Genomic DNA, 56,273 nt, shown 5'->3' with positions numbered 1-56,273 from the left:
TGTAGAGGAGCGTCGCGGAGTAGTTCGGGTCCATGATGGCGCCGCCGACCTTGGAGCCGAACAGGTAGAAGCGTCGCTGGAAGGTCTCCGGGATGATCGGGACGACCTCGTCCATGATGCGCTTGTCGAGCGCGGCCCAGGCCGCGCCCGCCTTCTTCTGGTCGGCTATGACGACGTTCTCCTTGATGGCGGCGTCGATCCAGTCGACCTTCACCTGGGAGACGTTGTTCTGGCCGTTGCCGATGTTGGCGCTGTCGAAGAGCGGCTGGATCATCGTGTACGCCGTCGGCCAGTCGGGCGACCAGCCGAACCACATGACGTCGAAGCTGTTGTCGATCTGCTGGGCCTGGTCGTAGTACGACGTCGAGTCGACGGGCTTGATGACCGGCGTGAAGCCGGCCTTCTTGAGCGCGTTCTCGATGACGACGGCCGTCTTGTCGTAGGTCGGGCTCTGCGGGTACGCGTAGACGATCTTCTGGCCGAGCTTGCCGGCCTTCTTGAGGGCCGCCTTGGCGGCCTCGGCGTCTCCCTGCGGGGCCTTCAGCTTGCCGTAGAGGTCGAACTCCTCGCGGCCCAGGATGTCGGGGCTGAGGAGGGTGGTCGCGTAGTCGCCCGCGGAGGTACCGCCGTAGATCTTGCGGATCTGCTCCAGGGGCCAGGCCATGTTGAGCGCCTTGCGCACCTCGACGTCCGTGACGCGCTTGCAGTTGATGGCGTAGTAGTACGTGCCGGTGAGCAGGCCGTTGAAGGTGCGCTTCTTCAGATCCGGGTCGGTGAGCACCTTCTGCATGCGCTCGGCCGGTACGGACTTGTAGATGGAGACCATCTGCTGGTCCTTGCCCTGGTCCGCGATGAAGCGGTCCGCGGACGCCAGCGAGGTGGGGCCGAACTCGAACTCGAAGCTGTCCGGGTAGGCGTTGCGGATCGGGTCGGTGGCCGGGTCCCAGTGCTTGTTGCGCGTCAGCGTCATCGACTTGTCGATGGAGCGGTGCTTGACGATGTACGGGCCACAGGAGACGGGCTGCTTGTCGTACTTCTCCTTGGTGTCCAGCTTCACCGGGGTGGCCGAGTAGGAGGTCATGGCCAGGGTGAAGTTGAAGTCCGGACGGGGCTCCGCCAGCTTGAAGACGATCGTCTTCTTCGCCTTGTCGGTGACGATCGAGTCAAGGTGCTTGCCGCCGTACGGGCCCTCGTAGCCCTTGCGCCAGTCGCCCTTGCCGGTGAGCGCCTGCTGCACGTAGGCGGCGCCCTCGGTGGCGAACGGCGCCCAGGCGCGCTCGATGCCGTGCCGGACGTCCTCGACCGTCAGCTCGCTCCCGTCCTCCCACTTCAGACCGTCCTTCAGCGTGAAGGTCCAGGTCTTGTTGTCGGCGGACGCGGTGCCGACGTCGGTGGCGAGGTCACCGACGAGGGTCATGGCCCCCTTCATGTCGATCTTGTAGCCGGTGAGGCCGCGGGCGAACATGAGCGCCCCGGAGGAGTTGAACGCGTAGTAGATGCGCTGCGGGTCGAGGTGGGAGAAGTCGTCCTCGGAGATGCCGTAGATCGTCCCGCCCTTCTTGGCGCCGGGGACCTCCGGGGCCGGACCTGTCGAGTCCTCCTTGGTGCCGATCTTGACGGTGGCACCGGTGTACTCCGTCGCCCCCGCGTGCGGCGTGCCCTTGTCACCGCCCCCGCCGGCGTCACCACTGCTGCACGCGGAGAGAACGAGTGAGCCGCCCGCCGCGACGGATGTGGCGATGACGAAGTTTCTGCGGGAGAGAGACATGGCAACCTGCCCTGGTCGGTGAAGAGGGACTGATGATCCGGCGGAGCCCCGTCGCTCCTGGCCGGGACGGAACTGTCAGCGCTTGGTCTTCGGGTCGAGAGCGTCGCGGACCGAGTCGCCGAGGAGGTTGAACGCGAGGACGAAGACCACCATCGACGCCCCCGGGAAGAGCATGAAGGTGATGTCGTCCTGGTAGACGTCCGCGCCGCGTTGGAGGATCACGCCCCAGTCGGGCGTCTTCGCGGTGAGACCGACGCCGAGGAAGGCGAGCCCGGCCTCGGCGGTCACGAACATGGGAAGAGCGAGGGTCGCCTGGATGAGGATCGGCGTCCAGAGGTTGGGCAGCAGTTCCTTGAAGATGATCCGGGCCGGCGAGGCACCGGTCACCTTGGCCGCCTCGACGAACTCCCGTTCGCGCAGGGCGAGTACCTCGCCGCGCAGGAGTCGTGCGATCGAGGCCCAGCCGAAGGCGGTCATCACCAGGATCAGACTGGTGACGGTCAGCCAGGTCGGGGTGGATTCCTCCGGCGACACCAGGATCGAGATGAGCACCGGCCAGAACGCGATGAAGAAGAGCGTGGAGGGGAACGCCAGCAGGATGTCGATGACCCGGCCGATGAAGTAGTCGGTCTTCCCGCCCAGGTAGCCGGCGGTGACTCCGATGACGATGCCGAACACGGTCACCAGGAGCGTCGTCACACCGGCGATGAACAGCGAGTTGCGGATGCCGTAGAGCAGGAACGTGAAGAGGTCGCGCCCGAGTTGGGGCTCGACGCCGAACCAGAAGTCCCCGCTGATCCCGCCGTTGGCCTTGATCGGGAAACCGAAGTCGTTGAGCAGGCCCTCTTGGTCCTGACCGTACGTCGTGTACGGGTCCTTGCCGTACAGCTTGGCGATCAGCGGTGCGCAGACGGCGACCACGAAGAAGAAGATGACCACGTAGGCCGAAATGACGCCGCTGCGGTCGCGCTTGAAGCGCCGCCAGGCGAGTTTGCCCGGTGACCGGCCGTCGCCGCCCTTGAGCGCGGACGGGTCCGCTATCGGTGTCGGCTGCGCATCCTCCGCCTCGACGGGGGCGGCTGCTTGCGGGGTTGGAATCGTCATGGTGCTCCTGGCCCGGAGGGTCGAAGGACTCCGCAGGGCAACACCTACGGGCTACCCGGACTTTTTCAACGCAATTCATGCACGGTCAATGAATGTCCGGTGCCCTTGGTTTTCTCTTTAGACTATTTACCTTTGCATTACTTTTATTTGGTCATTAATTTGCACCCGCTCGACTGGTGTGGAGACCTTGAGTAGACAAAAAGGGTGAATTCGGGCATCGAGTCCGTTATTCGGGCGGGACTGTCTCGGAATACGTACATCCAGTCCTGGGTGCTCGTGGTAGATGCGCGTTCGATGCGTGGCCGTTACCGCTCGGTGTCCGGCGTGACCGGCTCATGTCTGTCATGCGCATGCTCGAACTGTCCGGCATGGGCGGGGCGCGCCGGGTGGTCCGGACGCGGTGCGCGGGGAGCCGGGCGCTTCGCGGCGGGGCCCCCTGCCCCCGGATGGGTGGGGTAAATATGCGTCATGTCTCTGATGCGGTGATATTTGACTCCAAGTGAGACGGAGCATCAGGAGGAGGCACTCCATGCGCGGAGCCACACAGGCCAGGTGGGCCGCAGGCGCGGTGGTCGTCGCCCTCGCGGCGACGGCGTGCGGCGGCGGGGGCGGCGGAGGTGGCGGCGGTGGGGCCGAGGGAATCGTGAGCTCCTCGTGGGGCGACCCGCAGAACCCGCTGGAGCCGGCCAACACCAACGAGGTGCAGGGCGGCAAGGTCCTCGACATGGTCTTCCGGGGGCTCAAGCGGTACGACCCCAGGACCGGCGAGGCCAAGGACATGCTCGCCGAGAAGATCGAGACCAAGGACAGCCAGAACTACACGATCACCGTGAAGGACGGCTGGACCTTCAGCAACGGCGAGAAGGTCACCGCCAAGTCGTTCGTGGACGCCTGGAACTACGGCGCGCTGCTGAAGAACAACCAGAAGAACGCCTACTTCTTCGGCTACATCGACGGCTACGACAAGGTCCACCCCGCGAGCGGCAGCGCCTCGGCGAACACGCTCTCCGGCCTCAAGCTCGTCAACGACAGGACCTTCACGGTCAAACTGTCGCAGAAGTTCTCCCTCTGGCCCGACACCCTCGGCTACTCGGCTTTCGTCCCACTGCCCCGGACCTTCTTCACCGACCACGCGGGCTGGCTGTCCAAGCCCGTCGGCAACGGCCCGTACACCATCGACACCTACACCAAGGGCTCGTCGATGAACCTGCGCAAGTGGGCCGACTACCCGGGGCCCGACAAGGCGCAGAACGGCGGCATCGACCTCAAGGTCTACACGGACAACAACACCGCCTACACCGACCTGGCGGCGGGCAACCTCGACCTCGTCGACGACGTGCCCGCCTCGCAGCTGAAGAACGTCAAGGCGGACCTCGGCGGCCGGTACATCAACACCCCGGCCGGCATCATCCAGACCCTCGCCTTCCCCTTCTACGACAAGAAGTGGGACACCCCCGGCGGCATCAAGGTCCGCCAGGGCCTGTCGATGGCCATCAACCGCGAGCAGATCACCGACCAGATCTTCCAGAAGACCCGCACCCCCGCCTCCGACTGGACCTCCCCCGTCCTCGGCGCGGAGGGCGGCTTCAAGAAGGGGCTGTGCGGGGCCCCCTGCGAGTTCGACGCGGCCGGGGCCAAGAAGCTGATCCAGGAGGGCGGCGGCATCCCCGGCGGCCGGCTCAGGATCTCGTACAACGCGGACACCGGCTCCCACAAGGAATGGGTCGACGCCGTCTGCAACAGCATCAACCGGGTGATGGGCGACAACAAGGCGTGCGTCGGCGGCCCCATCGGCACCTTCGCCGACTTCCGCAGCCAGGTGTCCCAGCAGAAACTCACCGGCGCCTGGCGGGCCGGCTGGCAGATGGACTACCCGCTGATCCAGAACTTCCTCCAGCCGGTGTACTACACCGACGCCCCGTCCAACGACGGCAAGTGGAGCAGCAAGAAGTTCGACGGTCTCGTCGACCGGGCCAACGCCGAGCCCGACAAGGCCAAGGCCGTCTCGACCTTCCAGGACGCGGAGAAGGTCCTGGCCGAGCAGATGCCCGTCATCCCGCTCTGGTACCAGAACGGCAGCGCCGGCTACTCGGACCGGATCAGCAACGTGTCGCTGAACCCCTTCAGCGTCCCGGTGTACGAGCAGATCAAGGTCAAGTGACCGCCGGGGCCGGGCGGCCCGGCGGCGACGACGCACCGCGCCGCCCGGCCCCCGCGTCCCCGCGGTGTCCCGTCGACGGCGTCCGCGCCGCCGTGCCCCGGACGGCGCGCGACCCGGCGCTCCCTGCCCCGGACACCGTGTTCCCGGCCCCGAGCCGCCGCCCCCGCCTCTGATCCCCGTGACCCCCGGAGCCCCTGATGGGACGTTATGTGATCCGGCGGCTGCTGCAGATGATCCCGGTCTTCTTCGGCACCACGCTGTTGATCTTCCTCATGGTGAACGTGATGGGCGACCCCATCGCGGGCCTCTGCGGCGAACGCCGCTGCGACCCCGCGACCGCCGCCCGGCTCCGGTCGGAATTCGGCCTCGACAAGCCCCTCTGGCAGCAGTACGCGACCTACATGGGCAACGTCTTCACCGGCGACTTCGGCACCGCGTTCAACGGGCAGAAGGTCACCGAGCTGATGGGCGCCGCCTTCCCGATCACGATCCGGCTCACCGTCATCGCGATCGTCTTCGAGATCGTCATCGGCATCAGCCTCGGCGTCGTCACCGGACTGCGCCGAGGCCGCCCCGTCGACACCGCCGTCCTCATCCTGACCCTGGTCGTCATCTCCGTCCCGACCTTCGTCACCGGCCTGCTGCTGCAACTCCTCCTGGGCGTCGAATGGGGCGTCATCAAACCCTCCGTCTCCTCCGAGGCGCCCATCGACGAACTCATCGTCCCCGGACTCGTCCTCGCCTCGGTCTCCCTGGCGTACGTCACCCGCCTCACCCGCACCTCGATCGCCGAGAACGCCCGCGCCGACTACGTCCGCACCGCCGTCGCCAAGGGGCTGCCCAGACGCCGCGTCGTCGTCCGGCACCTGCTGCGCAACTCACTGATCCCGGTCGTCACCTTCATCGGCACCGACGTGGGCGCGCTGATGGGAGGGGCGATCGTCACCGAGCGGATCTTCAACATCCACGGCGTCGGCTACCAGCTCTACCAGGGCATCCTGCGCCAGAACTCCCAGACGGTCGTCGGCTTCGTCACCATCCTGGTCCTCGTCTTCCTGACGGCGAACCTGATCGTGGACCTGCTCTACGCCGTACTCGACCCGAGGATCCGCTATGCCTGAGCAGACACCGGACGAGGCGATCTCCCCGGCCGGAGCGGGAGGTGCGATGGACCTCGCCCTGGAGGAGGGCGCGACCCTCGAAAGGACACCCGGAGGACCCGAGGGCACCGGCCCCGCCGAGAAACCGCGCAGCCTGTGGTCCGACGCCTGGCGCGATCTGCGCCGCAACCCGGTCTTCCTCGTCTCCGCCCTGATCATCCTCTTCCTGGTCGTCATCTCGATCTGGCCGTCGCTGATCACCGACCGGGACCCGCTCGACTGCGATCTCGCCAAGGCCCAGCAGGGCTCACAGCCGGGGCACCCCTTCGGCTTCGACGGACAGGGCTGCGACGTCTACACCCGCACCGTGTACGGGGCAAGGAACTCGGTGACCGTGGGCGTCTGCGCCACCGTCGGCGTCGCCCTGCTCGGCGGCGTCCTCGGCGGGCTCGCCGGATTCTTCGGCGGCTGGTGGGACGCCGTCCTCTCCCGCGTCACCGACATCTTCTTCGGCATCCCGGTGGTCCTCGGCGGCCTGGTCTTCCTCTCCGTCGTCACCAGCTCCACCGTCTGGCCGGTGATCGGCTTCATCGTGCTGCTCGGCTGGCCGCAGATCGCCCGCATCGCCCGCGGCTCCGTGATCACCGCCAAACAGAACGACTACGTCCAGGCCGCCCGCGCACTCGGCGCGTCGAACACCCGGATGATGCTGCGCCACATCGCCCCGAACGCCGTCGCCCCGGTGATCGTCGTCGCGACCATCGCGCTCGGCACCTACATCGCGCTGGAGGCGACCCTCTCGTTCCTCGGCGTCGGACTCAAACCACCCGCCGTCTCCTGGGGCATCGACATCTCCGCCGCCTCCCAGTACGTCCGCAACGCCCCGCACATGCTGCTCTGGCCCGCCGGGGCCCTGGCGATCACGGTGCTCGCCTTCATCATGCTCGGCGACGCGGTGCGCGACGCCCTCGACCCCAAGCTGCGCTGAGGAGCCCGCTGCCATGTTGCTCGAAGTGCGCGACCTGCACGTGGAGTTCCACACCCGCGACGGCGTGGCCAAGGCCGTCAACGGGGTCACCTACGCGGTGGCCGAGGGCGAGACGCTGGCCGTCCTCGGCGAGTCGGGCTCCGGCAAGTCCGTCACCGCACAGGCGATCATGGGCATCCTCGACATGCCCCCCGGCAGGATCGGCGGCGGCGAGATCCTCTTCAAGGGCCGCGACCTGCTGAAGATGAGGAAGGACGAACGCCGCAGGATCCGCGGCCAGGACATGGCCATGATCTTCCAGGACGCGCTCTCCTCCCTCAACCCCGTGCTCAGCGTCGGCGAGCAACTCGGCGAGATGTTCGTCGTGCACCGCGGGATGTCCCGCAAGGACTCCCGGGCGAAGGCCGTCGAGCTGATGGACCGGGTCCGCATCCCGGCCGCGAAGGAACGCGTCGGCGACTACCCGCACCAGTTCTCCGGCGGCATGCGCCAGCGCATCATGATCGCCATGGCGCTGGCGCTGGAACCCTCGCTGATCATCGCCGACGAACCCACCACCGCCCTCGACGTGACCGTCCAGGCCCAGGTGATGGACCTGCTCGCCGAGCTGCGGCGCGAACTGAACATGGGACTGATCCTGATCACCCACGACCTGGGCGTGGTGGCCGACGTCGCCGACCGGATCGCCGTGATGTACGCGGGCCGGATCGTCGAATCGGCCCCCGTGCACGACATCTACCGGGCGCCCGCCCATCCGTACACCAAGGGCCTGCTCCGGTCGATCCCGCGCCTGGACCAGAAGGGCCACGAGCTGTACGCGATCAAGGGCCTGCCGCCCAATCTGCTGCACATCCCGCCCGGCTGCGCCTTCCACCCGCGCTGCCCGATGGCCCGGGAGGTCTGCCGGGGCGAGGTGCCGCCGCTGTACGAGGTCGCCGAGCACCGCAGGAGCGCCTGCTACTTCTGGAAGGAGACGCTCGATGCACGCTGACCGGCCGGGGCACGAGAAGGCGGGCGGAGCGGGCGCGGCCGTCCGCGACCGGCCGGGACGAGAGCGGACCGGCGAACCCATCCTGGAGGTCCGGGACCTGGTCAAGCACTACCCGCTGACCCATGGCGTCCTGGTCAAGAAGCAGGTCGGCGCGGTCCGGGCGGTCGACGGGGTCTCCTTCGACCTGGCGGCGGGCGAGACGCTCGGCATCGTGGGGGAGTCGGGCTGCGGCAAGTCGACCGTCGCCAGGATGCTGGTGCACCTGGAGCGGCCGACGGCCGGGACGATCCGGTACAAGGGCGAGGACGTCACCACACTCTCCGGCCGCGCACTGAAGGCGGTCCGCCGCAACATCCAGATGGTGTTCCAGGACCCGTACACCTCGCTCAACCCCCGCATGACGGTGGGCGACATCATCGGGGAGCCGTACGAGATCCACCCGGAGGTGGCGCCGAAGGGCGACCGCCGTCGCAGGGTCCAGGAGCTCCTGGACGTGGTGGGCCTCAACCCGGAGTACATCAACCGCTACCCGCACCAGTTCTCCGGCGGCCAGCGCCAGCGCATCGGCATCGCCCGCGGTCTCGCGCTCAACCCGGAGATCATCGTCGCCGACGAGCCGGTCTCCGCACTCGACGTCTCGGTCCAGGCGCAGGTGGTCAACCTGCTGGACAGGCTCCAGACGGAGTTCGCACTGAGCTACGTGTTCATCGCGCACGACCTGTCGATCGTGCGGCACATCTCCGACCGGGTCGGCGTGATGTACCTCGGCCGGATCGTCGAGACCGGCACCGACGAACAGATCTACGACCACCCCACGCACCCGTACACCCAGGCGCTGCTGTCCGCGGTGCCGGTCCCGGACCCGACGGCCCGCGAGCACCGGGAGCGGATCATCCTGCACGGTGACGTCCCGTCCCCGGCGAACCCGCCGTCCGGCTGCCGGTTCAGGACCCGCTGCTGGAAGGCGCGGGAGCGGTGCGAGCTGGAGGTTCCGCTGCTGGCCGTGCCGGCGGAGTTCCGCCTCGCCGAGGGCCCGGCCGGGCACGACTCCGCCTGCCACTTCGCCGAGGAGAAACAGGTGGTGCCGCCCGAGGGACTGCTGGAGGCGCCGGGGGAGCTTCCGGAACGTGCGCCCGGTGCGGAGAACGGGCCGGGAGGCGGGCCGGGGAGCGGTGCGGAGAACGGGCCGGGTGGCGGCGACGGGCCCGGTGGCGGCGACGGGCCCCCGCCGTCGGGGAGCAGCCGGGCCGTCTGACGGGGCATCCGTAACGCGTCGGCAACCGGGCCGCCCCGCCACCGACACACGCGCCCGCCAGCATGGACGACGTACGGCCGTGCGGGTGCCGTGAACCGGCCGGGGGCCCCAACTCCCCCCGGCCGGTTGCCCGTTCGTACGGCATCTCGCGCGTCCCCCTTGTCCGGTGGGCGGCGACCGTGGAGTATCGCGAGGGTGATACTCACACGGGGGGCAAGGGTCACCGGCGCCGTTCTCTGCGCCCTGCTCGCGGTGGTCGTCGCGTGCTGGCTGATACGGGATCTCGGGGCGGCGGACGACCAGGAACAGCTGTGGCGGTACTGGGCGGGCTTCTACGACGCGCGGCTTCACGTGATGCCCGCCACGACGGGCGGCGACCTGGTGCTGCTGGTGGTGTACCTCGTCGCCGCCGGGGCGGCGCTGCGGTCCTCGGTGGCCGCTACGGCGATGGTCGCCACCGGGGTGGTCACGATCGCCGTACGTCTCCCCGGTCTCTGGACCATCGGCGCGTCCGGGATGAACGGCAGGTTCTCCGACGACCTCCGTACCCGGGCCCTGCTCTGCGCCTTCGTCGCCCTGGCCGCGGGGATCACGCTGATCGCCGCGGCGGGTGCCGGGCGCCGTCCGCCGGCCGACTTCTCCGAGCAGGTGCCTTCCCGGACGGGCCAGGGCGCAGGCGTGACCGCCTTCCTGCTGCTGGGCGTCGGAGGAGCGGTCGTCGCCGCCTGGGAGATCCGCCAACTGGTGCGGCTGCCCGAGCTCTTCCCCGACTGGTACGTGGGCGGGGCGCTGGGCACCCAGGGTCTGATCGACCCGCCCCCCGGCTGGAGCAGCGCCCTGGTCGTGCTGCTCTGCCTGTTCGCCGGCGTGAGCGCGCTCGCCGGAGCCGTGCACGCCCGGCCGTTCGGTCTGATCGCCGCCGCGATGCTGCTGCCGGCCGGGGTGACGGGAGTGATCCGTGCCACGCACTACGACATGCTGGAACACTTCGGTGAACTGCCCGTCGAGAACCAGCTCCTGGTGCTGAGCTGGTTCCTCGAATCCGCCGTCGCCGTGGTCGTGCTCCTCGTGCTGGCCCGACGGGGGACGGCCGTCGCCCCCGACCATCCCCACCAGGGGTACGGCCCCGGCTACGGCTATCCCGGCCCCGGTCCCTCCGGGCCGCCGCCCCCGAACCGGCCGCCTTCCTTCGGCCCGCCGCCGGACCAGCCGCCGCCTTCCTTCGGCCCGCCGCCGGACCAGCCGCCGCCTTCCTTCGGCCCGCCGCCGCCGAACCAGCCGCCGCCGCCCGCCCAGCCGCCGCCGGGCTGGTGACGGACACGGTGGGGGCGGCCCGGCCCGAGGCCGCGTACCGCGATGGCCGGAAGACGACGGTTGCCCGGGGAACCGGCACGGGCGTCCGATGGCCGAGAACCGCCGCCGGACGCCCGACAGGCCCTCAGTCCCGCAGCCCCAACGACCGCTTCAGGAAGTCCACCTGGAGCAGCAGCAGGTTCTCCGCCACCTGCTCCTGCGGCGTCATGTGCGTCACTCCGCTCAGCGGCAGCACCTCGTGCGGACGCCCCGCCGCCAGCAGCGCCGACGACAGCCTGAGCGAGTGCGCGACCACCACGTTGTCGTCCGCCAGGCCGTGGATGATCATCATCGGCCGGACCTGGTCCGCCGCCCCGGAGAGCCCGTCGTCCGTCAGCACCGAGTTGTGTGCGTACACCTCCGGCTGCTCGGCGGGGTCGCCGAGGTAGCGCTCGGTGTAGTGGGTGTCGTACAGCCGCTGGTCGGTCACCGGCGCGCCCACCACGGCCGCGTGGAAGACATCCGGCCGTCGCAGCACCGCCAGGGCCGACAGATACCCGCCGAACGACCAGCCCCGGATCGCCACCTTGCCCAGGTCCAGGGGGAACTTCTCGGCCAGCGCGTGCAGTGCCTCGATCTGGTCGTCCACGGTGAGGGCGATATTGTTCTTGACCGCCTTCTCCCAGGCGGGGGAACGTCCCGGAGTGCCCCGGCCGTCCGCGACGACCACCGCGAAGCCCTGGTCGGCGAACCACTGCGAGGTCAGATGCGGGTTGTGGGCGGCGAGCACCCGTCGGCCGTGCGGTCCGCCGTACGGATCCATCAGGACCGGAAGTGGGCCGTCCGAATCCTTGTGGCCCTCCGGAAGCAGCACGGCGCACGGAATCCGCCGTGCGCCCCCCTCGGTGAGGCGTACCCGTGCCGAGAGCGTCGGCCGCTCGGCGAAGTTCGCGACGGTGGCGACCCGTTCGCCGTCCCGCAGCACCTCGGCCCGTGTCCCCGGCCACTGGAGCGACTGGGAGACCAGCACCGTCACCCCGCCCGCGCGGACGGCGGAATGGACCCCCGCGCCTTCCGAGACCCGTTCGACGCCCAGCTCGTTGACCCGGTACACATGGGTCTCGCCGATCTCCGGTGCGGCGGCCTCCTCGCCCGCCGACGCCGCCACCAGGACGTCCGACTCACCGATGTCCAGGACCGCCCGGAGCTGCAACCGGGCCCCGGTCAGCGGCCGGTCGCCGACCGCGAGCACCCGGGCCCCGCCCTCGTCCGCGATCCGCACCAGCCTTCCGTCCGGCGCCCAGGCGGGGGCCCCGGGGAAGATTTCCAGCCAGATCGGATCCTCGTCGGCGTGCACCGTCCGCGTCGCTCCGGTCTCGGGGTCTACCGCGAGATGGAGCTGGCCGCGCTGGTCACGCGTCTGCACCAGAAGCAGCGGCGCACCCGCCGACGACCAGTGCACCTGGGCCAGGTACGGGTGCCGCACGCGGTCCCAGACCACCTCGGTACGGGTGCCGTCCAGCCCCATCACGAAGAGCCGCACATCGGCGTTGGGCGTTCCCGCGGCCGGGTAGGCGACCTCGGTGGGCCGCCGGTCCGGGTTCGCGGGATCGGAGATCCACCACCGCCGTACGGGGCTGTCGTCGACCCGGGCGACCAGCAGCCGGTCGGACTCCGGCGACCACCAGAAGCCCCGCGGGCGCTGCATCTCCTCGGCGGCGACGAACTCGGCGAGGCCGTACGAGACGTTCTCCGCGTCCGGCTCGGCGAGCGCCCGGTCCTCCTCGCCGCCGGCGCCCACGACGCGCAGGGCGCCCCTGGCGACGTAGGCGATGTGACGCCCGTCCGGCGAGGGCCGCGGGTCGATCACCGGGCCCGGTACCGGCAGCGCCCGCGCCGTGCCCGCCCGCAGCTCGGCGACGTACACCTTCCCGGAGAGCGCGAACGCGGCCAACTCGGCCGCCGCGTCCACCGCGTAGCCGACGATCCCCGAGGAGCCCTCACGGCTGCGCTCGCGCCGGGCCCGCTCCTGGGGAGACAGCCGCTCCGCCGAACCGCCCAGCAGCGTCCCGGGGTCGGCGACGAGGCGTTCCCTCGGCGTGCCGCCCTCCGGCAGGTCCAGCACCCACAACCGGCCCGACCGGTCGGTGCCGGAGGACGACCGGAGGAAGACCACCCGCTCACCGTCGGGCGATACGGTGAACGCGCGAGGGGCGCCGAGGGTGAATCGCATCGTTCGTGCGTGCTGACGGGGAAATGAGATCTTCTGGGAAGTCATGGGCCGAACCTAGCCCCCGACCGCCCGGTCGTGCGCCCCTCGTGCTGCTGTGCCCCGATCAATGCGGTCGCACGGATAGTTATGATCCGTAGCGCGTTGTGGGTATGAACCCGCTGGCTCCTGTGTGCTGCCCGTCCCGACCGTACTGATGGAGGTGAACCGCCGTGGCACTCTCGATTTCGGCGGTGGTGCTGCTGGCGATCGTCGTCTTCCTGCTGATCCGGAAATCCGGACTGAAGGCCGGACATGCGGTGGTCTGCGCACTGCTCGGTTTCTATCTCGCCAGCTCGTCCATCGCACCCAGCATCTCGAACCTGACCACCAACGTGGCAGGCATGATCGGCAACCTCAAGTTCTGAGGAACGGCTCTTCCGGAACGCGGTTCCCCCGGGGCACGGCCCGACGGCGCGCCCCGGCCCGGCGATCCGGGCCGACGGCACCGCACGGCGTGCCGGAGGCCGGTGCGCGGCCGCGGTCGGCTCCCGAGGCGCTCGGCTCGTAGGGTGGTCCCATGACGGACCACCCCGCCCGGCGCCTGCTTCTGGTGCACGCGCACCCCGACGACGAGTCGATCAACAACGGCGCCACCATGGCCAGGTACGCGGCCGAGGGCGCCCTGGTCACCCTGGTGACCTGCACACTCGGCGAGGAGGGCGAGGTCATTCCACCCACCCTCGCCCATCTCGCGCCGGACCGGGACGATGCCCTCGGCCCCCACCGCCGGGACGAACTCGCCGCCGCGATGAAGGAACTCGGCGTCACCGACCACCGGTTCCTCGGCGGCCCCGGCCGCTACCGCGACTCCGGAATGATGGGCGTCGAGCAGAACCACCGCCCCGGCGCCTTCTGGGCGGCTGACGTGGACGAAGCCGCCGGGCACCTCGTGGCGGTGATCCGCTCGACGCGCCCGCAGGTCCTGGTCACCTACGACCCCGACGGCGGCTACGGACACCCCGACCACATCCAGGCGCACCGCGTCGCGATGCGCGCGGCGGAGCTGGCCGCCGATCCCGCGTACGACGCCGGGCCGGACGGCCCGCACACCGTCGCCAAGATCTACTGGAACCGGGTGCCGCGCTCGGTCGTCGAGAAGGGTTTCGCGCGCCTGCGGGAGGCGTCGCCGGACGCCTTCGGGGGAATCGCCGACCTGGACGACGTACCCGGCGTGGTCGACGACAGCGGGATCACCACCGTGATCGACGGCGCGGACCGGGCGGAGGCCAAGCGCGCGGCGATGCGCGCCCATGCCACGCAGATCGTCGTGGAAGGTGACTTTTTCGCCCTTTCCAACGACCTCGGCCAGCCCGTCCTCACCACCGAGTACTACGAGTTGGTGCGCGGTGTTCCCGGGGCCGCCCCGGGGGAGCGCGAGGACGACCTGTTCGCGGGCCTGCCGGGGGCGCGGCGATGAGCGACGGCAGGCAGCGCGCGACGCGTTCCGGACCGCCTTCCCGGAACGTCCCGGCCACCGGACTCGCCGCACCCCTCAACCCCGGGCGGATCGTCGGCCACGTACTCCTCGCCGTTCTCGGCGCGCTCGTCGGGATCGCCGGTTCGCTCGTCCAAGCGGCGTGGTTCCCCGGCGGGTTGCTGCTGGCGCTGGCGGCCTGCGCCGGACTGTTCAGCGGCGGGGGCCGTCTTTTCGGCACCCAGCTCGGCGCCCTGGCCCCCGCGGCAGGTTGGCTGATTTCGATCGTGATACTGCTCGGTGGGCGGCCCGAGGGCGACTATGTCTTCGGCGACGAAGTCGGCCTCCTCCTCTTCATGCTGGGCGGGATGGTCATCGCTGTGATCTGTGCCACCATGTCGCGGTCGCCCCTGCCGGGCGCCGACAGCGGCCGACCTGGCAAGTAGAAGCCACGGCCGATCCCGTAATGCCCTCTGCCCGTCAGGGTGCCGTGCGGTCGTTTCCCCCGGTCGCGGGGTGTCTGTCGGCGTTGGCCAGTATGGTGGTTCGCGCGCCGAGCCGTCCCCTGGCCTGCGGCATGGGGGAAGTACGGGCGGCGGAGCCAATCGGGAGAACCTGCTTTGAGTCGTGAAACTGACAGTTCGTCCTCCGGGACCCAGGGGCGCGGAGGAGCCGCGTACCCCTCGGGGACGCCGCCGTACGGATCCCGCCAGTATCCGTCGCTGCACCCCTCGCAGGACGCCCCGGACGGGGCCCCGGAGCCTGCGGACCGGCAACGGCCCGAAGAGCCGAGGACCGAGACGACGCTGACGACACGTATCCGGATCAACATTCCGGGGTCGCGTCCCATCCCGCCGGTCGTGATGCGTACACCGGTGAACGACGGGGACACCGCCGACGCCGAGCGCACCGGCAGCGTTCCGCGCCCGTCCGCGGCCGCGAGCGGTGCGACGGGCACGGAGGCGACCGCACCGGGCGCCGCGGCGCCGCCCGCTCCGGAGGCGGCCGAGCCGGCTCCCGAGAAGCCGGTCAGGGAGAAGAGCGGCAGCGACTGGTTCGCCCCGCGCAAGCCGCCCACGAGCACCCCGGCCGAGGGCATCCCGGCCGCGGGCCCGGCCACCCCGGCCGCGGGCACCCCGGCGGTCGGTGGCGCGCCCGCCCCGTCCGGCACCGGTCTGCCGTACTTCTCGGACGGCCCGCAGCACACCGGCGCCCCGGACGAACCCCGCCCGGGCGGCAGCGCCCTCGACGCGTTCGGCTCCGGAGCCCCCGGCGGGCCCGTCCCCGGTCCTTCCGGGCCCACCACGGGACCCGCCACCGGCATGTCGTCCCTCACGCCGAACGTCGGCGACGCGGGAGCCCAGGGCTCCGGCGGCCCGGCGGGTGCGCAGGGGCCCGGCGCGTCCGGCGCCGCCGCACCGCGGATGTCCGACGACACGGCGGTCCTGACCCCCCAGTTCGCCGCCCCGGCCCCCGGCGGCCCCGACGGAAACGTCTCCGGTGACACGCTCACGAGCGGCATCCCGGTCGTTCCGTCGGAGCCGCGTTCGGCGTTCCCGTTCCCGGGCGCGGGTGGTCTCGGCGCCCGCCGCGCCGACGGGGCGCCCCGGGTCGAGGACGAGGCGATGGGCACCGGCCCGGCGGGGCCGGGCGGTCCCGCCGCACCGTCGTCCGCCCCCGCCCCCGCGCCCGCGAAGAACACGAAGAGCGCGAAGAAGAAGGGCCGCTCCAAGCTGGTGCTCCTCGGCGCGGCGGCCGTCACCCTGGCCGCCGTCGCCTACGGGGCCGGACTCCTGATGAACCACTCCGACGTCCCGAAGGGCACCACGGTGCTCGGCGTCGACATCGGCGGTGGCACGAAGGAGGAGGCCGTCGCGAAGCTGGACGCCGCCCTCGGCAAGCGCGCCGTGGCGCCCCTCCGGTTGTCCGTGGACGGCAAGACCGCCGAACTCGCCCCGGACAAGGCCGGACTCGCCCTGGACAGTCAGGAAACCGTGCGCGCGGCCGCGGGCAGCGACTACAACCCGGTCTCCGTCATCGGCTCCCTCTTCGGGCAGAAGCGCGTCGTCGACCCGGTGATCCCGGTCGACGAGGAGAAGCTCGGCGTCGCGCTGACGGACCTGGCGGGGGTCTCGGGCTCGGCCAACGAGGGCACCATCAAGTTCGAGATCAACAAGGCCGTCGCGGTGCCCGGCAAGGCGGGCAAGGCGCTGGACGTCAACCGGTCGATGCTCTCGGTGCGCGACGCGTACCGGGCCCAGGTGCAGACCGGCAAGGCGTCCGCCGTCCAACTTCCCGTCGCCACCCGCGAACCCACCGTCGACAAGGCGGAACTGGACCGGGCGATGAAGGAGTTCGCGGAGCCCGCGATGTCCGACCGGATCACCATCAGGGCCGGTGCCAAGGAGATCCAGTTCGGTCCCGCCAGGTCGCTGCCGCAGATCCTCTCGATGGTCGCGGTCGACGGCAAGCTGGTTCCGCACTACGACAAGAAGGCCATCGACACCCTGTGCGAGGGCGTGTTCGAGGGCATCATGATCACCAAGGGTGACGGCAAGAAGCACCAGCTCAGCTCCGACGACGTGGCGGCGGCCATGCAGACCGCGCTGGTCGGCAAGACCACCGCCGAGCGCACCGTCACGATCGACCTCGGGGGCAACGGCTGAGGCATCCCGCCCGCCCCCGTCCGGACACTCCGGGCGGGGGCGGCGCCGTACGGGCGACGAGGCCGTGCGAGGTGCTCCGCCGGGGCGCCGAGACGGCCGTGTCATGCGTCCGGACATGACATCTGTCATGCCGTTTCCACGATCCACGGCCCTGCCGGGCGGGCCCCTCGCGCCGTCACGCTGGACCCATGACGACGACAACCACCGGGGCCACCGCGGCGAGGACCGCAGCGGTCAGCTTCGCCCGGGTCAGCAAGATGTACGGCGAGGTACGCGCCGTCGACGAACTCACCCTCGAACTGCATCCCGGTGAGACCGTGGCGCTCCTCGGTCCCAACGGCGCCGGGAAGTCCTCCACCCTGGACCTGCTGCTCGGCCTGCGCACCGCGGACTCCGGCTCGGTCCGGGTCTTCGGCACGAAACCCCAGGAGGCCATCGCCGCGGGCCGGGTCGGCGCGATGCTCCAGTCCGGCGGTCTGATGGAGGACGTCAGGGTCGGGGAACTGGTCCGTCTCGCCTGCGACCTGCACCCCAGGCCGCACCCGGTGGACGAGGTGATGTCCCGGGCCGGCATCGCCCAGATCGCCGACCGCATGGTCAACAAGCTCTCCGGAGGACAGGAGCAGCGCGTACGGTTCGCGCTCGCCACGGCCGGGGCCAACGACCTGATCGTTCTCGACGAGCCGACCACCGGCATGGACGTCACCGCCCGTCAGGCGTTCTGGGCCACCATGCGCGACCAGGCCGACCAGGGCCGCACGGTCCTGTTCGCCACCCACTACCTCGAAGAGGCCGACGCGATCGCCGACCGTGTCCTCGTCCTCCACAAGGGCCGCCTCCTCGCCGACGGCACCGCGGCCGAGATCAAGGCGAGGGCCGGTGCCCGGCGCATCTCCTTCGAACTGGACGGCCCGGTCGACGAGGCGGCCCTGCGCGGCCTGCCGCACCTGTCCGGGCTCGACGTCTCCGGCGGCCGGGTCCGTATCCAGTCGCACGACGCCGACGCGACCGTCCACGCCGTCTACGCACTCGGCCTCTACCCGCGCGCGCTCGAAGTCGCGGGACTCGGCCTGGAACAGGCCTTCGTCGCCATCACCGAGGCCGAGGAGGCCAGGACCGCGTGAACACCCTCATCAGGCTCGAAGTGACCCGCACCCTGCGGAACAAGAAGTTCATGTTCTTCTCGGTCATCTACCCGTCGGTGATCTACCTGCTGATCTCCGGCACCCAGAACAGCTCCGACCGCATCCCGCACACCGATCTCACCTTCCAGGCGTTCTTCATGGTCTCGATGGCCTCGTTCGGTGCGCTGACCGCCGTCCTCATGGGCAACAGCGAACGCATCGCGAAGGAGCGCGAGAAGGGCTGGGTCCGCCAACTGCGCCTCACCGCGCTGCCCGGCCGCGGCTACGTGCTGGCGAAGATCGCCAGTGCGGCGATCGTCACCCTGCCCTGCATCGTGGTCGTCTTCGTGGTCGCCGCCGTCGTCAAGCAGGTGCGGGTGGAGGCCTGGCAGTGGTTCGCGCTGGCCGGGGTCATCTGGGCCGGTTCCCTGGTGTTCGCCGCGCTCGGGGTCGCCATCGGCTACCTCGCCAGTGGTGACGCGGTCCGCCCGCTCACGATGATCGTCTACTTCGGCCTGTCCATCCTGGGCGGTCTGTGGATGCCCACCGCGACCTTCCCGCGGTGGCTCCAGGACATCGCCGAGTGGCTGCCCACCCACGCGTACGCTTCTCTCGGCCAGGCGATCGAGATGGGCGGCTCACCGCACGCCAAGGACGTCGCCCTCCTCTGCCTCTACTTCCTGGTCTTCGCGGGCGGTGCGGCCTGGCTCTACCGGAAGGACACCCTGAAGGCGTGAACGACGACGAGACGGCCGTCGGCATCGGGCGCCCGCCCACGACGCGCAGGCAGGGCTGGATCAAGCTGTTCTGGATCGGTATCTGGCTCGCGTTCATGGCCGCCCCGGTCCAGGACCTGACCACCGGCCGGCACACCGTGTGGGCGACCGCGGGCGGCACGCTGGGCCTGGTGGTGTTCGCCGCGGCGTACCTGGTGCTGGTGTTCCGCAACACCGCCAGGCCGTCGGACCTCCGTCTCGTCCGGGCCGTCATCGCCTTTCTCGGCGTCCTCGCCGCCGTCCTCATCCTGACGCTCGGCACGTCCTGGCTGGTCCTCTTCGTGTACGTGGCGGTCTCCGTCGGCGCCACCCTGCCGCTGCGGACGTCGCGATGGCTCATCCCCGCCGTCACCGCCGTCATGGTCGGCTTCGGAGTCCTCGGCGACCACCCGCGCGAGACCGTCACCGCGCTGGTCTTCCCCGCGCTGCTCGGCGGGTTCTCGATGACCGGCGTACGGCAGCTGATCCGCACCACGATCGAACTGCGCGAGGCCCGCGCGACCGTCGCCCAGCTCGCCGCCAACGAGGAGCGGCTGCGGCTCGCCCGCGACCTGCACGACCTGCTCGGCCACTCGCTCTCGCTCATCACGCTCAAGAGCGAGCTGGCCGGCCGGATGCTGCCCGCCCATCCGGAGCAGGCGGCCGCCCAGGTCGCGGACATCGAGCACGTCAGCCGTCAGGCGCTGGCCGACGTGCGCGGCGCCGTCACCGGCTACCGCAGGCCGACCCTCCCCGGCGAACTGGCCGGGGCCCGTACCGCGCTCGCCGCGGCGGGCATCGTCGCCGACGTCCCGGCCGAGGCCCCGGCGGATGTCCCCGGGGAGCCGGAGGAGGTACTGGCCTGGGCGTTGCGGGAGGCGGTCACCAACGTCGTGCGCCACAGCGGGGCACGGCGCTGCACGGTGGACCTCACCGCCCGCCAGACCCTCGACGGCGAGGTCCTCGAACTCACCGTCGCGGACGACGGCGCAGGGGCGGCGGGCAGCGAACCGGGCAACGGCCTCACCGGCCTCTCCGAACGCCTCGCCGCGGTCGGCGGCACCCTGACCACCCGCACCGGCACATCCCGTTCCGGCGCCTCCGCTTCCGGCAGGGGCTTCGTGCTGGCCCTGAGCGTTCCGCTGGGTTCCGGCCCACGGGACAGCCCGTAGGATCCACGGAATGAGCATGATCAGGCTTCTCCTCGCCGAGGACCAGTCCATGGTGCGCGAGGCACTGGCGACGCTTCTCGGTCTGGAACCCGACATCGAGGTGGTGGCCCAGGTCGCCCGCGGCGACGAGGTGTCGGCCGCCGCCCGTGAGCACCGGGTGGACGTGGCGCTCCTGGACATCGAGATGCCGGGCATGACGGGGATCGACGCGGCCGCGGTCCTGCGGCGCGAACTGCCCGACGTGAAGATCGTCATCGTCACCACCTTCGGCCGCCCCGGCTACCTGCGCCGGGCCATGGAGTCGGGCGCCGACGCCTTCCTCGTGAAGGACGCGCCGGCCGCCCAACTTGCCTCGGCGGTGCGCCGGGTACTGGCGGGGGAGCGGGTCATCGACCCCACCCTCGCGGCCGCCGCGCTCGCCGACGGGGCGAACCCGCTCACCGACCGCGAACGCGACGTCCTGCGCACGGCGGCGGACGGTTCCACCAACGCGGAGATCGCGGCGGCCCTCCACCTCTCGCAGGGGACGGTCCGCAACTACCTCTCCACGGCGATCCAGAAGCTGGCGGCCCGAAACCGGGCCGAGGCGGTCCGGATCGCCCGGGAGAAGGGCTGGCTGTAGGCCGGGCATCCGTCCGGCGGCCGGGCCCGCGGCCCTTCGCGGCCCGGCCGCCCTGCCGCCGCGACCCGGTTCGGTACCGACGCGCACGTCGTTCCTCCGCCGGCCCGGTTCGGCGCGGCCGTCAGCCCTCCTTGGACGAGTCGAGGTGGGCGAACGCCACCACGTTGTCCTCGTAGTCCTTGGCGGTCTTGTTGTACGGGCCGCCGCAGGTGATCAGGCGCAGCTGGGCGTCGGGGGCGTCGGCGTAGACCCGCTTGTCCGGGAACTTCGCCTTGCTGAAGGTCTCCACCGAGTCGACCTTGAACGTGGCCACCGAGCCGTCGGCGCGTGTGATGTCGACCGTGGCGCCCGGCTTGAGGAACTGGAGCTGGAGGAAGACGGCGGGCCCGGTCGTGGTGTCGACGTGCCCGGCCACGATCGCCGTGCCGCGCTCGCCGGGTGTGGCACCGTCCTTGAACCATCCCACGAGGTTGTTGTCGTTGGGAGGCGGCGGGTTCAGCCGGCCGTCGGTGCCGATCGCCAGATCGGTGAACGGTGCGTTGACACCGAGGGACGGGATCCGCAGCCGGGCCGGGACGGAGCGCAGCATCGCCGGGCCGGTGGCCCGTTCCGGCGGCGGGGCGGGGTGGGGCGGGGCGTGGGAACCGAGGACCTCGGGCACGGGCATGGCCGGCGCGAGGGCGGCGACGGGCGGGGACGGCGCCTTGTCGTCGGCCGCGTTGCCGAAGGAGTTGTAGATCAGGAGCATGCCCAGCCCGGCCGCGACGACCGGCCACATGAGGGCGCGGCGCAGTGTGGCTGCGGGGGCGGTCCGGGAGGGGGTGGATCCGGGTGGCTGCGGGGCGGCCATGGGAACGTGCCTTTCGCTTGTGCGATGTCAGCTTGTGCGATGTCAGGGGGGCGGGGTTGTCGGGAGCCGGAGGCGCGGGACGTCGGGGCACCGTCCGCACGGAGGCGGAGGTGGAGGCGGGGACGCGCCGGGGCTCGACCGTCGTGTCCCGCTCCGGTGCCGGATCACCGGAGCGGAAACGAAGCCGCCGCGGCCGTCGCCCCCGAGGGACGACGGCCGCGACAACGTGATGACGACCGGCTGACGGCGGACGGGAGGCCCGGTCAGGCGACCGCGCCACCGTCCGACCGGCGACGACGGAGCTTGTACGCGCCCACGCCGACGCCGCCGAGCAGGAGCGCCGAACCGGCGGCCAGGCTGCTGCCGGTCATCGCCGTCCCGCCGCCGCCGGTGTGCATGCCGCCGCGCGGCCTGCCCTCGTCGCGGCCGCGGTCGCCGCCGCGACCGCCTTCGTCGCCGCCGCGACCGCCTTCGTCGCCGCCGCGACCGCCTTCGTCGCCGCCGCGGCCGCCCTCGTCACCGCCGCGACCACCCTCGTCGCCGCCGCGGTCGCCGCCCCGGCCGCCCTCGTCACGGTCGCTGGTGAGGGCCGTGGCCATGAAGCCGCCGCCGGTGTGCATGCCGCCGCGCGGTCCGCGCCCCTCGTCGCGGCCGTGGCCGCCCCGGCCGCCCTCGTCACGGCCGCGGTCACCGCCGCGACCGCCCTCGTCACGGCCGCGGTCACCGCCGCGACCGCCTTCGTCACGGCCGCGGTCACCGCCGCGACCGCCTTCGTCACGGCCGTGGTCGCCGCCGCGACCACCCTCGTCGCCGACGATCACCTTGGCCATGAAGCCGCCGCCGGTGTGGATGCCGCCGCGGGGTCCGCGCCCCTCGTCGCGGCCGTGGCCGCCGCGACCGCCTTCGTCGTCGCCGCGGCCGCCGCGACCGCCTTCGTCGTCGCCGCGGTCGTCGCCGCGTCCGTAGTCGTCGCGACCGCCGCGGTCGCCGCCGCGGTCGCCGTGGTCGGAGTCGTACCTTCCGTGCTCGTCGCCGCGCGAGGACGAGGAGCCGTTGGCCGCCGGTGCCGAGTCCCCCGCCGCGACCGCGGCGTAGGCGGCGGGACCGGTGATGGCGAGGACCGCTGTGACAGCGGCCGAAGCGAACAGTGTGCGGGCAGAGCGCATCTGAACACATTCCTTCCGCCGCGACTGCGAAGAGTGACGGGGTGTCGACTCGGTGTGGAGCAGTGGCGACGTGATCCACCGTCAGCCGGAATGGAGTCCCGCGCCATCGGGGAGTGCCGCATTCGAGCGATGCCGTGGGCTTTTCGGGTGGCGTGGAGCGGATAATCACCCGTTGGACGGCATGCGGCGCCGCCTGAGGTTTGAGCGGCGGCAGCCACCCGTTTGCCGAGGTCCCGGCGTGACGGCCCGTCTGCGCCACTCCCGGCCCGCAGGGCCGCCGGGGGCGGCCAACTCCGTTACGGGGGAGGCGGGTTGAGGGGGCGTTGGTGGTTCGTGGGCTGAGCGGCGCCCGGCACCGGTTCGCGGCTGCCCCCGCCTGCCCCCGGCGCCGGTTCGGTCGCGATTCCACCTGGCGGCGTAAGCCGTCGGACGTGACGCGCCGGAGCCGGGTTACTTGTCTTCGGGCACCCCCGTGTGATCAAGGGCGGGCCGGACGGGGCCGTGCCTGCCGACGCGGGCGCACGGGCGAGAGCGGTCGGGGCCGGGGGCCCCGGGGCCATGAGGGCCCGGCCCCGGGGCGGCGGCCTCCGGCCGGTACTGCCCTCAGTTCAGCAACGCCCTTGCCGCCCGCGCCCGTTGGCGGATGGTCTCGGCCGCCTCCGGGTCGACCCCGGCCACCACGTCCGCGTACGCCTCCATCTCCGCCGCCCCGCGCAGGAACCGCCCGCTCTGCACGAGTAGCTGGGCGCGCTCGAATCGCAGCCGGGCCGGGTGCGAGGGCAGCAGCAGGGAGAGGTCCACCGACCACAGCGCCACGTCCGTGTGCTCCGGACGGGCCGCCGCCCACGCCCTGATGTTGTTCAGGATCCGCAGCACGATCTCCAGCGGCCGGGCCGGTTCCAGCATCGACTCCTCCAGCGGCGCCCCCGTCGCCCCCGCCACCAGCAGCTCCGCGTCCCGCCCGGTCAACGGGCGGCCGCCGTGGAAGGGATCCACCAGCACCCGTTCCGACGGGTCGCCGAACCCGACGACGAAGTGACCCGGCAGCGCCACCCCGTACACCGGGGCGCCCGCCCGCCGGGCCACCTCGATCCACACCACCGACAACAGGATCGGCAGCCCGCTCCGCCGCCGCAGGACCTGGTGCAGCAGCGACGAACCCAGCCGCCGGTAGTCCGCGGCCGAGCCCGCGAAGCCGCACCGTTCGCCGAGCAGTTCGGTCACCGCCGAGGCCCAGGCCCGGCCGCCCCGCACCCCGTACGGGAGCCGGCCCGCCAGATCGTCAAGCTCGATCTGTGCCGCGTCGATCCCGTTCTCGTCCAGGTCCGGATCGGCCACCGCCGCCAGCAGCAGGCAGAGCTGCGCCAGATCCGGCCGTTCGGCGCGCGCCTCGGCGGCGAACCGGCGCAGCAGCTCGTCCCGGTCCGGGCGCCCGGGACGCCCGTACCTCTCCGGTTCCTCCGGTCGATGAGGACTCATCGGACTCCCCGCCCTCCCGTCACGCCGACCGGAAGTGGTGATACCGGTGATGGACCGAGAAATCCATGGCCCCGTACAGGGCCCGGGCCCCTTCGTTGTCCGACTCCACCTGGAGCCACGCCGCCGAGGCGCCCTCCTCCAGGGCCCGGCGGGCGAGCGCGGTCATCACGGCGGTGGCGAGGCCCCGGCGCCGGTGGGCGGGGGCCACCTCGACGGCCATGAATCCGGCCCACCGCCCGTCCACCACGCAGCGCCCGATCGCCGCGGGGGCCGCCTTCGCCCTCCCGACGGCACCACCGGGCGCGTCGTCCCCGGGCGCGTCGTCCCCGGGCACGGAGGCGAACCACACCGAGGGGCCGCCGCGCAGCACCTCCAGGACGTGCGGGCCGGGGGTCCCGGAACGCTGGTAGCGGGAGAGCCATGCCTCGTCGAGGTCACGGCTCAGCCGTACCCCCGACACGTCCGTGTCCCGGTCGCCGATCGGGGCGAGCGCGCCGATCCGCACCTCGGTCGTCACCTCGCGGCGCCACCCGCGTTCCTCCAGCTCCGCGCAGAGCCGCTCCTGGGTGCCCTGGGCGCCCGTCGCCGCCTGGACGTACGCGGGCAGTTCGCGCTCCCCGTACCACCGCTCGATGTACCGGAGCGCCTCGTCGAGCGGCACGCCGGGATCGCCGAGCGGCAGTACGGAGTTGGCGCGTCGGGTGAAGCCCCGCGCGGCGCGCAGCCGCCAGTCCCCCAACGCCTCGCTCTCCACCGGCTGCCAGGCCCGGGCACAGACGCGCGCCAGTTCCTCGAAGGAGGTGGCGGGCAGGCCGCGCCGTCGGGCCGGAGCGGCGGGGACGACCTTGCCGGCGACGAGATCCGATTCCGGTACGCGGACGGAGTCGCCGCTCCGCGTTGTGATCGACAGCACACCGTCTTCCCACGATGTGAGAACGCCGACCGTATCGGTGAACTTCGCTCCTTGCGGGCCATGCGCACAAGTGCGCCGGAGTGATACCCGTTTGCCCACGTCAGTCGGTGCAATTCGGACTTCCAGGTGTCCGCCGACGGTGAATTCCACAGCTCTGTCCGCCCCTCCTGTTCGGTTCGTGCCCGGGAACGGAGATACTAGGGGTGGGCATCGACGACGCCGCGCTCCCGCGCGAGAGCCAACGCCCTACCGAGGAGGAACGACAGCGTGACCTACGTCATCGCGCAGCCTTGTGTCGACGTGAAGGACAAGGCCTGCATCGAAGAGTGCCCGGTCGACTGCATCTACGAGGGCCAGCGGTCCTTGTACATCCACCCGGACGAATGTGTCGACTGCGGAGCCTGTGAGCCGGTGTGCCCGGTCGAGGCGATCTTCTACGAGGACGACACCCCGGAGGAGTGGAAGGACTACTACAAGGCGAATGTCGAGTTCTTCGACGACCTCGGGTCGCCCGGTGGTGCCTCCAAGCTGGGTCTGATCGAGCGCGACCACGCGTTCATCGCAGCGCTTCCGCCGCAGAACCAGTAGGCCGCGGCAGGCACGTGCGTCGCCCCGGTCCCGTACGGCTCGTCACCGTGCGGGACCGAGGCGTTTTCACGGAGCGGCCCGAGGGGCCGGAACCACCGAGGTCCGCCCGCGCGGCTCCAGCGGCCCGCCGACGTGGGCGGTGCCGGCGGCGGAAGGCCCGCGCGGCGCGCATGGCGGCGCCGACCGTGCCGGAGCGCCGCGCGCAATCCCGTACGAGAAAGCAGAGATCCGTGTCCGCAGTCTCCTCCCGTCTCCCGGTCTTCCCCTGGGACAAGCTCGCCCCCCACAAGTCGACGGCCGCCGCCCACCCGGACGGCATCGTGGACCTGTCCGTCGGCACGCCGGTCGACCCGGTGCCCGAGCTGGTCCGGCGGGCGCTCGTCGACGCCGCGGACAGCCCCGGCTACCCGACGGTGTGGGGAACCGTCGAGCTGCGCGACGCGATCACCGGCTGGGTGCGGCGGCGGCTCGGCGCGGCCGCGGTGGCGCACGAGAACGTCCTGCCGGTCGTCGGCTCCAAGGAACTGGTGGCCTGGCTGCCCACCCAGCTCGGCCTGGGCGCGGGCGACAGGGTCGCGTACCCGCGCCTCGCCTACCCGACGTACGAGGTGGGCGCGCGGCTCTGCGGCGCCGAGCCCGTCGCCTACGACGACCCCACCGAGCTGGACCCGGCCGGACTGAAGCTGCTCTGGCTCAACTCGCCGTCCAACCCGACCGGCCGTGTCCTGCCCCGGGCCGAGCTGACCCGGATCGTCGCCTGGGCGCGCGAGCACGGCGTCCTGGTCTTCAGCGACGAGTGCTACCTGGAGCTGGGCTGGGAGGCCGAACCCGTCTCCGTCCTGCACCCGGACGTCTGCGGCGGTACGTACGAGGGCATCGTCGCCGTCCACTCGCTGTCGAAGCGTTCCAACCTGGCCGGGTACCGCGCGGCCTTCGTCGTGGGCGACGCGTCGGTGCTCGGCGACCTGCTGCTGATCCGCAAGCACGGCGGAATGATGACCTCCGCCCCGGTGCAGGCGGCGGAGGCCGTGGCCCTCGGCGACGACGCGCACGTCGCCGAGCAGCGGGACCGGTACGCGAGGCGGCGTGCCGCCCTGCGCGCCGCGCTGGAGGCCCACGGCTTCCGGATCGAGCACAGCGAGGCGAGCCTCTACCTGTGGGCGACGCGCGACGAACCCTGCTGGGACACCGTGGCGTACCTGGCGGACCTCGGCATCCTGGTGGCGCCGGGGGACTTCTACGGACCGGCCGGGGACCGCTTCGTGCGGGTGGCGTTCACGGCGACGGACGAGCGGGTGGCCGCCGCGGTCGAGCGCCTGTCCCGCGGCTGACCGGCCAACCGGCCGCACCTGCGAGGGGCCGCGGGGTGCGCGTACCCCGCGGCCCCTCGCAGGTGCCCCCGCATGTGTCCACGGGGGACGGGGCGGGGTGTCCTCGCGCGGGGGAAGGGGCGGGCCGGATCAGCCGAGCGGCAGGCCCTGGGTGGGAAGACCGCCCTTGGTCGCGGCGCCCGCGGTGTCGCCGAGCACCTTGCCCGCGGTGCCCGTGGCGCCGCCGGCGGCCTTCCGCACGGTCGGGGCGGCCTCGGCGCCCGCCTTGCCGACGGTCTTGCCCGCGGCCGGGAGGGCCGTTCCGACGATCTTGCCGCCGGTCCCGTTCGCCGTCCCGGCACCCTGCCGGGACACGCCGTCGACCGCCTTGCCGAGGCCGTTGCCGTCGACCGAGGCCGGACCGCCGAGCTCCGGCGTCTGCGGGAGCGGCGCGGCGCCCGCGGCTCCGGCCGCACCGATCACGGGGGCGACGCCGACGGCGAGCAGCAGCGCGGCACGGGTGATGCGGCGGGTCAGGGGGAGGGACATGATGCTCCTTCGACGGGTGAGGAATCTGTCTGTCCGTTGATCGGACGCAATGACAACCGTCGCGGGGGCGGGAGAGGTTGCGGTGGGCCGGGGTAAAGAGTCGGTAACGCGCCAGTTGGTCCGTCGCGGAGGAAAGCGGACGTATGTCGCATTGCCGGTTGGCCGGGTGAACCGTCACTTCACCTTCATCGCAAGGGGATCGAGGGGTGCGGGGTGATGACGGAGGGTGAGGTGCGCGGAGTTGACGCGGAGGGGCTGGATAACCCCCCCGGACGACGACTCGCACTACTGTACGAGCTTGATCCGGACCTGATCGGCGTCCGATTCCTTGCGCTCCGTGTGCCAGCCGGACCCGGCCTTCCACACCCGGTCCGCGTAGGCGACCTCCTTCAGGCCCAGCGACTCGGACCGCGCGACCGCCCAGTGCGCCAGTTCCCAACCGCGCTGTGCCGCGTCGTCGTCCTCGGGGTCGGGGGCCAGCGGCACCGGTACCGCCACCGTGCTCGCCGCCGGTGAACCGGCGGCGCCCGCCCCGCCGGCCGCCGCGGGCCGCGCCGCGGGCAGCACCTCCTTGCCGAAGGCGCGCACCAGCTCCGTCCGCACGGTCGCCGCGTCGGCCGTCACGGCCGTCGCCCTCGGCGGATTGCAGTTCAGCGTGGCCGGCGTGCGCCCGGTCAGCGCCGCCGCCAGCAGCGCCGCGTCCGGCTCGTGCTTCGCGTACGCCTGCGGGAAGCCGCTGCGCTGGACCCGCTGCGCGGCGACCGTCAGCGGCAGCCGCGAGTAACCGGGGACCTTCGCCAGATGCCGGTAGAACTCGCCCGCCGAGTAGACCGGATCCATGATCTGTTCCTCGGTGCCCCAGCCCTGCGAGGGCCGCTGCTGGAACAGGCCCAGCGAATCCCGGTCGCCGTGCTCGATGTTGCGCAGCCCCGATTCCTGCAACGCGGTCGCCAGCGCGATCGTCACCGCGCGCTCGGGCATGCCGCGTGCGGTGCCGACGGCCGAGATCGTCGCTGCGTTCGACGCCTGCTCCGGGCTCATCCGGTACGTGCGGCCCTTGCCCGTCGAGCCGTCGGCGGACTCCACGACGCACCCTTGGACCACCGTTTTGCCGGTGATGTACTGAAGCAGCAGATAGCCGCCCAGAGCGGCGAGCACGACGAAGGCGGCCGCGATACGGAAGAGGCGGCTGCGGCCGGTGTGTCGGCGCGTGGGGGAGTCGGTCCGGGGCACGGGGCCACCGTACTTGAGTGTCCGTCCGGGGCCGAGAGTCCCGGGGTCCTCGCGCGGGGACGGACCGGACGGACCGGACGGACCGGTTCACCCCGTACGCGGGCCCGCCTCCGGCCGCGGGCGAGGCCGTAGGGTCGGTGCCATGACCGAAAGCACGCTTGACCTCACCCTGGACGGCCCCGCACTCACCGCACGGCTCGTCGACTTCCCGTCGGTCAGCGGCCAGGAGAAGGAACTCGCCGACGCCATCGAGGCGGCGCTGCGCACCCTGCCGCACCTGACCGTCGACCGGCACGGCAACAACGTCGTGGCCCGGACGAACCTGGGCCGTGCCGAGCGGGTCGTGCTCGCCGGACACATCGACACCGTGCCGATCGCCGACAACGTGCCGTCCCGGCTCGACGACGACGGCGTGCTCTGGGGCTGCGGCACCTCCGACATGAAGTCGGGCGTCGCCGTCCAGTTGCGGATCGCCGCGACCGTGCCCGAGCCCAACCGCGACCTCACCTTCGTCTTCTACGACAACGAGGAGGTCGCCGCGCACCTGAACGGGCTCGGGCACGTGGCCGAGGCCCACCCCGACTGGCTGGCGGGCGACTTCGCCGTCCTGCTGGAGGGCTCCGACGCCGAGGTCGAGGGCGGCTGCCAGGGCACCCTGCGGGTCTTCCTGCGCACCGAGGGCGAACGGTCCCACTCCGCCCGTAGCTGGATGGGGTCCAACGCCGTCCACGCCGCCGCCCCGGTCCTGGCCCGCCTCGCCGCCTACGAGCCGCGCCGCCCGGTCATCGACGGCCTCGAATACCGCGAGGGCCTCAACGCCGTACGGATCGAGGGGGGCGTCGCCAACAACGTCATCCCCGACGCCTGCACCGTCGTCGTGAACTACCGCTACGCGCCCGACCGCACCGCCGAGGAGGCCCTGGCCCACGTCCACGAGGTCTTCGCGGACTGCGGCGTCGCCGAATTCGTCGTCGACGACCACTCGGGCGCGGCCATGCCCGGCCTCGCGCACCCGGCGGCCAAGGCGTTCATGGCGGCGGTCGGCGGCACCGCCCGGCCCAAGTTCGGCTGGACGGACGTCTCCCGCTTCGGCTCCCTCGGGGTGCCGGCGGTGAACTACGGCCCCGGCGACCCGCTGCTCGCCCACAAGCGCGACGAGCATGTGAGGACCGAGCGGATCACCCACTGCGAGGAGCGGCTCCGCTCCTGGCTCACCGACTGACCGCCGGCATGCCGCCGTCCGTGACCTCCGCGAATCCGGACCGCCGCGACCCGAAGGGTTCACAGCGCCACCCGGCGAACCTTCCCGGCAAACCTTCCCGGTCACAGCACTAGGCTGACCTGACAGGGACGGTCGTCGGCGACGACCGTCGACCGTCGTCGGAGGGAGCAGGCCATGGGCAACCCCGAGGGAGCGCAGGTCCCCGAGGAGCAGCGGCTCGGACCGGTACTGCGCCGCAGGGAACAGGTACAGCCCGGCACCACGGACCAGCGGCTGCTGGACACCGAGGGCGACTCCGAATGGGTGCACACCGACCCGTGGCGGGTGATGCGCATCCAGTCGGAGTTCGTCGAGGGATTCGGCGCGCTCGCCGAGCTGCCGAGCGCCATCAGCGTCTTCGGCTCGGCCCGCACCCGGCCCGGCGGCCCCGACTACGAGGCCGGCGTACGGATCGGCAGAGCCCTGGTCGAGGCCGGCTTCGCGGTGATCACCGGGGGCGGTCCCGGCGCCATGGAGGCGGCGAACAAGGGGGCGCGGGAGGCCAAGGGCATCTCCGTCGGCCTCGGCATCGAGCTGCCCTTCGAGTCCGGCCTCAACCCGCACGTCGACATCGGCGTCAACTTCCGCTACTTCTTCGTCCGCAAGACGATGTTCGTGAAGTACGCGCAGGGCTTCGTCGTCCTGCCGGGCGGTCTCGGCACGCTCGACGAACTCTTCGAGGCGCTCACCCTCGTCCAGACCCGCAAGGTCACCCGCTTCCCGATCGTGCTGTTCGGCACCGCGTACTGGAGCGGGCTCGTGGACTGGCTGCGGGACACGGTGGTGGCCGGGGGCAAGGCCTCCGAGCACGACCTGCTGCTGTTCCACGTGACGGACGACGTGGACGAGGCGGTCGACCTGGTGACCAAGGAGGTCGGCCGGTAGCGGGACGACGGGACGGCGGACTCGCCCGGGCGGGGCGCCACCCGGCCCGCCCGGGGGGCCGGGGCCGGTTCCGGGCCCGTGCCCGACGGGCGCCCGGACGCACCCCGCCCGGGCACCGGCCGCCCCCGGGCCGGTCCGCGGGCCGTCAGGCGAGTCCGCGCCTCGCCACCGCGGGTTCCCGGTGCCCGGCGATCGAGGCGACCATGTCCAGTACCTGACGGGTCTCCGCCACCTCGTGCACCCGGTACACCCGGGCGCCCAGCCACGCCGACACGGCCGTCGTCGCCAGCGTCCCGATCACCCGTTCCTCGACCGGGCGGTCCAGGGTCTCGCCCACGAAGTCCTTGTTGGACAGCGACACCAGGACCGGCCAGCCGGTCTCCGTCATCTCCTCCAGCCTGCGCGTCGCCTCCAGCGAGTGCCGGGTGTTCTTGCCGAAGTCGTGACCGGGGTCGATCATGATCCCGTCGGGCCGCACCCCGAGCCCCACGGCCCGTTCCGCCAGCCCCACCGTCACCCGCAGGACGTCCGCCATCACGTCGTCGTACACCACCCGGTGCGGCCGGGTCCGGGGCTCGGCGCCGCCCGCGTGGGTGCACACCAGACCGGCGCCGTAGCGGGCGGCCACCTCCGCGAGCTTCGGGTCGACGCCGCCCCAGGCGTCGTTCAGCACGTCGGCCCCGGCCTCGCACACCGCCTCGCCGACATCGTGGCGCCAGGTGTCGACGCTGATCACCACGTCCGGGTGACGGCGCCGCACCTCGGCGACGAACCCCACCGTGCGGCGGGCCTCCTCCTCGGCGGTCACCTCCGCACCGGGCCCCGCCTTCACCCCGCCGATGTCGATGATCGCCGCACCGTCCGCGATCACCTGCTCGACCCGGGCGAGCGCGGGCTCGTCCCGGAACGTCGCGCCCCGGTCGTAGAAGGAGTCCGGGGTACGGTTCACGATCGCCATGATCACCGGCTCGTGCGTACCGAACTCACGCCGCCCCAGCCTGAGCGCACCGCTTCGCATCCCGCGTTTCTCCTCTGGTAGATCGCCCCGTGGTCGCCTGCGACCCTACGGCCTGCCCGGCACCGGTCGCCGGGCGAGGCAACGACTGTCGGTGCCGCGTGGCACGATCGGACCCGGACAGGTTTCCGCACCCGGGGAGATGCGCGTGTTCTGGTTCTTGCTGCTGACGATGGTGGTCGTCGTGGCCGCGGTCACCCTGGCGGTGGTCGGCGGGGGGAGGAACGCCGTTCTCCAGGACGTGGCGCCCGAGCAGTTGACGGACCCGCTGCCCGCCACGCGCCCGGTCGGCCGGGCGGACGTCGAGGCACTGCGACTGCCGGTGGCCGTGCGCGGCTACCGCATGACGGACGTGGACGAGGCGCTCGGGCGGCTCGGTGCCGAGCTCGCCGAGCGGGACGCGCGGATCGCGGAGCTGGAGTCGGCGCTGGCCGGCGCCCAGGCGACCGCCGTCGGCGGGCCCGACCTCCTGGAGCCGCCGGAGGAGGACCCGCACCGGTCGCCGCCGCGCCCGGAGGAGCCGCCGCGCGGACGGGAGCTGTCCGAGGAACGTTCGAAGACGCCCTGGGACACCTCCTGGCAGGCCGACCCGGGCGGCGACGCCCGGCAGGACGCGGGGCACGACCCCCGACAGCACGAACCCCGGCAGCACGAGGACCGGCCGACGCGGCGGCCGGGAGAGGAGCCCCGGCGATGAGCGGCGGCGCGGAAACGGCACCGGACGGCGGCCTGCGCTGTCCCTGGGGGCTCTCCACGGAGGACTACCTGGCGTACCACGACACCGAATGGGGCCGCCCGGTCCACGGCGACGACGCCCTCTTCGAACGGCTCTGCCTGGAGGCGTTCCAGTCGGGCCTGTCCTGGCTGACGATCCTGCGCCGCCGGGAGGGCTTCCGATCCGCCTTCGCGGGCTTCGAGATCCCCGCCGTGGCCCGGTTCACCGACGCCGACAAGGAACGCCTCCTCGCCGACGTCGGCATCATCCGCAACCGGGCGAAGATCGAGGCGACGCTCGCCAACGCCAAGGTTCTGGCCGGCTGGCGTGGCGGTGAGCTCGACGAACTCATCTGGTCCCACGCCCCCGACCCGGCGGGACGCCCGGTCCCGCGCAGCGTCGGGGACGTCCCCGCGGTCACCCCCGAGTCCACGGCCCTGGCCAAGGACCTCAAGAAGCGCGGCATCCGCTTCGTCGGACCCACCACGGCCTACGCCCTGATGCAGGCGTGCGGCCTGGTCGACGACCACCTCGCCGACTGTGTGGCGCGCGGCGCCGGGGTGTAAGCCGTCACCGGCCGAGGTACTTCGGCCTCTCCTTGTCCAGGAAGGCCCGTACCGCGATCGCGTGGTCCTCGGACACGCCCGCCTTCGTCTGGAGTTCGTCCTCCTTCTCCAGCGTCTCGTCCAGGGTGTGGGCGGCGCCGTAGGCCAGGGACTCCTTGAGCGCCGCGTACGCCACGGTGGGACCGGAGGCCAGGGTCCGGGCGACGGCGGCGGCCTCGCCGGCCAGTTCGTCGGCGGGTACCAGTTTGTTCACGATGCCCAGCTCATGGGCCTCCCGCGCGGAGATCGAGCGCGGGAAGAGCAGCAGGTCGGCGGCGCGGCTCTGCCCGATCAGCCGGGGCAGCGTCCAGGAGACGCCCGAGTCGGCGGTGAGCGCGACCCCGGCGAACGAGGTGTTGAACGACGCGGTGTCGGCGACCACCCGGTAGTCGCAGGCGAGCGCGAACCCGAAACCGGCCCCGGCGGCGACGCCGTTCACACCGGCGACGACCGGCTTGGGCATCTCCGTGAGGGCCCGCACGATCGGGTTGTAGTGCTCCCGCACGGTGCTCAGCGCGTTGCCGCCACCCGCCGCCCGGGCCTCTTCGAGCTTCCCGACGTGTTCCCTGAGATCCTGGCCCACGCAGAAGGCGCGACCCGTGGCGGTGAGCAGAACGGCCCGAACGGCGGTGTCGGCCGCCGCGGACCGCAGAGCCTCGCGCAACGCCACCTTGGCCGCGGTGTCCATGGCGTTCATCGCGCCGGGGCGGTTGATCGTGATCGTGGCGAGCCCGTCGCTCACCTCGTAGAGCACGCTGTCCGCCGTCTCGTCGGCCATTTCGCTGTCCCCTCTGCGCCTCGGACGATGTGCCTGTCCAGGCAAGCATGGCCGACCCGGCCACCGGCGAACATGTGACCTGCGTCTAACAATTGCGCTCACATGTGCTCCGGCGAGGGGGCCAGGAGGGCGGAGTATCGCAGCCCGATCGCCGAATTGGGTGGTTTTGGGAGTGCGCGTTGCGCAAGCGATGCCGACCGATGTTGGTCATTGGGGTCTGTGATGCGGGATAATGGCCTGGAAGCAATGTGTTCGATGCCGGTGACACAGCGCCTGTCATGGGGCCGCCGGTTGCATGAGCTGGTTTCAGGAAGGGGAACGAGCATGGCGGCCATGAAGCCGCGGACGGGCGACGGCCCGCTCGAGGTGACCAAGGAGGGGCGGGGCATCGTCATGCGCGTTCCGCTCGAAGGCGGCGGTCGACTCGTCGTGGAGCTGACGCCGGACGAGGCCGACGCACTCGGCGATGCCCTCAAGAAGGTCGTCGGCTGAGCAGACGCGCTCCCACTTCTCGCTGCCCCGGCACGGACACCGTGCCGGGGCAGCGATGTGTTCGATGAGGTGGGTGCGGCCGACGGCACCGACCGGCCGGAACCGGTGCCGCCCGTCGCGCCGGCCCCGGGGGAGGCCCGTCGGCCCGGCCGGAACCGCGGCGTCGGTCCCGGAGCGGTCCCGTCCGTCCCGTCACCGGGCCGGTGAGCCCCGTCACCCGGTCAGCCGCGTCGCACCGCGCACAGCAGTCCGTCGCCCACCGGTACCAGCGTCTCCAGCAGTTCTTTGCTCTCCCGTACCGCCCGCAACAGTTCCCGCAGCCGCAGTACCTCCGCCGGCTGCGCGGCGGAGTCGACAGTGCGGCCGTCCGCGAAGACGCCCTCGAAGCACACGAGGCCACCGGGACGCAGCAGGCGCAACGATTCAGCGAGACAGTCCAGGCTCTCCAGCCGGTCCCCGTCGCAGAACACCAGGTCGTATCCGCCGTCCGCGAGCCGCGGCAGCACGTCCAGGGCGCGTCCGGGAATGAAACGGGCACGGTTGGCGGCGAACCCGGCGGCCCGGAACGCCTCACGGGCGAACTGCTGACGTTCGGGTTCCGGATCGACCGTCGTGAGCACTCCGTCGGGCCGCATTCCGTACAGCAGATAGAGTCCGGACACTCCGGTCCCGGTGCCGATCTCGGCCACGGCCTTGGCGTCCGTCGTGGCAGCGAGCAGGCGCAGCACGGCGCCCGTACCGGGCGACACCGGGCGGAGCCCTGTCTCCCGGGCCCGGTCCCGGGCCCAGAGCAACGCTTCGTCCTCGGCGACAAAGGCGTCGGCGAACGCCCAGCTCGTCTGCCGGTTGGCGGTAATGACCCTCTCCTGTCCCCGTAGTTGGCGCAACCGTGACTGTATCCGCTGCGCCCGGGAACCCGCAGATGGGACCGGACGTTGTGAAGGAGCGGGGACAGCCCGTGGAAAACGGCCCGGAGGACGGGTCCGCCACCGCGGGCCGACGCTTCCGGGGCATTCCCGGCCCCAGCAGGAAAAAGGCTTATCCGGAGCTAACGGGCGAGGTGGCTATGGTAGGGGCTCCGCTGGACACCACCAGAGCCGATAGGGGAGGTGCGGCTGCGCCTGCGGATCGGAGAGGAGTGCTGCGGCGCTTCCTCAGGTCGGCGGGTGAGCCGAAATCCGTGACCAACATTGCTGACCGTTCTTCCACCGTCTCCGCGCCGACCGCGACCTTCGCCTCAGATGCGGATTCCCAGGCGTGGACACCGCCCTCTTGGGAAGAGATCGTCAGCACGCACAGCGGTCGGGTCTACCGCCTCGCCTACCGGCTGACGGGCAACCAGCACGACGCGGAGGACCTCACCCAGGAGGTCTTCGTCCGCGTGTTCCGCTCGCTGTCGACGTATACGCCGGGCACGTTCGAGGGCTGGCTGCACCGCATCACGACCAATCTGTTCCTGGACATGGTCCGTCGCAAGCAGCGGATCCGGTTCGACTCGCTGGGCGACGACGCCGCCGAGCGGCTGCCGAGCCGTGAGCCGTCCCCGCAGCAGGTCTTCAACGACGCGCATTTCGACGCGGACGTGCAGCAGGCGCTGGACACCCTCGCGCCCGAGTTCCGTGCCGCCGTCGTGCTCTGCGACATCGAGGGCCTGTCGTACGAGGAGATCGCCGCGACGCTGGGCGTGAAGCTCGGCACCGTGCGCAGCCGTATCCACCGGGGCCGCTCGCATCTGCGCAAGGCGTTGCAGCACCGCTCGCCCGAGGCGCGGCGGGTGGAGCAGCCCTCGCTGGCGGGCGTGGTACTGGCGGGGGAGGGCGGAACGGCGTGAGTGGCACAGGTCCGACCCCCGCGGAACAGCACCTGGGGGACCGGCTCGCCGCACTTGTCGACGGCGAGCTCAAACACGACGCCCGCGAGCGGGTGCTCGCCCACCTCGCGACCTGCGCCAAGTGCAAGGCCGAGGCGGCCGCCCAGCGCCGCCTGAAGAGTGTCTTCGCGCAGTCCGCCCCGCCTTCGCCGTCCGAGGGCTTCCTGGCCCGGCTGCAGGGTCTTCCCGGGGGGCCGGGAGGCGGTGACGACGGCCGGGGAGGACCATTCGGCGGCTCCGGGCGATTCGCCGACGGATTCCTTCCGGTGATCCAGCCGCCCGGCAGCCGTACCGACGCCCGGATCGGTCCGGGGCCGGGCGATCCGGCCCTCGGCGATTTCGGCTGCCTTCCGACCTCGCACGGTTCCACCGCCGTCTTCCCGCGCGGATCCGCCGGTATGGATTTCCGGCAGCCGGACGGGTCGCCCGCCCGTGGGGGCTTTCGGATCCACGAGGTGGGCCGCGAGCCGGACCGGGCGGCGTGGCGCGGCCGGCGGTTCGCCTTCGCCGCCGCCGGCGCGGTGTCGCTGGCAGCCATCGCCCTGGGCGGCGCGCTGCAGACGGCGTCCGGCCCCACTGCTCCGGCCAGGGCCGCGGGCGGCGGGAACACCGTGACGCCGCTCGACGCCGGCCGCGGCGAGAACCCCGGTTCGGTCGGCCGCCGCAACGGGAACGGCCGGAACACACCCGCTGCGGCGGAGACGCACGGAAGCGCGGGCGCCGTCACCACCCCGCCGTCAGTGACGGACACCACCCCGCTGGTGTCCTACACGGCTCCCGCGCTCGCCACCGGAAACCTCTCGGACCTCTCAGGTCTCGCGGGTCTTTCGGGTCTTTCGGGAAACAATCTCGATGTCCGGCTCCTGACCGACGCGTCCGCGCCACCGCTGATACGTCCTACCGACGCCACTCCTCTCCTCGCCCGGGTGCTCGGACGACTCACCCCGTCGTCCGCGGCGCCCTCCGTCCCGTCCTCCTGGACGCCCCCGTCGCCCTCGGTCCTGCCCACCCCGGCCGATCAGAGGCTGCCACTCTCCTCCCGGCGCTGAACGACGTCTGCGCGGGCATTCGCAAACCTGGTTGAATTCCGGGAGGAGTTCCGGGAGGGGCGCCCCGGCCGGGGCGCGCACAGGCCAGTTGCGGCAGTTGCGGGGAGAGCATGGAAGACGGGATGTCCACCGGGCCGAGGGCGAAGTGGTGGAGTCGGCCCACACCGGGACGTACCACCCGCACGGCGCCGGACGCGGTGAGTGCGGCGGGTCACGGGACGGCCGCGGACGGAGGGCCCGGCGAGGCGGACCCGCAGCCCCGGCCGACGGTTCCCGAGCCGCTGGCCGTCCCACTCGCGTCGTCGGCGGCCGAGCCAGTGCCGTCCACGCCGTCGTCCCCGGCGCCCGAACAGGTCCCGGCGCCCGAACAGGTCCCGGCGCCCGCCACGGCCGCGAGGCCCATGACACCGCTGCACGAGCCCGATCAGTACAGCACCCCGCCGTACGGCGAACCCGGTCCCTGGGCACCCGCGCCACCCGTGCAGCGACCGGTCCCGACACCGGCACACGGCACCCCCGTGCCGCCGCAGTACGCGGGGGCGGGGACGAACGGCGCGGGCATTCCCACCGCACCCGCGCCCGGCTTCCCGCCCCCGGGCGCGCCCGCACCTCAGCCGCAGGCGCCGTCGCTGTTCGACACGCGGCCCGTTCCGCAGCCGTCTCCACCGGCCCAGTGGGTCCAGTACGACCCCTGGGGCGCGCCCCGCCAGCCGCTGACCCACCCGGGCCCGCCGCTCGGCGCCGACACCGGCCGCAGGAAGACCCGGCGCGGCGCCCTCCTGGTCGGCGCGGTGCTCCTCGCCCTCGTGGCGGGCGGTATCGGTGGCGGGATCGGCTCGTACATCGAGCGCAACGGCGGTCTCACCCGCATCGAGCTCCCGCAGGCCGGGCGCGGCGGCGGCGGTCGTGCCCCCGACAGTGTCGCGGGGATCGCCGCCAGCGCCCTGCCCAGCGTGGTCACGCTCCACGTCAGCGGTGCCACCGAGGGCGGCACCGGTACCGGCTTCGTGCTCGACAAGGCGGGCCACATCCTCACCAACAACCACGTCGTCGCACCGGCCGGGTCCTCCGGCCGGATCACCGTGACGTTCAGCGGCGGCGAGACGGCCCGCGGCGAGATCGTCGGCAAGGACAGCGGCTACGACCTGGCCGTGGTCAAGGTCACCGGCGTCTCGGGCCTCAAGCCGCTGCCGCTGGGCAACTCCGACAACGTGCAGGTCGGTGACCCGGTGGTGGCCATCGGCGCTCCCTTCGATCTGTCCAACACGGTGACCTCGGGCATCATCAGCGCCAAGGACCGGCCGATCACCGCGGGCGGCGAGAAGGGCGACGGCAGCGACATCAGCTACGTCGACGCGCTGCAGACCGATGCCCCGATCAACCCCGGCAACTCCGGCGGGCCGCTCGTCGACACCGACGCCCATGTCATAGGCATCAACAGCGCCATCCGCGCCGCCGACAGCGGTTCGAGCAGTGAGGGCGGGCAGTCGGGGTCCATCGGTCTCGGCTTCGCCATCCCGATCAACCAGGGCAAACGGGTCGCCGAGGAACTCATCAACACCGGGAAGGCCACCCATCCGGTGATCGGCGTCACCCTGGACATGAAGTACACGGGCGACGGAGCCAAGGTCGGGGACAAGGGCGCGGACGGAAAGCCCGCGGTGACGCCCGGCGGCCCCGGGGCCGAGGCCGGGATCAGGCCGGGGGACGTCATCACCGAGGTCGACGGCCGACGGGTGCACAGTGGTGAGGAGCTCATCGTGAAGATCCGGGCGCACCGGCCCGGTGACCGTCTCGGCCTCACCCTGTCCCGTGGTGGTAAAGACCTGTCCATCTCTCTGACCCTCGGGTCCGCGGCCGGTGGCTGACGGCCGTGGGGCGCTACCGCGCGGGCAGTTCCGGCGGGTACCGTGGTCCGGGTCCGGACCACAACCGACCTGGTCTCGGAGAACACGAGGAGCGACTAGGTGTTCAATGACATAGGCGCACTGGAGCTGCTGACGCTCGCGATCCTGGGCATGCTGATCTTCGGCCCGGACAAGCTGCCCAAGGTCATCCAGGATGCTTCGCGTTTCATCCGCAAGGTCCGTGAGTTCTCGGACAACGCCAAACAGGACATCCGTACCGAGCTGGGACCGGAGTTCAAGGACTTCGAGTTCGAGGACCTCAACCCCAAGACATTCGTCCGCAAGCAGCTCATGGACGGCGGCGACGACCTGGGGCTGAAGGAGATCCGGGAGAGCTTCGACCTGCGCAAGGACCTGTCCGAGGTCACCGACGCGGTGAACGGCAGGGAGGGTGCGGCCCTGGAGTCGGCCGACTCCCCGAGCGCGGTGTCGAACGGCGCGGCGGTGCCCGCCAACGGTTCCACCGGTACCCCCGACCTGCTCAAGAAGCGGGATCGGCTCGTGAAGCAGGACCACCCGCCGTTCGACGCCGACGCCACCTGACGGCAGTCAATCCCGAGTCGCCCGGACGGTATGGCTATTCTCCATCTGTCCGGTTGTGAGGACGCCCGTCGGGGGGCGGGCCGCTCCGGACCCGAGGATCGAGGAGGCGGCCGGGCAGATGGAGACGACCAGTCGGGTGGGCGCGGAGGACGCGCCGGACACTGTCACCGCAGAGGGGACGTCGGCGGCCCGGCGCATGGTCGACGGCTTCCTGGCCGCCCCGTTTCCCTGGTACGCGCTGGACGAGGCGTTCACCGGGCCGCGCCGGCTGCTGCACCTGGGTGCCGCCGCCGACGGTCTGGTGCAGCACGGTTCCATCGGCCACGGCGACGAGCCGTCGGTGCGGGCCGACGCGGGTGAGGAGAAGCAGCGGTTCGCCGTCGTCGTGACGGTGGCCAGCAGCCCGGTGCGGCACAGCGGCGACGGTACCGGGGTGCTGGACGCGACCACGGTCTCCTCGGCGGCCTGGCTGGCCGGTTCGGGGCTGCTTGCCTGCACCTGGCCCGCGCAGCTGGACCACGCGCTGCGTGACGACTGGCTGAACCAGCAGACGGAGACGGCGTTCGAACTCGCCGACGATCTGGACGGCCCCGCGTGGTCGGAGCTGTCCCTGCCGGTCGACGGCGTCCCCGTGCCCTTCCACTACCGCGAGTCCGAGTTCGGCTGGGTGCTGGCGGGGTCCGCGCCGGGCGGGGTCCACATCGGCGCGTACGGGCGGGGCATGAGCGCGTACGGGCTCGGCTTCTCGGAGGCCGGCGACGTCACGACCTACGTGTAGCGGAGGTTTCCCGGGGCACCGGACGTGTTCGGTCGTCGCGCACGTCCGGCGCCCCGGGGACGGTTCGGCCGTCAGAACTTGTTGCGCGGGGTGATGCCCAGCGACATGCCGGACAGGCCGCGCCGACGGTTGCCCAGCTTGTCCGCGATGGTGCGCAGCGCCTTGCCGGCCGGGGAGTCGGGGTCGGACAGGACGACGGGCTTGCCCTCGTCGCCGCCCTCGCGCAGCCGTACGTCGATCGGGATGGAACCGAGCACCGGCACCTCCGCGCCGACCGTCCGGGTCAGGCCCTCGGCGACCTTGAGACCGCCGCCGGTGCCGAACACGTCGACCATCTCGTCGCAGTGCGGGCACGGCAGACCGGACATGTTCTCCACGACGCCGACGATCTTCTGATGCGTCTGCACGGCGATCGACCCGGCCCGCTCGGCCACCTCGGCCGCCGCCTGCTGCGGTGTCGTGACGACGAGGATCTCGGCGTTCGGCACGAGCTGGGCCACCGAGATCGCGATGTCGCCGGTCCCGGGCGGCAGGTCGAGCAGCAGGACGTCCAGATCGCCCCAGTACACGTCGGCCAGGAACTGCTGGAGCGCGCGGTGCAGCATCGGCCCCCGCCACACCACCGGCTGGTTGCCCGGGGTGAACATGCCGATGGAGATGACCTTCACGCCGTGCGCGGACGGCGGCATGATCATGTTCTCGACCTGGGTCGGACGGCCGTCCGCGCCGAGCATCCGGGGCACGCTGTGCCCGTAGATGTCCGCGTCCACCACGCCGACCTTGAGGCCGTCGGCCGCCATCGCGGCGGCCAGGTTCACGGTGACCGACGACTTGCCGACGCCGCCCTTGCCGGACGCGACCGCGTAGACCCGGGTCAGCGAGCCCGGCTTGGCGAACGGCACCTCGCGCTCCGCCGTGCCGCCGCGCAGCGAGGCCGCGAGTTCCTTGCGCTGCTCGTCGCTCATCACGTCGAGTGTGACGTCGACCCACGAGACGCCCTCGACGCGGGCGACCGCCTCGGTCACGCTCCTGGTGATCGTCTCGCGCATCGGGCAGCCCGAGACGGTGAGATACACCGTGACAGCGACCACACCGTCAGCATCGATCTCGACCGACTTCACCATGCCGAGTTCGGTGATCGGACGGTGGATCTCCGGGTCGTTCACTGTCGCCAGTGCCTCGCGCACCGCGTCTTCCGTAGCCATATCTCGATAGTACGGGTGCGTGCGGCGTTCGATCAGGGTGGTGGTGGGCGACGGGAAGGCGGGTGCGTGCGGTGTTCGATCAGGGTGGTGGTGGGCGACGGGAGGGCGGGTGCGTGCGGTGTTCGATCAGGGTGGTGGTGGGCGACGGGAGGGCGTACGGCGTCTGCCAGTACGCGCGAGTAGCCTCCGTCAGCGGTCTTCGTCACTCTCGGCCGGGAGGGGCGCGCGCCGGTCGTCCAGGTCCCTCGTGAGGTCCTCCAGCTCGGAGCGGATCCAGTCGCGGGTGGCGACCTCGCCGAGGCCCATCCGCAGCGCCGCGATCTCCCGGGTGAGGAATTCGGTGTCGGCGATGGAGCGTTCGTTCTGCTTGCGGTCCTGTTCGTGGGTGACCCGGTCGCGGTCGTCCTGCCGGTTCTGCGCCAGCAGGATCAGCGGGGCCGCGTACGAGGCCTGGAGGGAGAGCATCAGGGTCAGGAAGATGAAGGGGTACGGGTCGAACCGCCAGCTCGCGGGGGCGAAGACGTTCCACACCAGCCACGCGAAGATGAACAGCGTCATCCAGGCGATGAAGCGCCAGGTTCCCAGGAAGCGGGCGATCCGCTCGGACAGTCGCCCGAACGTCTCGGCGTCGTACTCGGGCAGCAGCCGCCGCGGTGGGGGCTTCGGCTGGTCCAGCCGGAAGCGGGGTGGGCGCACGATGCCCGAGGCGCCCGTCGACGCCGCCCTCGCCCGGTCCTCATTGGCCATGGGCGGCCTCCTCCTCCTCCTCGCCGTGGAAGTCGGTCTCCCGCCAGTCCTCGGGCAGCAGGTGGTCGAGGACGTCGTCGACGGTCACCGCGCCGAGCAGCGAGCCGCTCTCGTCCACGACCGGCACCGAGACGAGGTTGTACGCGGCCAGATAGCTCGTCACGGCGGGCAGCGGGGTGTCCGGGGCCAGCGGGACCAGATCGCTGTCGACGATCGAGCTGACCAGTGCGTACGGCGGGTCCCGCAGCAGCCGCTGGAAGTGGACGGTGCCCAGGTACTTGCCGGTCGGGGTCTCGTCCGGTGAGCGGCACACGTACACCTGGGCGGCGAGCGCCGGGGACAGGTCGGCCTGCCGGACCCGGGCGAGCGCGTCGGCGACCGTCGCGTCCGGCCGCAGGATGATCGGCTCGGTGGTCATCAGACCGCCCGCGGTCCGTTCCTCGTACGACATCAGCCGCCGCACGTCCGCCGCGTCGCCCGGACGCATCAGGGTCAGCAGCCGCTCCTTCTCCACCTCGGGCAGCTCGGCCAGCAGGTCGGCGGCGTCGTCCGGGTCCATGGCCTCCAGGACGTCGGCCGCGCGTTCCTCGGCAAGTTTGCCGATGATCTCCACCTGGTCGTCCCCGGGCAGTTCCTCCAGGACGTCGGCGAGCCGGTCGTCGTCGAGCGCGGCGGCGACCTCCGCCCGCCGCTTCGGGGACAGGTGGTGCAGCGCGTTGGCCACGTCGGTCGGGCGCAGCTGCTCGAACGTGGCCACCAGGGACTCGGTTCCCTGCCCGTCCTCCTCCAGCGAGAACCCGCTGACGGCCGACCACTCGACCGTCAGCGTCTCGCCCTTGCGGCGCAGCGCCCCGCCCTTGCCCTTGCGGACGAAGTACTTGTCGATCTCCCAGTCGCGGCGGGCCGGCAACTGCTGGATGGCGACATCGAGGACGGTGACCTCCTCGCCGGTCTCCACCAGCCGGACGCGCCGGTCCAGGAAGTCGCCGAGCACCAGTCGCTCGGTCGGCCGCCGTTCGAAGCGCCGCATGTTGACCACTCCGGTGGTGATGACCTGGCCGGACTCGATGCCGGTGACCCGGGTCATCGGGAGGAAGATCCGGCGGCGGGTGAACATCTCGACGACGAGGCCGAGCAGCCGGGGCGGCCGGCCGCCGAGCCGCAGCATCGCGACAAGGTCGCGGACCCGGCCCACCTGGTCGCCGTTCGGGTCGAAGACCGGCGCACCGGCGAGGTGCGAGACGAAGACCCGGGGAGCGCCTGCCGCCATGGTGCACCTCCTTCGTCCGTACGGATGCCTCCGCCGTGGCTTCCGCGCCCGCGACGGCCGCACGCGGGCCGCCCCGCGCGGGATTCTCCACGCGCGGACCCTTCCGTGTACGACTTCGCCGTTCGGGCTGTTTGGTAGCCAATGAACCGTTATGACGGGATCAGGCTAGCCCGTACCGCTCCCGCCCGCCCCGGCGGAGGAACCCGTCCGACTCCCCGCCGGACGGCCCGATCGGCACGGGTACGCTGCGGTCTGCCACCCCCGCCGTGCAGATGAGAGGCAGTGCGCCAAGTGACCTCGCCCGTCCCGTCCGTCCGTGCCCGTAGCCGGACCGCCCTCGCCGTCGTGCTCTGCGCGGGGCTGGCCGCCGCCCTCACGGCATGCGCGGGTGAGGACCCGGACGAGGGGACCAACGGCGTCGGCAAGCTCACCGCCGAGCAGATCGAGAAGAAGACGCAGGCCGCCGCCGACACCTCCGACGCGGTGCGGCTGGCCGGGAAGCTGGTCAGCAAGGGCGGCACCTACACGCTCGACATGCGGCTCACGGACGACGGCGGCACCGGTTCCGTCGCGTCCGGGACCAGCACCTTCGAGCTGCTGCGCATCGGCGACGAGCTCTACCTCAAGGCGGACGCGCGGTTCTGGGACCACGAGGAGAAGCCGGGGGAGAGCGGTGACGCGGGCGACGCGGCCGCCGGGAAACTCCAGGACAAGTACGTCAAGGTGCCGGAGGACGATCCCACGTACAAGCAACTGCGCGGCTTCACGGACAAGGAGACCCTGCTCGGCGGCCTGCTCACGCTGCACGGCACCGTCAACAAGGGCGACCGGACGAAGGTCGGCCCGACCCGCACCGTCCAGATCATGGGCGGCAAGGGCGAGGGCGGCACGCTCGACGTCTCGCTGGAGGGAAAGCCGTTCCCCCTGCGGTTCGCGCGCGGCGGTGGGGGCGGGATCGTGAGGCTCTCGGAGTGGGGCGAGGACTTCCCGCTGGAGGCGCCGGCGGACGAGGACACGGTCGACTACGGCAAGCAACTGCCCAAGACCTCGTCCTGAGCCGGCCCGGCGCCGACCGGGGGGCGGGGGCCGGGCAGCCGTCCGACGTGCGTGACGACGGGCGGCCTCCGGTGCGCTGCGCCGCGCGAAGGGGCCCCGGACGGATCGCCGCCGCGCCCCGGTCAGCCCTTGCGCCCGCGCTTCAGCAGCCGCGGCAGCCCGGCAGGCACCGGGCGCCGGGTGGTCGCGGGCGTCGGCAGCGGTGCGGCGGCCAGGGAGTCGTCCGGGAGCCGGGCGCGGCACTCGCCCGGGACCAGGCGCAGCACCCGGCACTCGCGGGCCCACCGCTCCGGCATCCACTCGGCGTCCGGCGCGTTAAGCCGCTTGCCCTTGAGCTCGCCGACCGCGGCCTCCCACTCCTCGGAGTGCGGTGCGAGCTCCGCCACGTCGGCCGTCCAGACGACCAGCCGACCGCCCTTGTCCTTGCTGCGCACGGTCACCTCGGCGACCGACCCGTCGGTGAGACCGGGCGGGAACGGCTGCTCGCCGGGGCCGTCGCCGACCAGGTGAGCGGCACCCTCGTGCCACACGTGCCACAGGGCCCGGGCGGGGCCGGTGCCCCGTACCCAGATGAGCCCGGACTTCTTGGTGGCCTCCTCGACCAGGGCCCGTCCCAGCGACGCTTCGGCGGCAGCAGCAGTCATGCCCCGCACTCTATGCGAGGGCCCGGGCCCCGTACGACGGCCGGACTCGGAGCCTGCCGGGTGACCCCTGACCGGGCGAAGGCCACCCGGCAGGCCCTCAGAGCCAGCCGTTGCGCTTGAGGGTGCGGTGGATGGAGAAGCAGACGAGCCCGATGGCGGCCAGCACGATCGGGTAGCCGTACTTCCAGTCCGTCTCGGGCATGTGCTTGAAGTTCATGCCGTAGACGCCGCAGATCATCGTCGGGACGGCCACGATGGCCGCCCAGGAGGTGATCTTGCGCATGTCCTCGTTCTGCGCGACGGTCGCCTGCGCCAGGCTTGCCTGGAGGATCGAGTTCAGCAGTTCGTCGAAGCCGACGACCTCCTCGTGCACCCGGGCCAGGTGGTCGGCGACGTCACGGAAGTAGTTCTGGATGTCCGGGTCGATCAGCCGCATGGGCCGCTCGCTCAGCAGTTGCATCGGCCGCAGCAGCGGCGAGACGGCCCGCTTGAACTCCAGGACCTCGCGCTTGAGCTGGTAGATCCGGCCCGCCTCCGAGCCGCGCGGGCTGCCTTTCACCGGGGTCGAGAAGACCTCGATCTCCACCTCGTCGATGTCCTCCTGCACGGCACCCGCCACGGCGATGTAGCCGTCGACGACGTGGTCGGCGATGGAGTGCAGGACCGCGGAGGGGCCCTTGGCGAGGAGTTCGGGGTCGTCCTGGAGCCGGTGCCGCAACGCGCGCAGCGAGCCGTGACCGCCGTGCCGGACGGTGATGACGAAGTCCCGGCCGGTGAAGCACATTACCTCGCCGGTCTCGACGACCTCGCTGGTCGCGGTGAGTTCGGCGTGCTCGACGTAGTGGAGGGTCTTGAAGACGGTGAACAGGGTGTCGTCGTACCGCTCCAGCTTCGGCCTCTGGTGGGCGTGGACCGCGTCCTCCACGGCCAGCGGGTGGAGGCCGAACTCCCGGGCGATCCCGGCGAATTCCTCCTCGGTCGGCTCGTGCAGCCCGATCCAGGCGAAGCCGCCCTCCTCCCGTACCTGGAGCATCGCCTGATGCGGCGTGAGGCAGGTGGCGCTCTCCACCCTGCGCCCGTCGCGGTAGACCGCGCAGTCGACGACCGCGCTGGAGGCGGACGGGTCACGGGTGGCGTCGTAGGTGTTGTGGATGGCGTTGTTCCGGCGCAGGGACGGGCGCACGGCGGCGCGCAGGTCGCGGATCATCGACATGGCTGGCTCCTTCACGGAGGGCCGTCGTCGGGCGCGCGGAACAGCCCGGAACGAGGACGTGGCTCACGTCCGCAAAGCGGGCGGCACCGGTGCGACACGAGGACGGCGGTCGCTACGGACAGGCAGAAAAGGGGTGCTCTTCCGTCGTGCGCGATGCCTTGAACCCTGACCGGGAAGGCTTCAGACCACCAGGACGGCGGTGCGGGGCGGAGGAGCGGTCGTACTGCACGATCGACTTCGATCCATTGCAGCCCCACCTCCTCCAGCCGGTCCCCCGTGGGGGATGACGTGTCGTCGGGACCGAGAGCGACGCTTCTGCGTGCTGCCCCGACCAGCGGCCAAGACTATCAGCCGACCGAGGGCCAATCCCTTACTTTGCCCATTCCATACGCGTCCTATGCTCGCGGGATGGGAGAAATTCTTGCTCTGGTCGAGGCCCGGCTGCTCACGGCCCTCGGTGAACCGGACGCGCGCGCGTCGGTGACGTTCCTCGGCGCCGACCGGATCGAGGTGCTCCGCTTCGTCGACGGCGATGTGGTGCGCTACGCCACACTCGGCATGTCCGCGCAGCCGATGACCGACCCGACCGCCTCCGTCGTGGACCCGTCGAAGGGCCCGCGCGCCGAGTTGCTGCTCTCGGTGCGCGCCGGACTCGCCGACACCGACAAGGTGCTGCGCCCGCTGGCGGTGCTGGCGGCCTCCCCGCAGGTCGAGGGGGTGATCGTGGCGCCCGGTGCCTCACTGGACGTGGGCGGGCCGCTCTGGCCCGGGGCGCCGTTCGGTTCCGTGCTGGTCGCCGAGCCGGGCAGGCTGGTCGGGGATCTGGAGCTCGACGGGCCCGTGCCGCGCGGCGACGGGGACGCGGCTGCGGCGACGGACCCGGTGCGCTTCCTTCCGCTGCTGCCGATGACGCCCAACGAGGCCGCGTGGAAGAGGGTCCACGGCGCGCAGGAGCTCCAGGAGCGGTGGCTCGCGCGCGGTACGGACCTGCGGGATCCGCTGCGTGCCTCCGTATCGCTGGACTGAGCCGGAGCGGAACCGTCCGGGCCGGGGGCGCGGACGGTTCGCGAAGGCCCTCAGTTCGCGAAGACGGTGACGCCGTCCTCGGTGGCGTGCTTGGGCTCCAGCTCCTCGGCCTCGTGGGTCAGCGCCGAGCGCCGGACCCGGACCACGACCGCGCCGGCCACGGCCGCGACCGCGGCGACCACGAACGGGATGTGGATGTCGCTCCACTCCTCGATCTTCGGGGCCAGATACGGGGCGGCGGCCGCGGCGAACCAGCGGACGAAGTTGTATCCGGCGCTCGCCACCGGGCGCGGCGCGTCCGACACCCCGAGTGCCAGCTCCGTGTAGACGGTGTTGTTCATGCCGATGAAGGCGCCGGAGACGATGGTGCACACGATGGCCGCGGTGTGGTTGCCGTACCCCAGGACGAGGAGGTCGACGGCGAGCAGCACCAGCGAGGCGCCGAGCACCTTCAGCGAGCCGAAGCGCTCCTGGAGCCGCGGTGCGACGAGCACGGAGAAGACCGCGAGCAGCAGGCCCCAGGCGAAGAAGACCGCTCCCGACTTGTAGGGCGTCATGTTCAGTACGAACGGCGTGAAGGCCAGGATCGTGAAGAACGCGTAGTTGTAGAAGAACGCCGAGGCCGCGACGGAGGCCAGGCCGCCGTGGCCGAGTGCCTTGACCGGGTCGAGCAGTGAGGTCTTCCGGGCGGGCCTGGGCTGCTCCTTGAGGAACGCCGTGATGCAGACGAAGCCGATCGCCATCAGTGCCGCCGTGCCGAAGAACGGATAACGCCAGCTGGCGTCGCCGAGCAGGGCGCCGAGCAGCGGTCCGCACGCCATGCCGAGGCCGAGCGCCGACTCGTACAGCAGGATCGCCGCCGCGCTGCCTCCCGCCGCGGCGCCGACGATCACGGCGAGCGAGGTCGATACGAAGAGGGCGTTGCCCAGGCCCCAGCCGGCCCGGAAGCCGACGAGTTCACCGACCGACGTGGAGGTGCCGGAGAGCGCCGCGAAGACGACGACCAGCGCCAGGCCGGCCAGCAGCGTCCTGCGGCCGCCGATCCGGCTGGAGACGAAGCCGGTGACGAGCATCGCCACGGCGGTGATCAGGAAGTACGAGGTGAACAGGAGAGACACCTGGCTCGGTGTCGCCTCCAGGCCCTTGGCGATGGACGGCAGGATCGGGTCCACCAGACCGATCCCCATGAACGCGACCACGGACGCGCCCGCCGTGGCCCAGACGGCCTTCGGCTGACGCAGGATGCTGCCCGCGCCCTGATCGAACGGATCCTCTCCCGGCATGGGTCGTCTCGCTCTCACTAGATCGTTGCGGTATACACAGAATAAGTTAGAGAGGCTAATGAGTGCAAGTTACATCTAAATCTGCCGGTGAGGGCCACGCTGCGGACGGGTGATCATCCTTGACGCGGCGCCGGTCCTGGAGGACCGTTGGTCGCTATGAGGGGCGAACCCAGTTGCCCGAAGTGCGGAGGCCGGGTCAGGGCGCCCGGTCTTTTCGCCGACACCTGGCAGTGTTCCGTCCACGGTGCCGTGCAGCCGCTGCAGCCGGTCGTCCCACCCAGTGTCGAGGCCCTCGGCGCGGTCGTGCGCCGGGCCCGGGTGCCGGTGTGGATGCCCTGGCCGCTGCCCGTGGGCTGGTTGTTCACCGGGGTGACGAGCGCGGGCGACGAACGCAGCGGAGGCCGGGCCACCGCCGTCGCCTGCTCCGGCCCCGGTCCCGTCGGCGGCATCGGCGAGCTGCTGCTCGTCACCGAGGAACTCGGTGTGGGGCTCGGGGCGCGGTACGCCGGGATCGACGGCCCCGACCCGGGTCCGCACCTGGACGTCGACGGCCCGCCCGACGTCAAGATGCTCGCCGCCGGCCGTCCCACCCCGCTCTGGCACGTCAAGGGAGCCCCCGAGGACCGCGCGGTCTTCGCGGGCGAGGCGCGCGGGCTCTGGCTCTGGGCGATCGTCTGGCCCGAGCAGTCGGGGCTGCTGATGTACGACGAGCTGGTGCTCGCCGATCTGCGCGAGGCCGGCGGGGAGATGGACCTCGTTCCCTGCGGGGCGCTCACGCCCAGGCTGCTCGACTGAGAGGCTGCCGGGTGACCTTCGGCCGGAGAGCGGACGCGGCATGGTGCGTGCGATTCCAGGGCGCCGGACGGGCCCGGTAGCGCAGCCGCTCGGTCGTTCCGGCAACACCGGAAGCGTGTGTGCCGGGACGTGAGCCTCCGAGGGCCGTCCCCGGCGTTTCCCGGGCGCGGTCGGTGGCGGGGGCGGGGCGGAGTGCCGGATGGTCCGGATTGCCCCGGAGCGGCCGGACCCTGTTCGTATGCCGGTTATCCTGGAGCGTCCCCACCGTCCGGCCCCGAGCACTGGAGTACGCGTCGTGCGCATCGACCTGCACACCCACTCCACCGCTTCGGACGGTACGGACAGCCCCGCCGAGCTGGTGCGCAACGCCGCCGCCGCGGGTCTCGACGTCGTCGCCCTCACCGATCACGACACCGTGCGCGGTCATGCCGAGGCGGTCGCCGCCCTCCCCGAGGGGCTCACCCTCGTCACCGGCGCCGAGCTCTCCTGCCGGCTCGACGGGGTGAGCCTGCACATGCTGGCCTACCTCTTCGACCCCGACGAGCCCGAGCTGGCGCGGGAGCGCGAGCTGGTGCGCGACGACCGGGTGCCGCGGGCCCGGACCATGGTGGCCAAGCTCCGGGCGCTGGGGGTTCCCGTCGAGTGGGAGCGGGTGGCGAGCATCGCCGGGGACGGATCGGTCGGCCGGCCGCACATCGCCACCGCGCTCGTCGAGCTCGGCGTCGTCGAGACCGTCTCCGACGCCTTCACCCCCGACTGGCTCGCCAACGGCGGCCGCGCGTACGCCGAGAAGCACGAACTCGACCCCTTCGACGCGATCCGGCTGGTCAAGGCCGCCGGGGGCGTCACCGTCCTCGCGCACCCGCTCGCCGTCAAGCGCGGTGAAGTGGTGCCCGAGTCGTCGATCGCGCGGCTCGCCGCCGCCGGTCTGGACGGTGTGGAGGTCGATCACACCGACCACGACGAGCCGACCAGGGCCAGGCTGCGCGGGCTCGCCCGGGAGCTGGGGCTGCTGACCACGGGCTCCAGCGACTACCACGGCAGCCGCAAGACCGTCCGGCTCGGCGCGTGCACCACCGACCCCGAGATCTACGGCGAGATCACCCGACGTGCGACCGGCGCCTTCCCGGTGCCGGGTGCCGGCGGACCCGGTGCCGTGTGACGGCACGTACGACCTGACCGGGGCCCGAGCCCCGTTCCACCCCGGCGCCGAGGGCGCGCCGCTCCCATCGCGCCGCGTCCCGAACCGCTGCCGCATCCCCGGCCACCGGGTCGCCCCCATGCTTTCCGGGCGCGCTCCTTCCGGCCGTTCCCCTCCCCACCCTCCTCTCTTCTCGCGCAAGGCTCACCGTGTTCGACATCGCTGTCTTCGGATCCCTTTTTCTCACCCTTTTTGTGATTATGGATCCCCCGGGCATCACCCCGATCTTCCTGGCCCTCACCGCGGGCCGCCCCGCCAGGACGCAGCGCAGGATGGCGCTCCAGGCGGTGACCGTCGCCTTCGGCGTGATCGCCGTCTTCGGAGTGCTCGGTCAGCAGATCCTCGACTACCTGCACGTGTCCGTCCCCGCCCTGATGATCGCGGGCGGGCTGCTCCTGCTGCTCATCGCGCTGGATCTGCTCACCGGCAAGACCGACGAGCCGACGCAGACCAAGGACGTCAACGTCGCGCTCGTGCCCCTGGGCATGCCGCTGCTCGCCGGTCCCGGCGCGATCGTGTCGGTGATTCTCGCGGTGCAGCACGCCGACACCGTGGGGGGCCAGATCTCGGTCTGGTCGGCCATCATCGCCATGCACGTCGTGCTCTGGCTGACCATGCGGTACTCGCTGCTGATCATCCGCGTCATCAAGGACGGAGGCGTCGTGCTGGTGACCAGGCTGGCCGGAATGATGCTCTCGGCCATCGCCGTGCAGCAGATCATCAACGGTGTCACCCAGGTCGTCCAGAACGCCTGACCACGAGCGCGGACACCGCTGCGCCCCCGTACGGACCTTCCGTGCGGGGGCGCTTCGTCCTGGTGTGGCGTCGTGCGCTACGAAGCCGAGGATTCGGCCGGGCGGATGTAGATGCGCTGGCCCGTCGCCGCGGCCTGCTGCACGATCCGTTTGACGGAGGCGGCGTCCACGACGGTGCTGTCCACGGCGGTACCGTCGACATCGTCGAGTCGCATGATCTCGAAGCGCAAGAGGCTTCCCTTCGTCTGATCCTCCTGATGGAGAACTGCTGGGAGGACGGGGACCCGTCCGCAAGGATGGGAGCGCCCGACAATCGATGTCCCGCGCTCCACCACTGGAACAACGACTTGCTCACTACAAACATTCCCTACGCTAAGGAAATTTTTTGGATGTCTAAGTATCAGCAGGTCATCGGGCACGCGCGGGCGCCGAGGTCCGCGGCGCCCCGTCCGACGAGGGCCGTGACGAGGACCGCATGAACGAGGCAGAGATGTGTGACCGGCTGGACCGGACCAACGAGTTGCTCCAGCGCGTTCTCGCCGAGGTGTCGAAGACTCCCTCGACCCATGCGATCTTCGTCGACGCGGGTTACGTCTACGCCGCGGCCGGACTGCTCGTCACCGGGACCGAGGACCGCCGTTCGTTCGACCTCGACGCGGAAGGGCTGATCGAGGCGTTCATCGACAAGGCCCGCACGATCTTCGCGGACAGCCGCCTGTTGCGCGTGTACTGGTACGACGGGGCGAGACGCCGCATCCACACCGCCGAACAGCAGTCCATCGCCGAACTCCCCGACGTCAAGGTCCGACTCGGCAACCTCAACGCCAACAACCAGCAGAAGGGCGTGGACTCGCTCATCCGCAGCGACCTCGAATCGCTGGCCCGGCACCGCGCCATCAGCGACGCCGCCCTGATCGGCGGCGACGAGGACCTGGTCTCCGCGGTCGAGGCCGCCCAGGGGTACGGGGCCCGCGTGCACCTGTGGGGCATCGAAGCCGGGGAGGGGCGCAACCAGGCCGAGCCGCTGCTCTGGGAGGTCGACAGCCAGCGCACCTTCGACCTGGACTTCTGCCGCCCGTACGTCACCAGACGACCCGTCACGACCTACGAGGACGACACCCCCGCGCCCTCGCGCGAGAACGTCCGCTTCGTCGGCGCGCAGATCGCCGCTGCCTGGCTGGCCGCCCGGGGCCGCGACTCCCTCGCCGATCTGCTGCCAGGACACCCGTACCTGCCGGGCTCCGTCGACCAGGACCTGCTGATCGAGGCCGAACGACTGCTCCAGCACTCGCTGCGCGGCCACGCCCAGTTGCGACGAGCCCTGCGCGACGGCTTCTGGCAGCACATCCAGGCGCAGTACTGAGCCGAGCGGACGGGCCCCGCGGCGCTCCGCCGTCCACCGGCCCGGTACGGCCCCTCCCGCACCGCCATCGGCTCAGGAGGGTGTCGAGGTCCCGAGGCCCTCCCAGAAGGAGACGAGCGCGTGTGCCGTCGGCCCCGGACGGTCCGTGTTGGGCGAGTGCTCGGCGCCGTCGATCCGGGTGCGGTGCGCGTCCAGCCGCCGGGCCATGTCGTCGAGCAGGGGCACCGGCCAGGTGTCGTCCCGCACACCGGAGAGCACGTGGACGGGGAGCGCCGTGGCGGCCAGTTCGGCCACCCGGTCCGGCTCGACGGCCAACTGGCGGCCGGTGGTGATCAGCTGGGCCGGTCGGTGACGCAGCCAGCGCCGGCGCAGGGCCTCGCCGTCGGTGGTCGCGTCCTCGGGCGGGTCGAAGGCGCGCATCGCCTCCCACACCTCGGCCATGGTCATTCTCGCGAGCGCGTCGGCGAGCAGTTTCACCTTGGCCCGCTGGGCCTCGGCGACCTGGGCGGGACCCGATGACATCAGGGTCAGCGAACGGAACGGCGAGGCGTCGAGCAGGACGGCGGCGCGGGCGATCTGCCCACCGAGCGAGTGCCCGACCAGATGCACCCCGCCCCCGTCACCGGCACCGAGCGCGGACGCCTGCGCCAGCACGTCACGGGCCAGCTCGTCCTGCGCGTACGCCTCCTGACGGTCCGTCCCGTCGGTCTCGTACTGCCCCCGTCCGTCCACCGCGACGATCCGGTACCCGGCGTCGGCGAGCGGTTCGAGGAGCGCGATGAAGTCCTCCTTGCTGCCGGTGAAGCCCGGCAGCAGAAGGGCGGTGCCGCGCACCGCACCCTGCGGCGAGGCGTCCAGGACGGCGAAGTCGCCGCGCGCGGTACGGAGCCGATGGGCGCGGGCACAGGGGGGCGGGGTGAACGTGGGCGGCCGACTCATGGGACGAGGTTATGTCCTGGGACGCCGAACGGGCAGAAGGGCCTGCACAGTTCCCCCGGCCCCGGCGTTCGCACCGGCCCGGACAACGGACGCGGGACGCCCCGCACGGGTGCCGGGCCGAATCGGCCCCGCACCCGTCCGGGACGTCCCGCGGTGAGCTGCTGCCCGGTCCGGGGGAGTGCCCCCGGACCGTACGACTTCGTGTGACTCAGCCCTCGGTGCCGGTGGCAGCGGCACGCGACGCCCGCCGCCTCCGCGGCTTCGCCTCGCCCTCGGCGGCCGATGTCTCCGCCGTGGCCTCCGTCTTCGGCTTCGCCGCTGCACGGGTGCGGCGGCGGGGCCTGCTCTCGGGGACGGGCTCGGAGATCGGTGCGATCTGGAAGTCGACCTCGTCCTCGGCCGGCTTGACGACGCGGACGCGGCGGCGCGGCTTGGTCACCGTCTGCGCGGGCACCGGCTCGGCCACGGGCGCGATCTGGAAGTCCACTTCCTCCGCCGCGGGCTGCGCGACGGCGGCCCGGGTACGGCGGCGCGGCTTGGCCGGGGCCGTGGGTTCGGCCGGGGCCTCGACAACCGGGGTCCGGGCCGTGTTCGCCGCGGCCTCGACCACCGCGTCCGGGGCACCGGCACGGGTCCGGCGACGGCGGCGCGGGGTGCGCGGCTGCGCCGGGGCCTCGGCGGCCTCCGCCGTACCGGACTCACCGGCGGGTGCGGGCACCGCGACCGCGGTGCCCTGCGTGCCGGTGTCCTGGACGTCGGCGACGGTGGTACCGCCCCGGGTACGACGGCGCTGGCGCGGCGTGCGCGGGGCGCGCTCCTCGCGTGCGGCGGGCGCGGCGGAGGTGGCGGAGGCGCGACGGCCGCGGCCGCCCGTCTCGCCGAGGTCCTCGATCTCCTCGGCGCGCAGGCCCGCACGGGTCCGCTCGGCACGGGGCAGGACACCCTTGGTGCCGACCGGGATGTCGAGCTCCTCGAAGAGGTGCGGCGAGGTGGAGTACGTCTCGACGGGGTCGTTGAATTTCAGGTCGAGCGCCTTGTTGATCAGCTGCCAGCGCGGGATGTCGTCCCAGTCGACCAGCGTGATCGCGATGCCCTTGGCGCCGGCGCGCCCGGTCCGGCCGATGCGGTGGAGGTACGTCTTCTCGTCCTCCGGCGACTGGTAGTTGATGACGTGGGTCACACCCTCGACATCGATACCGCGGGCCGCCACGTCGGTGCAGACGAGCACGTCCACCTTGCCGTTGCGGAACGCGCGCAGCGCCTGCTCGCGGGCGCCCTGGCCGAGGTCGCCGTGGACGGCGCCGGAGGCGAAACCGCGCCGCTCCAGCTGCTCGGCGATGTCGGCGGCCGTGCGCTTGGTACGGCAGAAGATCATCGCCAGTCCGCGGCCGTTGGCCTGCAGGATGCGGGCGACCATCTCCGGCTTGTCCATCGAGTGGGCGCGGAAGACGTGCTGCGAGATGTTCGCGACGGTGGCGCCCTCGCCGTCGGGCGAGGTGGCGCGGATGTGCGTCGGCTGCGACATGTAGCGCCGCGCCAGACCGATGACGGCGCCCGGCATGGTCGCCGAGAACAGCATCGTCTGCCGCTTCTGCGGGAGCATGGTGATGATCTTCTCGACGTCGGGCAGGAAGCCCAGGTCGAGCATCTCGTCGGCCTCGTCGAGCACCAGGGAGCGCACGTGCGAGAGGTCGAGCTTGCGCTGGCCTGCCAGGTCGAGCAGGCGTCCGGGGGTGCCGACGATCACATCGACGCCCTTCTTCAGGGCCTCGACCTGCGGCTCGTAGGCGCGACCGCCGTAGATCGCGAGCACGCGCACGTTGCGCACCTTGCCGGCGGTCAGCAGATCGTTGGTGACCTGCTGGCAGAGCTCACGGGTGGGGACGACGACCAGCGCCTGCGGCGTGTCGGTCAGCTGCTCGGGCGTGGCGCGCCCGGCCTCGACGTCCGCGGGGACGGTGACGCGCTCCAGCAGCGGAAGACCGAAACCGAGGGTCTTGCCGGTACCGGTCTTGGCCTGGCCGATGACGTCGGAACCGGAGAGCGCTACGGGGAGCGTCATCTCCTGGATGGGGAACGGGGACACGATGCCGACGGACTCAAGG

52 protein-coding genes and 1 pseudogene (1 of these 53 cut by a window edge) are annotated in these 56,273 nt (G+C 71.8%); 32 read left to right on the top strand and 21 right to left on the bottom strand.

Going from position 1 to position 56,273, the window contains the following annotated elements; genetic code table 11:
• Together ACF1CT_RS03070 and ACF1CT_RS03065 are read right to left on the bottom strand one after the other, a co-directional pair.
• Positions 1-1,768, bottom strand: partial view of an ABC transporter substrate-binding protein gene (locus tag ACF1CT_RS03070; RefSeq protein ID WP_391781983.1) — the 5' portion only. 20 nt of this gene lie to the left of the window's left edge; the window shows 1,768 of its 1,788 coding nt (coding positions 1-1,768); it begins with the start codon at positions 1,766-1,768; its stop codon lies beyond the left edge, outside the window.
• Positions 1,769-1,843: 75 nt separating this feature from the next.
• Positions 1,844-2,872 carry an ABC transporter permease gene (locus ACF1CT_RS03065; RefSeq protein ID WP_391781981.1) on the bottom strand — a complete coding sequence of 343 codons (1,029 nt, stop codon included), beginning with the start codon at positions 2,870-2,872 and terminating at the stop codon, positions 1,844-1,846.
• Positions 2,873-3,401: 529 nt separating this feature from the next.
• Between ACF1CT_RS03065 and ACF1CT_RS03060 the strand changes: the two genes are divergently transcribed.
• The 6 genes from ACF1CT_RS03060 (at position 3,402) to ACF1CT_RS03035 (ending at position 10,681) form a co-directional block, all read left to right on the top strand.
• A complete protein-coding gene (locus tag ACF1CT_RS03060) occupies positions 3,402-5,033 on the top strand; it encodes an ABC transporter substrate-binding protein (protein ID WP_391781980.1) in 1,632 nt (543 codons plus the stop codon).
• A gap of 197 nt (positions 5,034-5,230) precedes the next feature.
• Positions 5,231-6,154 carry an ABC transporter permease gene (locus ACF1CT_RS03055; protein ID WP_391781979.1) on the top strand — a complete coding sequence of 308 codons (924 nt, stop codon included), beginning with the start codon at positions 5,231-5,233 and terminating at the stop codon, positions 6,152-6,154.
• Positions 6,147-7,121 carry an ABC transporter permease gene (locus tag ACF1CT_RS03050; RefSeq protein WP_391781978.1) on the top strand — a complete coding sequence of 325 codons (975 nt, stop codon included), beginning with the start codon at positions 6,147-6,149 and terminating at the stop codon, positions 7,119-7,121. Before ACF1CT_RS03055 ends, ACF1CT_RS03050 begins: the two co-directional genes overlap by 8 nt.
• Before the next feature lie 13 nt (positions 7,122-7,134).
• Positions 7,135-8,112 (top strand): ABC transporter ATP-binding protein, encoded by a 978-nt coding sequence (locus tag ACF1CT_RS03045; RefSeq protein ID WP_391781977.1) that lies wholly within the window; start codon positions 7,135-7,137, stop codon positions 8,110-8,112.
• Complete coding sequence (locus ACF1CT_RS03040; protein WP_391781976.1) at positions 8,102-9,367, top strand: ABC transporter ATP-binding protein; 1,266 nt, start codon at positions 8,102-8,104, stop codon at positions 9,365-9,367. The genes ACF1CT_RS03045 and ACF1CT_RS03040 overlap by 11 nt, the downstream gene beginning before the upstream one ends.
• 195 nt (positions 9,368-9,562) lie before the next feature.
• Positions 9,563-10,681 carry a hypothetical protein gene (locus tag ACF1CT_RS03035; RefSeq protein ID WP_391781975.1) on the top strand — a complete coding sequence of 373 codons (1,119 nt, stop codon included), beginning with the start codon at positions 9,563-9,565 and terminating at the stop codon, positions 10,679-10,681.
• Positions 10,682-10,805: 124 nt separating this feature from the next.
• Here ACF1CT_RS03035 and ACF1CT_RS03030 read toward each other — a convergent pair whose 3' ends face one another.
• On the bottom strand, positions 10,806-12,938 hold the full coding sequence (locus ACF1CT_RS03030) for a prolyl oligopeptidase family serine peptidase (RefSeq protein WP_391781974.1): 2,133 nt from the start codon (positions 12,936-12,938) through the stop codon (positions 10,806-10,808).
• A gap of 164 nt (positions 12,939-13,102) precedes the next feature.
• Between ACF1CT_RS03030 and ACF1CT_RS03025 the strand changes: the two genes are divergently transcribed.
• From ACF1CT_RS03025 to ACF1CT_RS02990, 8 genes are all read left to right on the top strand, one after another.
• The gene (locus tag ACF1CT_RS03025; protein ID WP_376233709.1) at positions 13,103-13,297 is read left to right on the top strand and encodes a hypothetical protein; all 195 of its coding nucleotides are present in this window, start codon (positions 13,103-13,105) and stop codon (positions 13,295-13,297) included.
• A 152-nt stretch (positions 13,298-13,449) separates the two neighbouring features.
• Positions 13,450-14,349: an N-acetyl-1-D-myo-inositol-2-amino-2-deoxy-alpha-D-glucopyranoside deacetylase gene (mshB, locus tag ACF1CT_RS03020; RefSeq protein ID WP_391781973.1), complete on the top strand. Its 900-nt coding sequence runs from the start codon at positions 13,450-13,452 to the stop codon at positions 14,347-14,349.
• Positions 14,346-14,792, top strand: a complete 447-nt coding sequence (locus ACF1CT_RS03015; RefSeq protein WP_391781972.1) for a DUF6113 family protein — start codon at positions 14,346-14,348, stop codon at positions 14,790-14,792. The genes mshB and ACF1CT_RS03015 overlap by 4 nt, the downstream gene beginning before the upstream one ends.
• Before the next feature lie 174 nt (positions 14,793-14,966).
• Positions 14,967-17,012, top strand: a complete 2,046-nt coding sequence (locus ACF1CT_RS03010) for a hypothetical protein (protein WP_391781971.1) — start codon at positions 14,967-14,969, stop codon at positions 17,010-17,012.
• Positions 17,013-17,200: 188 nt separating this feature from the next.
• Positions 17,201-18,136 carry an ABC transporter ATP-binding protein gene (locus ACF1CT_RS03005; RefSeq protein WP_391781970.1) on the top strand — a complete coding sequence of 312 codons (936 nt, stop codon included), beginning with the start codon at positions 17,201-17,203 and terminating at the stop codon, positions 18,134-18,136.
• Positions 18,133-18,873, top strand: coding sequence for an ABC transporter permease (locus ACF1CT_RS03000; RefSeq protein ID WP_391781969.1), 741 nt, complete (start codon positions 18,133-18,135; stop codon positions 18,871-18,873). The genes ACF1CT_RS03005 and ACF1CT_RS03000 overlap by 4 nt, the downstream gene beginning before the upstream one ends.
• A complete protein-coding gene (locus ACF1CT_RS02995; RefSeq protein WP_391781968.1) occupies positions 18,870-20,063 on the top strand; it encodes a sensor histidine kinase in 1,194 nt (397 codons plus the stop codon). The genes ACF1CT_RS03000 and ACF1CT_RS02995 overlap by 4 nt, the downstream gene beginning before the upstream one ends.
• A 10-nt stretch (positions 20,064-20,073) precedes the next feature.
• Complete coding sequence (locus tag ACF1CT_RS02990; RefSeq protein ID WP_391781967.1) at positions 20,074-20,685, top strand: response regulator transcription factor; 612 nt, start codon at positions 20,074-20,076, stop codon at positions 20,683-20,685.
• A 121-nt stretch (positions 20,686-20,806) separates the two neighbouring features.
• On the opposite strand, the gene ACF1CT_RS02985 is transcribed toward ACF1CT_RS02990, so the two are convergent.
• The 4 genes from ACF1CT_RS02985 to ACF1CT_RS02970 form a co-directional block, all read right to left on the bottom strand.
• Positions 20,807-21,535, bottom strand: a complete 729-nt coding sequence (locus tag ACF1CT_RS02985; RefSeq protein ID WP_391781966.1) for a class F sortase — start codon at positions 21,533-21,535, stop codon at positions 20,807-20,809.
• Between the two features lie 263 nt (positions 21,536-21,798).
• Positions 21,799-22,701, bottom strand: coding sequence for a hypothetical protein (locus tag ACF1CT_RS02980; protein WP_391781965.1), 903 nt, complete (start codon positions 22,699-22,701; stop codon positions 21,799-21,801).
• Positions 22,702-23,304: 603 nt separating this feature from the next.
• Complete coding sequence (locus ACF1CT_RS02975; RefSeq protein ID WP_391781964.1) at positions 23,305-24,180, bottom strand: tetratricopeptide repeat protein; 876 nt, start codon at positions 24,178-24,180, stop codon at positions 23,305-23,307.
• A 19-nt stretch (positions 24,181-24,199) separates the two neighbouring features.
• Positions 24,200-25,243, bottom strand: a complete 1,044-nt coding sequence (locus ACF1CT_RS02970) for a GNAT family N-acetyltransferase (RefSeq protein ID WP_391781963.1) — start codon at positions 25,241-25,243, stop codon at positions 24,200-24,202.
• Positions 25,244-25,360: 117 nt separating this feature from the next.
• Between ACF1CT_RS02970 and fdxA the strand changes: the two genes are divergently transcribed.
• Both fdxA and dapC read left to right on the top strand, forming a co-directional pair.
• On the top strand, positions 25,361-25,681 hold the full coding sequence (fdxA, locus tag ACF1CT_RS02965) for a ferredoxin (protein WP_018956287.1): 321 nt from the start codon (positions 25,361-25,363) through the stop codon (positions 25,679-25,681).
• Between the two features lie 230 nt (positions 25,682-25,911).
• Positions 25,912-27,012 (top strand): succinyldiaminopimelate transaminase, encoded by a 1,101-nt coding sequence (dapC, locus tag ACF1CT_RS02960; protein WP_391781962.1) that lies wholly within the window; start codon positions 25,912-25,914, stop codon positions 27,010-27,012.
• Positions 27,013-27,141: 129 nt separating this feature from the next.
• On the opposite strand, the gene ACF1CT_RS02955 is transcribed toward dapC, so the two are convergent.
• The gene (locus ACF1CT_RS02955) at positions 27,142-27,540 is read right to left on the bottom strand and encodes an ATP-binding protein (protein WP_391781961.1); all 399 of its coding nucleotides are present in this window, start codon (positions 27,538-27,540) and stop codon (positions 27,142-27,144) included.
• 285 nt (positions 27,541-27,825) lie between these two features.
• On the bottom strand, positions 27,826-28,773 hold the full coding sequence (locus ACF1CT_RS02950) for a hypothetical protein (RefSeq protein WP_391781960.1): 948 nt from the start codon (positions 28,771-28,773) through the stop codon (positions 27,826-27,828).
• Positions 28,774-28,915: 142 nt separating this feature from the next.
• Between ACF1CT_RS02950 and dapE the strand changes: the two genes are divergently transcribed.
• Both dapE and ACF1CT_RS02940 read left to right on the top strand, forming a co-directional pair.
• Positions 28,916-29,995 carry a succinyl-diaminopimelate desuccinylase gene (gene dapE / locus ACF1CT_RS02945; protein WP_391781959.1) on the top strand — a complete coding sequence of 360 codons (1,080 nt, stop codon included), beginning with the start codon at positions 28,916-28,918 and terminating at the stop codon, positions 29,993-29,995.
• A 174-nt stretch (positions 29,996-30,169) separates the two neighbouring features.
• Entirely contained in the window at positions 30,170-30,919 is a 750-nt protein-coding gene (locus tag ACF1CT_RS02940; RefSeq protein WP_391781958.1) for a TIGR00730 family Rossman fold protein, read from the top strand.
• 145 nt (positions 30,920-31,064) lie between these two features.
• On the opposite strand, the gene folP is transcribed toward ACF1CT_RS02940, so the two are convergent.
• Positions 31,065-31,937 (bottom strand): dihydropteroate synthase, encoded by an 873-nt coding sequence (gene folP / locus ACF1CT_RS02935; RefSeq protein ID WP_391781957.1) that lies wholly within the window; start codon positions 31,935-31,937, stop codon positions 31,065-31,067.
• A gap of 139 nt (positions 31,938-32,076) precedes the next feature.
• Between folP and ACF1CT_RS02930 the strand changes: the two are divergent.
• Positions 32,077-32,457 (top strand): annotated as a pseudogene (locus ACF1CT_RS02930) (cell division protein DivIVA); the annotation flags it as partial.
• 170 nt (positions 32,458-32,627) lie between these two features.
• On the top strand, positions 32,628-33,215 hold the full coding sequence (locus ACF1CT_RS02925; protein WP_391781956.1) for a DNA-3-methyladenine glycosylase I: 588 nt from the start codon (positions 32,628-32,630) through the stop codon (positions 33,213-33,215).
• Between the two features lie 4 nt (positions 33,216-33,219).
• On the opposite strand, the gene ACF1CT_RS02920 is transcribed toward ACF1CT_RS02925, so the two are convergent.
• Positions 33,220-34,032 (bottom strand): enoyl-CoA hydratase/isomerase family protein, encoded by an 813-nt coding sequence (locus tag ACF1CT_RS02920; protein WP_391781955.1) that lies wholly within the window; start codon positions 34,030-34,032, stop codon positions 33,220-33,222.
• Between the two features lie 324 nt (positions 34,033-34,356).
• On the opposite strand from ACF1CT_RS02920, the gene ACF1CT_RS02915 reads away from it, so the two are divergent.
• Positions 34,357-34,524, top strand: coding sequence for a DUF3117 domain-containing protein (locus tag ACF1CT_RS02915; protein ID WP_003966491.1), 168 nt, complete (start codon positions 34,357-34,359; stop codon positions 34,522-34,524).
• A gap of 221 nt (positions 34,525-34,745) precedes the next feature.
• On the opposite strand, the gene ACF1CT_RS02910 is transcribed toward ACF1CT_RS02915, so the two are convergent.
• Positions 34,746-35,411: an O-methyltransferase gene (locus ACF1CT_RS02910; RefSeq protein ID WP_391781954.1), complete on the bottom strand. Its 666-nt coding sequence runs from the start codon at positions 35,409-35,411 to the stop codon at positions 34,746-34,748.
• Positions 35,412-35,590: 179 nt separating this feature from the next.
• Here ACF1CT_RS02910 and sigE point away from each other — a divergent pair, with 179 nt between their 5' ends.
• The 5 genes from sigE (at position 35,591) to ACF1CT_RS02885 (ending at position 40,671) form a co-directional block, all read left to right on the top strand.
• Positions 35,591-36,355, top strand: a complete 765-nt coding sequence (gene sigE / locus ACF1CT_RS02905) for an RNA polymerase sigma factor SigE (protein WP_391782173.1) — start codon at positions 35,591-35,593, stop codon at positions 36,353-36,355.
• Positions 36,352-37,443 (top strand): zf-HC2 domain-containing protein, encoded by a 1,092-nt coding sequence (locus tag ACF1CT_RS02900; protein WP_391781953.1) that lies wholly within the window; start codon positions 36,352-36,354, stop codon positions 37,441-37,443. The genes sigE and ACF1CT_RS02900 overlap by 4 nt, the downstream gene beginning before the upstream one ends.
• A gap of 110 nt (positions 37,444-37,553) precedes the next feature.
• Entirely contained in the window at positions 37,554-39,311 is a 1,758-nt protein-coding gene (locus tag ACF1CT_RS02895; RefSeq protein ID WP_391781952.1) for a trypsin-like peptidase domain-containing protein, read from the top strand.
• Positions 39,312-39,410: 99 nt separating this feature from the next.
• On the top strand, positions 39,411-39,893 hold the full coding sequence (locus ACF1CT_RS02890; RefSeq protein WP_391781951.1) for a sec-independent translocase: 483 nt from the start codon (positions 39,411-39,413) through the stop codon (positions 39,891-39,893).
• A gap of 118 nt (positions 39,894-40,011) precedes the next feature.
• Positions 40,012-40,671 carry a hypothetical protein gene (locus tag ACF1CT_RS02885; protein ID WP_391781950.1) on the top strand — a complete coding sequence of 220 codons (660 nt, stop codon included), beginning with the start codon at positions 40,012-40,014 and terminating at the stop codon, positions 40,669-40,671.
• 71 nt (positions 40,672-40,742) lie between these two features.
• Here ACF1CT_RS02885 and ACF1CT_RS02880 read toward each other — a convergent pair whose 3' ends face one another.
• The 3 genes from ACF1CT_RS02880 to ACF1CT_RS02870 all read right to left on the bottom strand — a co-directional run bounded on the left by ACF1CT_RS02880 (position 40,743) and on the right by ACF1CT_RS02870 (position 43,893).
• Positions 40,743-41,876, bottom strand: a complete 1,134-nt coding sequence (locus ACF1CT_RS02880; protein WP_391781949.1) for an Mrp/NBP35 family ATP-binding protein — start codon at positions 41,874-41,876, stop codon at positions 40,743-40,745.
• 189 nt (positions 41,877-42,065) lie between these two features.
• Positions 42,066-42,623: a DUF1003 domain-containing protein gene (locus tag ACF1CT_RS02875; protein ID WP_391781948.1), complete on the bottom strand. Its 558-nt coding sequence runs from the start codon at positions 42,621-42,623 to the stop codon at positions 42,066-42,068.
• Positions 42,613-43,893 (bottom strand): magnesium transporter MgtE N-terminal domain-containing protein, encoded by a 1,281-nt coding sequence (locus ACF1CT_RS02870; protein WP_391781947.1) that lies wholly within the window; start codon positions 43,891-43,893, stop codon positions 42,613-42,615. The genes ACF1CT_RS02875 and ACF1CT_RS02870 overlap by 11 nt, the downstream gene beginning before the upstream one ends.
• A 291-nt stretch (positions 43,894-44,184) precedes the next feature.
• Here ACF1CT_RS02870 and ACF1CT_RS02865 point away from each other — a divergent pair, with 291 nt between their 5' ends.
• The gene (locus tag ACF1CT_RS02865; protein WP_391782172.1) at positions 44,185-44,949 is read left to right on the top strand and encodes a hypothetical protein; all 765 of its coding nucleotides are present in this window, start codon (positions 44,185-44,187) and stop codon (positions 44,947-44,949) included.
• A gap of 122 nt (positions 44,950-45,071) precedes the next feature.
• Here the strand turns inward: ACF1CT_RS02865 and ACF1CT_RS02860 are convergent, their stop codons facing one another.
• Together ACF1CT_RS02860 and ACF1CT_RS02855 are read right to left on the bottom strand one after the other, a co-directional pair.
• Positions 45,072-45,593, bottom strand: coding sequence for a hypothetical protein (locus tag ACF1CT_RS02860; protein ID WP_391781946.1), 522 nt, complete (start codon positions 45,591-45,593; stop codon positions 45,072-45,074).
• Positions 45,594-45,690: 97 nt separating this feature from the next.
• Positions 45,691-46,806 (bottom strand): magnesium and cobalt transport protein CorA, encoded by a 1,116-nt coding sequence (locus ACF1CT_RS02855; RefSeq protein WP_391781945.1) that lies wholly within the window; start codon positions 46,804-46,806, stop codon positions 45,691-45,693.
• A gap of 408 nt (positions 46,807-47,214) precedes the next feature.
• Between ACF1CT_RS02855 and ACF1CT_RS02850 the strand changes: the two genes are divergently transcribed.
• Positions 47,215-47,832, top strand: a complete 618-nt coding sequence (locus tag ACF1CT_RS02850; RefSeq protein WP_391781944.1) for a suppressor of fused domain protein — start codon at positions 47,215-47,217, stop codon at positions 47,830-47,832.
• Between the two features lie 50 nt (positions 47,833-47,882).
• Here ACF1CT_RS02850 and ACF1CT_RS02845 read toward each other — a convergent pair whose 3' ends face one another.
• Positions 47,883-49,115 (bottom strand): MFS transporter, encoded by a 1,233-nt coding sequence (locus ACF1CT_RS02845; protein WP_391781943.1) that lies wholly within the window; start codon positions 49,113-49,115, stop codon positions 47,883-47,885.
• A 156-nt stretch (positions 49,116-49,271) separates the two neighbouring features.
• On the opposite strand from ACF1CT_RS02845, the gene ACF1CT_RS02840 reads away from it, so the two are divergent.
• The 3 genes from ACF1CT_RS02840 (at position 49,272) to ACF1CT_RS02830 (ending at position 51,866) form a co-directional block, all read left to right on the top strand.
• Positions 49,272-49,910, top strand: a complete 639-nt coding sequence (locus ACF1CT_RS02840; protein ID WP_391781942.1) for a DUF6758 family protein — start codon at positions 49,272-49,274, stop codon at positions 49,908-49,910.
• A 295-nt stretch (positions 49,911-50,205) separates the two neighbouring features.
• Positions 50,206-51,072: a PHP domain-containing protein gene (locus ACF1CT_RS02835; protein WP_391781941.1), complete on the top strand. Its 867-nt coding sequence runs from the start codon at positions 50,206-50,208 to the stop codon at positions 51,070-51,072.
• 188 nt (positions 51,073-51,260) lie between these two features.
• A complete protein-coding gene (locus ACF1CT_RS02830; RefSeq protein WP_391781940.1) occupies positions 51,261-51,866 on the top strand; it encodes a MarC family protein in 606 nt (201 codons plus the stop codon).
• Positions 51,867-51,943: 77 nt separating this feature from the next.
• Here the strand turns inward: ACF1CT_RS02830 and ACF1CT_RS02825 are convergent, their stop codons facing one another.
• Positions 51,944-52,096 carry a hypothetical protein gene (locus tag ACF1CT_RS02825; RefSeq protein WP_376233816.1) on the bottom strand — a complete coding sequence of 51 codons (153 nt, stop codon included), beginning with the start codon at positions 52,094-52,096 and terminating at the stop codon, positions 51,944-51,946.
• Positions 52,097-52,341: 245 nt separating this feature from the next.
• On the opposite strand from ACF1CT_RS02825, the gene ACF1CT_RS02820 reads away from it, so the two are divergent.
• Complete coding sequence (locus tag ACF1CT_RS02820; protein WP_391781939.1) at positions 52,342-53,229, top strand: NYN domain-containing protein; 888 nt, start codon at positions 52,342-52,344, stop codon at positions 53,227-53,229.
• Positions 53,230-53,301: 72 nt separating this feature from the next.
• On the opposite strand, the gene ACF1CT_RS02815 is transcribed toward ACF1CT_RS02820, so the two are convergent.
• Both ACF1CT_RS02815 and ACF1CT_RS02810 read right to left on the bottom strand, forming a co-directional pair.
• The gene (locus ACF1CT_RS02815) at positions 53,302-54,168 is read right to left on the bottom strand and encodes an alpha/beta fold hydrolase (RefSeq protein ID WP_391781938.1); all 867 of its coding nucleotides are present in this window, start codon (positions 54,166-54,168) and stop codon (positions 53,302-53,304) included.
• Between the two features lie 208 nt (positions 54,169-54,376).
• On the bottom strand, positions 54,377-56,230 hold the full coding sequence (locus ACF1CT_RS02810; RefSeq protein ID WP_391781937.1) for a DEAD/DEAH box helicase: 1,854 nt from the start codon (positions 56,228-56,230) through the stop codon (positions 54,377-54,379).
• Positions 56,231-56,273: the final 43 nt, after the last annotated feature.

It is taken from the genome of Streptomyces sp. NPDC014734, from assembly GCF_043083325.1.
Taxonomy (GTDB): Bacteria; Actinomycetota; Actinomycetes; order Streptomycetales; family Streptomycetaceae; genus Streptomyces.
This window is presented reverse-complemented; position numbering and strand designations above follow the sequence as displayed.

Bases quoted from the DNA above. Each gene is read 5' to 3' on its own strand.
- ACF1CT_RS03065 (WP_391781981.1), bottom strand. From the start codon at position 2,872: ATGACGATTCCAACCCCGCAAGCAGCCGCCCCCGTCGAGGCGGAGGAT.
- ACF1CT_RS03060 (WP_391781980.1), top strand. From the start codon at position 3,402: ATGCGCGGAGCCACACAGGCCAGGTGGGCCGCAGGCGCGGTGGTCGTC.
- ACF1CT_RS03055 (WP_391781979.1), top strand. From the start codon at position 5,231: ATGGGACGTTATGTGATCCGGCGGCTGCTGCAGATGATCCCGGTCTTC.
- ACF1CT_RS03050 (WP_391781978.1), top strand. From the start codon at position 6,147: ATGCCTGAGCAGACACCGGACGAGGCGATCTCCCCGGCCGGAGCGGGA.
- ACF1CT_RS03045 (WP_391781977.1), top strand. From the start codon at position 7,135: ATGTTGCTCGAAGTGCGCGACCTGCACGTGGAGTTCCACACCCGCGAC.
- ACF1CT_RS03040 (WP_391781976.1), top strand. From the start codon at position 8,102: ATGCACGCTGACCGGCCGGGGCACGAGAAGGCGGGCGGAGCGGGCGCG.
- ACF1CT_RS03030 (WP_391781974.1), bottom strand. From the start codon at position 12,938: ATGACTTCCCAGAAGATCTCATTTCCCCGTCAGCACGCACGAACGATG.
- mshB (WP_391781973.1), top strand. From the start codon at position 13,450: ATGACGGACCACCCCGCCCGGCGCCTGCTTCTGGTGCACGCGCACCCC.
- ACF1CT_RS03015 (WP_391781972.1), top strand. From the start codon at position 14,346: ATGAGCGACGGCAGGCAGCGCGCGACGCGTTCCGGACCGCCTTCCCGG.
- ACF1CT_RS03005 (WP_391781970.1), top strand. From the start codon at position 17,201: ATGACGACGACAACCACCGGGGCCACCGCGGCGAGGACCGCAGCGGTC.
- ACF1CT_RS02990 (WP_391781967.1), top strand. From the start codon at position 20,074: ATGAGCATGATCAGGCTTCTCCTCGCCGAGGACCAGTCCATGGTGCGC.
- ACF1CT_RS02985 (WP_391781966.1), bottom strand. From the start codon at position 21,535: ATGGCCGCCCCGCAGCCACCCGGATCCACCCCCTCCCGGACCGCCCCC.
- ACF1CT_RS02980 (WP_391781965.1), bottom strand. From the start codon at position 22,701: ATGCGCTCTGCCCGCACACTGTTCGCTTCGGCCGCTGTCACAGCGGTC.
- ACF1CT_RS02975 (WP_391781964.1), bottom strand. From the start codon at position 24,180: ATGAGTCCTCATCGACCGGAGGAACCGGAGAGGTACGGGCGTCCCGGG.
- ACF1CT_RS02955 (WP_391781961.1), bottom strand. From the start codon at position 27,540: ATGTCCCTCCCCCTGACCCGCCGCATCACCCGTGCCGCGCTGCTGCTC.
- dapE (WP_391781959.1), top strand. From the start codon at position 28,916: ATGACCGAAAGCACGCTTGACCTCACCCTGGACGGCCCCGCACTCACC.
- ACF1CT_RS02940 (WP_391781958.1), top strand. From the start codon at position 30,170: ATGGGCAACCCCGAGGGAGCGCAGGTCCCCGAGGAGCAGCGGCTCGGA.
- folP (WP_391781957.1), bottom strand. From the start codon at position 31,937: ATGCGAAGCGGTGCGCTCAGGCTGGGGCGGCGTGAGTTCGGTACGCAC.
- ACF1CT_RS02925 (WP_391781956.1), top strand. From the start codon at position 32,628: ATGAGCGGCGGCGCGGAAACGGCACCGGACGGCGGCCTGCGCTGTCCC.
- ACF1CT_RS02920 (WP_391781955.1), bottom strand. From the start codon at position 34,032: ATGGCCGACGAGACGGCGGACAGCGTGCTCTACGAGGTGAGCGACGGG.
- ACF1CT_RS02915 (WP_003966491.1), top strand. From the start codon at position 34,357: ATGGCGGCCATGAAGCCGCGGACGGGCGACGGCCCGCTCGAGGTGACC.
- sigE (WP_391782173.1), top strand. From the start codon at position 35,591: ATGGTAGGGGCTCCGCTGGACACCACCAGAGCCGATAGGGGAGGTGCG.
- ACF1CT_RS02895 (WP_391781952.1), top strand. From the start codon at position 37,554: ATGGAAGACGGGATGTCCACCGGGCCGAGGGCGAAGTGGTGGAGTCGG.
- ACF1CT_RS02885 (WP_391781950.1), top strand. From the start codon at position 40,012: ATGGAGACGACCAGTCGGGTGGGCGCGGAGGACGCGCCGGACACTGTC.
- ACF1CT_RS02880 (WP_391781949.1), bottom strand. From the start codon at position 41,876: ATGGCTACGGAAGACGCGGTGCGCGAGGCACTGGCGACAGTGAACGAC.
- ACF1CT_RS02875 (WP_391781948.1), bottom strand. From the start codon at position 42,623: ATGGCCAATGAGGACCGGGCGAGGGCGGCGTCGACGGGCGCCTCGGGC.
- ACF1CT_RS02870 (WP_391781947.1), bottom strand. From the start codon at position 43,893: ATGGCGGCAGGCGCTCCCCGGGTCTTCGTCTCGCACCTCGCCGGTGCG.
- ACF1CT_RS02860 (WP_391781946.1), bottom strand. From the start codon at position 45,593: ATGACTGCTGCTGCCGCCGAAGCGTCGCTGGGACGGGCCCTGGTCGAG.
- ACF1CT_RS02855 (WP_391781945.1), bottom strand. From the start codon at position 46,806: ATGTCGATGATCCGCGACCTGCGCGCCGCCGTGCGCCCGTCCCTGCGC.
- ACF1CT_RS02850 (WP_391781944.1), top strand. From the start codon at position 47,215: ATGGGAGAAATTCTTGCTCTGGTCGAGGCCCGGCTGCTCACGGCCCTC.
- ACF1CT_RS02845 (WP_391781943.1), bottom strand. From the start codon at position 49,115: ATGCCGGGAGAGGATCCGTTCGATCAGGGCGCGGGCAGCATCCTGCGT.
- ACF1CT_RS02840 (WP_391781942.1), top strand. From the start codon at position 49,272: ATGAGGGGCGAACCCAGTTGCCCGAAGTGCGGAGGCCGGGTCAGGGCG.
- ACF1CT_RS02820 (WP_391781939.1), top strand. From the start codon at position 52,342: ATGAACGAGGCAGAGATGTGTGACCGGCTGGACCGGACCAACGAGTTG.
- ACF1CT_RS02815 (WP_391781938.1), bottom strand. From the start codon at position 54,168: ATGAGTCGGCCGCCCACGTTCACCCCGCCCCCCTGTGCCCGCGCCCAT.
- ACF1CT_RS02810 (WP_391781937.1), bottom strand. From the start codon at position 56,230: ATGACGCTCCCCGTAGCGCTCTCCGGTTCCGACGTCATCGGCCAGGCC.